The sequence below is a fragment of the Photobacterium rosenbergii genome (assembly GCF_003026455.1).
In the GTDB taxonomy this organism is placed as follows: Bacteria; Pseudomonadota; Gammaproteobacteria; order Enterobacterales; family Vibrionaceae; genus Photobacterium; species Photobacterium rosenbergii.
Window position 1 is genome coordinate 1 of record NZ_PYMB01000033.1, and the last position, 43,604, is coordinate 43,604.

The 43,604-nt window shown below is 50.0% G+C and carries 38 protein-coding genes; 32 read left to right on the forward strand and 6 right to left on the reverse strand.

Translation table 11 applies throughout. The features are described from left to right. Nucleotides 1–437: 437 nt before the first annotated feature. Entirely contained in the window at nt 438–1,238 is an 801-nt protein-coding gene (suhB, locus tag C9J01_RS27045; RefSeq protein WP_107301175.1) for an inositol-1-monophosphatase, read from the reverse strand. Between the two features lie 242 nt (nt 1,239–1,480). Here suhB and trmJ point away from each other — a divergent pair, with 242 nt between their 5' ends. From trmJ to C9J01_RS27155, 22 genes are all read left to right on the forward strand, one after another. Beyond that, complete coding sequence (gene trmJ / locus C9J01_RS27050; RefSeq protein WP_107301176.1) at nt 1,481–2,212, forward strand: tRNA (cytosine(32)/uridine(32)-2'-O)-methyltransferase TrmJ; 732 nt, start codon at nt 1,481–1,483, stop codon at nt 2,210–2,212. 112 nt (nt 2,213–2,324) lie between these two features. After that, on the forward strand, nt 2,325–2,831 hold the full coding sequence (iscR, locus tag C9J01_RS27055) for a Fe-S cluster assembly transcriptional regulator IscR (RefSeq protein ID WP_107301177.1): 507 nt from the start codon (nt 2,325–2,327) through the stop codon (nt 2,829–2,831). A gap of 31 nt (nt 2,832–2,862) precedes the next feature. After that, the gene (locus C9J01_RS27060; protein ID WP_107301178.1) at nt 2,863–4,077 is read left to right on the forward strand and encodes an IscS subfamily cysteine desulfurase; all 1,215 of its coding nucleotides are present in this window, start codon (nt 2,863–2,865) and stop codon (nt 4,075–4,077) included. 33 nt (nt 4,078–4,110) lie between these two features. Further along, complete coding sequence (gene iscU, locus C9J01_RS27065; protein WP_107301179.1) at nt 4,111–4,494, forward strand: Fe-S cluster assembly scaffold IscU; 384 nt, start codon at nt 4,111–4,113, stop codon at nt 4,492–4,494. Between the two features lie 18 nt (nt 4,495–4,512). Beyond that, complete coding sequence (gene iscA, locus C9J01_RS27070) at nt 4,513–4,836, forward strand: iron-sulfur cluster assembly protein IscA (RefSeq protein WP_107301180.1); 324 nt, start codon at nt 4,513–4,515, stop codon at nt 4,834–4,836. Between the two features lie 94 nt (nt 4,837–4,930). Then, nucleotides 4,931–5,446, forward strand: a complete 516-nt coding sequence (gene hscB, locus C9J01_RS27075) for a co-chaperone HscB (protein WP_107301181.1) — start codon at nt 4,931–4,933, stop codon at nt 5,444–5,446. A 38-nt stretch (nt 5,447–5,484) separates the two neighbouring features. Then, on the forward strand, nt 5,485–7,335 hold the full coding sequence (hscA, locus tag C9J01_RS27080) for a Fe-S protein assembly chaperone HscA (RefSeq protein ID WP_107301182.1): 1,851 nt from the start codon (nt 5,485–5,487) through the stop codon (nt 7,333–7,335). Nucleotides 7,336–7,337: 2 nt separating this feature from the next. Continuing rightward, nucleotides 7,338–7,676, forward strand: coding sequence for an ISC system 2Fe-2S type ferredoxin (gene fdx / locus C9J01_RS27085; protein ID WP_036816639.1), 339 nt, complete (start codon nt 7,338–7,340; stop codon nt 7,674–7,676). A gap of 185 nt (nt 7,677–7,861) precedes the next feature. After that, nucleotides 7,862–8,062, forward strand: coding sequence for a Fe-S cluster assembly protein IscX (gene iscX, locus C9J01_RS27090; protein ID WP_107301183.1), 201 nt, complete (start codon nt 7,862–7,864; stop codon nt 8,060–8,062). Between the two features lie 378 nt (nt 8,063–8,440). After that, nucleotides 8,441–9,736 carry an aminopeptidase PepB gene (gene pepB / locus C9J01_RS27095; protein ID WP_107301184.1) on the forward strand — a complete coding sequence of 432 codons (1,296 nt, stop codon included), beginning with the start codon at nt 8,441–8,443 and terminating at the stop codon, nt 9,734–9,736. A 57-nt stretch (nt 9,737–9,793) separates the two neighbouring features. Further along, a complete protein-coding gene (gene pepB, locus C9J01_RS27100) occupies nt 9,794–11,071 on the forward strand; it encodes an aminopeptidase PepB (protein WP_107301185.1) in 1,278 nt (425 codons plus the stop codon). A gap of 29 nt (nt 11,072–11,100) precedes the next feature. Further along, the gene (ndk, locus tag C9J01_RS27105; RefSeq protein ID WP_107301186.1) at nt 11,101–11,529 is read left to right on the forward strand and encodes a nucleoside-diphosphate kinase; all 429 of its coding nucleotides are present in this window, start codon (nt 11,101–11,103) and stop codon (nt 11,527–11,529) included. 327 nt (nt 11,530–11,856) lie between these two features. After that, nucleotides 11,857–12,978 (forward strand): dual-specificity RNA methyltransferase RlmN, encoded by a 1,122-nt coding sequence (gene rlmN, locus C9J01_RS27110; RefSeq protein ID WP_107301187.1) that lies wholly within the window; start codon nt 11,857–11,859, stop codon nt 12,976–12,978. 77 nt (nt 12,979–13,055) lie between these two features. Next, a complete protein-coding gene (pilW, locus tag C9J01_RS27115; protein ID WP_107301188.1) occupies nt 13,056–13,814 on the forward strand; it encodes a type IV pilus biogenesis/stability protein PilW in 759 nt (252 codons plus the stop codon). Further along, a complete protein-coding gene (gene rodZ, locus C9J01_RS27120) occupies nt 13,804–14,778 on the forward strand; it encodes a cytoskeleton protein RodZ (protein ID WP_107301189.1) in 975 nt (324 codons plus the stop codon). Before pilW ends, rodZ begins: the two co-directional genes overlap by 11 nt. A 12-nt stretch (nt 14,779–14,790) precedes the next feature. Next, nucleotides 14,791–15,906, forward strand: coding sequence for a flavodoxin-dependent (E)-4-hydroxy-3-methylbut-2-enyl-diphosphate synthase (ispG, locus tag C9J01_RS27125; protein WP_107301190.1), 1,116 nt, complete (start codon nt 14,791–14,793; stop codon nt 15,904–15,906). A gap of 102 nt (nt 15,907–16,008) precedes the next feature. Next, nucleotides 16,009–17,277, forward strand: coding sequence for a histidine--tRNA ligase (hisS, locus tag C9J01_RS27130; RefSeq protein WP_107301191.1), 1,269 nt, complete (start codon nt 16,009–16,011; stop codon nt 17,275–17,277). Nucleotides 17,278–17,290: 13 nt separating this feature from the next. Beyond that, nucleotides 17,291–17,902: a YfgM family protein gene (locus C9J01_RS27135; RefSeq protein WP_107301192.1), complete on the forward strand. Its 612-nt coding sequence runs from the start codon at nt 17,291–17,293 to the stop codon at nt 17,900–17,902. 12 nt (nt 17,903–17,914) lie between these two features. After that, nucleotides 17,915–19,072: an outer membrane protein assembly factor BamB gene (gene bamB, locus C9J01_RS27140; protein WP_107301193.1), complete on the forward strand. Its 1,158-nt coding sequence runs from the start codon at nt 17,915–17,917 to the stop codon at nt 19,070–19,072. Nucleotides 19,073–19,253: 181 nt separating this feature from the next. Next, a complete protein-coding gene (gene der / locus C9J01_RS27145) occupies nt 19,254–20,756 on the forward strand; it encodes a ribosome biogenesis GTPase Der (protein ID WP_107301194.1) in 1,503 nt (500 codons plus the stop codon). 247 nt (nt 20,757–21,003) lie between these two features. Next, nucleotides 21,004–21,879, forward strand: coding sequence for an alanyl-tRNA editing protein (locus C9J01_RS27150; RefSeq protein ID WP_107301209.1), 876 nt, complete (start codon nt 21,004–21,006; stop codon nt 21,877–21,879). Nucleotides 21,880–22,286: 407 nt separating this feature from the next. Then, nucleotides 22,287–22,511, forward strand: a complete 225-nt coding sequence (locus C9J01_RS27155) for a zinc ribbon domain-containing protein (protein ID WP_107301195.1) — start codon at nt 22,287–22,289, stop codon at nt 22,509–22,511. A 104-nt stretch (nt 22,512–22,615) separates the two neighbouring features. On the opposite strand, the gene xseA is transcribed toward C9J01_RS27155, so the two are convergent. Next, complete coding sequence (gene xseA / locus C9J01_RS27160; protein WP_107301196.1) at nt 22,616–23,983, reverse strand: exodeoxyribonuclease VII large subunit; 1,368 nt, start codon at nt 23,981–23,983, stop codon at nt 22,616–22,618. Nucleotides 23,984–24,253: 270 nt separating this feature from the next. Between xseA and guaB the strand changes: the two genes are divergently transcribed. The 4 genes from guaB to C9J01_RS27180 all read left to right on the forward strand — a co-directional run bounded on the left by guaB (nt 24,254) and on the right by C9J01_RS27180 (nt 31,440). Then, a complete protein-coding gene (gene guaB, locus C9J01_RS27165) occupies nt 24,254–25,717 on the forward strand; it encodes an IMP dehydrogenase (RefSeq protein WP_107301197.1) in 1,464 nt (487 codons plus the stop codon). A 114-nt stretch (nt 25,718–25,831) separates the two neighbouring features. Beyond that, nucleotides 25,832–27,415, forward strand: a complete 1,584-nt coding sequence (guaA, locus tag C9J01_RS27170) for a glutamine-hydrolyzing GMP synthase (protein WP_107301198.1) — start codon at nt 25,832–25,834, stop codon at nt 27,413–27,415. A 506-nt stretch (nt 27,416–27,921) separates the two neighbouring features. Continuing rightward, complete coding sequence (locus C9J01_RS27175) at nt 27,922–29,481, forward strand: AbgT family transporter (protein ID WP_107301199.1); 1,560 nt, start codon at nt 27,922–27,924, stop codon at nt 29,479–29,481. Between the two features lie 402 nt (nt 29,482–29,883). Further along, nucleotides 29,884–31,440, forward strand: a complete 1,557-nt coding sequence (locus tag C9J01_RS27180; RefSeq protein ID WP_107301200.1) for an AbgT family transporter — start codon at nt 29,884–29,886, stop codon at nt 31,438–31,440. A 92-nt stretch (nt 31,441–31,532) separates the two neighbouring features. Here the strand turns inward: C9J01_RS27180 and fghA are convergent, their stop codons facing one another. After that, nucleotides 31,533–32,375 carry an S-formylglutathione hydrolase gene (gene fghA, locus C9J01_RS27185; RefSeq protein ID WP_107301201.1) on the reverse strand — a complete coding sequence of 281 codons (843 nt, stop codon included), beginning with the start codon at nt 32,373–32,375 and terminating at the stop codon, nt 31,533–31,535. Nucleotides 32,376–32,432: 57 nt separating this feature from the next. Further along, nucleotides 32,433–33,563, reverse strand: a complete 1,131-nt coding sequence (locus C9J01_RS27190) for an S-(hydroxymethyl)glutathione dehydrogenase/class III alcohol dehydrogenase (RefSeq protein WP_107301202.1) — start codon at nt 33,561–33,563, stop codon at nt 32,433–32,435. Between the two features lie 202 nt (nt 33,564–33,765). Between C9J01_RS27190 and C9J01_RS27195 the strand changes: the two genes are divergently transcribed. Both C9J01_RS27195 and tadA read left to right on the forward strand, forming a co-directional pair. Then, a complete protein-coding gene (locus C9J01_RS27195) occupies nt 33,766–34,635 on the forward strand; it encodes a LysR substrate-binding domain-containing protein (RefSeq protein ID WP_107301203.1) in 870 nt (289 codons plus the stop codon). Between the two features lie 65 nt (nt 34,636–34,700). Beyond that, complete coding sequence (tadA, locus tag C9J01_RS27200; RefSeq protein ID WP_107301204.1) at nt 34,701–35,237, forward strand: tRNA adenosine(34) deaminase TadA; 537 nt, start codon at nt 34,701–34,703, stop codon at nt 35,235–35,237. A gap of 29 nt (nt 35,238–35,266) precedes the next feature. Here tadA and C9J01_RS29700 read toward each other — a convergent pair whose 3' ends face one another. Together C9J01_RS29700 and mltF are read right to left on the reverse strand one after the other, a co-directional pair. Then, nucleotides 35,267–35,416: a hypothetical protein gene (locus tag C9J01_RS29700; RefSeq protein ID WP_158264600.1), complete on the reverse strand. Its 150-nt coding sequence runs from the start codon at nt 35,414–35,416 to the stop codon at nt 35,267–35,269. Between the two features lie 168 nt (nt 35,417–35,584). After that, the gene (gene mltF / locus C9J01_RS27205; RefSeq protein WP_237157072.1) at nt 35,585–37,069 is read right to left on the reverse strand and encodes a membrane-bound lytic murein transglycosylase MltF; all 1,485 of its coding nucleotides are present in this window, start codon (nt 37,067–37,069) and stop codon (nt 35,585–35,587) included. A gap of 432 nt (nt 37,070–37,501) precedes the next feature. Here mltF and purL point away from each other — a divergent pair, with 432 nt between their 5' ends. From purL to glnB, 4 genes are all read left to right on the forward strand, one after another. After that, nucleotides 37,502–41,398, forward strand: a complete 3,897-nt coding sequence (gene purL, locus C9J01_RS27210; RefSeq protein ID WP_107301205.1) for a phosphoribosylformylglycinamidine synthase — start codon at nt 37,502–37,504, stop codon at nt 41,396–41,398. A 140-nt stretch (nt 41,399–41,538) separates the two neighbouring features. After that, on the forward strand, nt 41,539–42,252 hold the full coding sequence (locus C9J01_RS27215) for an HAD family hydrolase (RefSeq protein ID WP_107301206.1): 714 nt from the start codon (nt 41,539–41,541) through the stop codon (nt 42,250–42,252). 161 nt (nt 42,253–42,413) lie between these two features. Further along, nucleotides 42,414–42,818 carry a hypothetical protein gene (locus tag C9J01_RS27220; RefSeq protein ID WP_107301207.1) on the forward strand — a complete coding sequence of 135 codons (405 nt, stop codon included), beginning with the start codon at nt 42,414–42,416 and terminating at the stop codon, nt 42,816–42,818. Nucleotides 42,819–42,935: 117 nt separating this feature from the next. Then, nucleotides 42,936–43,274 carry a nitrogen regulatory protein P-II gene (glnB, locus tag C9J01_RS27225; RefSeq protein WP_107301208.1) on the forward strand — a complete coding sequence of 113 codons (339 nt, stop codon included), beginning with the start codon at nt 42,936–42,938 and terminating at the stop codon, nt 43,272–43,274. The last annotated feature ends 330 nt before the right edge of the window (nt 43,275–43,604 follow it).

Sequence of the window (43,604 nt, forward strand, 5' to 3'; positions counted from 1 at the left end):
GTTAGCTTACTGGTGCGACTACATTTTAGGGCGGGGTAGCTCCCCAAAAAAGCCCGTATATAAGTGCGCATCTATACCTTGTTTTAGTTTTGTTTCTTTGTTGATTTCCCAAGGGAGTCCATATAAGATCCTAGGAAAAGAAAGAGCATGGTTCGAGGAAAAAAAGGTCCTAGTTCCTAGGAAAAGGAAAAATGGGGGCCTAGGATTAACTGGCTCTAGGAAAAGCGGGTAGAGCGAAAGAACAAGAGCGAAGAGCTTGACATTGATTAGCTAAGAGCAAACGCTTTTGCAGCACCCAGCACCCAGCACCCAGCACCCAGCACCCAGCACCCAGCACCCCTCAAGGAACTAGGAACTCAAATCTAGGATCTCAGAGACAAAAAAACGCCCCGGTGATTTTCATCACCGGGGCGTTTGATATTTTTCTTTAGCGAGAATTACTTCGCTAGTGCGTCGCTACCGTGTTCACGGATTTTGCTTAGCAGAGGCTTAACTACGCGTGCGTTACCAGCAACGATGTTGCCAGTCACAAGGTGGTTAGTGTTGCCAGTGAAGTCAGCACAGATAGCACCAGCTTCGCGAGCGATTAGCTCACCAGCAGCAATTTCCCATGGCTTAAGACCTAGGCGGAATACACCGTCAACACGGCCAGCCGCTAGGTAACATAGGTCTAGGGCAGCACAGCCAGACATGCGCATATCGTCACACTCTACGAATAGAGCGCTCTGGATTTTCATGAAGCTTTCTGAGTGCTGCTTGGCAGCAAACGGTAGGCCTGTAGCCAGAGTTGTACCAGTTAGGTCGCGAGGCTGAGATGAACGGATACGCTGGCTGTTTAGCTGCGCACCTGCGCCACGTGTTGCTGTGAAAAGCTCGTTGCGTGCTGGGTCGTAAACCGCTGCCACTTCAGTGCGGCCGCGCATACGTAGTGCAACAGAGATTGCGTAGTGAGGGTAACCACGAACGAAGTTCTTGGTGCCATCCACTGGGTCAATGATCCACTGGCATTCTTTGTCCTTGCCTTCAATCGTACCGCTTTCTGCTGCAATGATGCAGTGATCAGGGTATGACTTACGGATAGTGTCGATAATGATAGCTTCTGCTTCGTTATCGATGTTAGTAACAACATCATTGCCTTTGTTAGCTACTTCAATAGCTTGTGATTTTTCTAGAGATTTAATGACATGGTCACCAGCCTTTCGTGCAGCACGAATGGCAATATTCAGCATAGGATGCATAGGATCTTCCCAACGGATGTTAAAGAACTAAAAAGCGGCGGCGAGTATATCAGAGCTAGGGCAAAAGGGAAGTGGTTATTTTTTATTCGTACGAATGAAGCACGTTACGGTGGCGGGATTTTGCTCGGTTAGTGAGGGACAAATCGTTATTGGTATAAAGTTTTTACATGTTTTCACCATTTTTAAAATGCCTGTGTTAAAATCTGTCGGTTCGATTGATAGAGTTGAAAGTAGCACCTCCTATGTTAGAAAAAGTCAGTGTCGTTCTCGTAGGCACCTCACATCCCGGCAATATCGGTTCAGCTGCCCGTGCGATGAAAGTGATGGGGCTAACCAACCTGGTTCTGGTAGACCCTGCCTGTGAAATAGATGAAACAACCTACGCACTGGCGGCGGGTGCTTCTGATATCGTTGAGCAAGCGAAAATCGTGTCTAGCCTTGATGAGGCTATTGCTGATTGTGGCTTGGTGGTTGGCTCAAGTGCCCGTTCCCGTACACTGGAGTGGCCGCAGTTGGATCCCCGTGAGTGTGGGATCAAAACCATTGCCGAAGCACCTACCCATAATGTCGCTATTCTGTTCGGCCGCGAACGCACCGGTTTGACCAATGAAGAATTACAGCGTTGTCACTGCCATGTATATATTCCGGCTAACCCTGAATATAGTTCGTTGAATTTAGCGATGGCAGTACAAACGGTGAGCTATGAAATCCGCATGGCTTTTTTGGAATCGGAAAAATTCCAATCGCAACAGCAGGTTGAGGAATACCCTCGGATGAAGGAGCTGGAAATGTTCTATCAGCACCTTGAAAATGTTGCGACCAAGACCAACTTTATCAGTAAAGATAAGCCATCAATGGTAATGACCAAGATGCGTCGCCTGTTTTCCCGGGCAAGACCGGAATCACAGGAGTTGAATATCTTGCGTGGTATCCTTTCTTCAATAGAAAAGTCACTCTCTCGCCCAGAGAAATAGACACAAACTCTGAATGGCTAAAAGCCTGACTAAATTACTCAGGTAAATACTTGACCGTTTTAGTCAGGTATGCGACACTCCCCCCATAAACAAACGTGGGTAGCGGTGTGTTATGAGATTGACATCAAAAGGAAGATACGCAGTCACGGCCATGTTAGACGTGGCTTTGCACTCTCAGGATGGTCCGGTTCCTCTGGCTGATATTTCAGAACGTCAGGGGATCTCATTATCCTATCTAGAACAGTTGTTCTCTCGCCTGCGCAAGGCTGGTTTGGTAGCCAGTGTTCGTGGACCGGGTGGGGGATATCGCCTCGGCGAAGATGCCAACGACATTGCTGTCGGTATGGTGATCGCTGCCGTCGATGAATCCGTAGATGCGACTAAGTGTCACGGTAAAGGAGACTGTCAAGGTGGCGTGCGTTGCCTGACACACACGCTATGGCGTGACTTGAGCTCCCGTATCAGCGGCTTTTTGAACAACATCACTCTTGGTGAGTTGATGCAAGACAATGACGTACAAGAAATTTCTGGTCGCCAGGACCAGATTCTAACTAAGTCGTCATTTGGACATAAAAATACACACGACAACACCTCAATCGGTGTCGATGTTCGCTCCTAGAGACCAGACGTCCGTGTTTTCGGAGATGAAGATGAAACTGCCAATATATTTTGATTATTCCGCTACTTGCCCAGTAGATCCTCGCGTTGCAGAAAAAATGGTGCAATGCATGACCATGGATGGAAACTTCGGTAACCCGGCTTCTCGTTCTCACCGCTTTGGTTGGCAGGCTGAAGAAGCGGTCGATACCGCTCGTGAGCAGATTGCTGAGCTGCTAAATGCAGACCCGCGCGAAATCGTATTTACTTCAGGTGCAACTGAGTCAGACAACCTGGCTATCAAAGGTGCAGCCCACTTCTACGGTAAGAAGGGCAAGCACGTGATCACCTGTAAAACAGAACACAAAGCGGTGCTTGACCCATGTCGCCAGCTAGAGCGTGAAGGCTACGAGGTAACTTACCTAGAGCCTGAAGCAAATGGCATTATCGACATGGCGAAATTGCGTGACGCTATGCGTGAAGACACGGTGCTAGTGTCAATCATGCACGTGAACAACGAAATCGGTGTTATCCAAGACATCGCAGCGATCGGTGAGCTATGCCGTGAGAAGAAAGTGATCTTCCACGTTGATGCTGCTCAGTCAGCGGGTAAGCTACCTATCGATGTTCAGGAAATGAAAGTTGACCTGATTTCTCTATCTGCGCACAAAATTTACGGTCCAAAAGGGATCGGTGCCCTATACGTTCGCCGTAAGCCACGCATCCGTCTTGAAGCACAGATGCACGGTGGCGGCCATGAGCGTGGTTTCCGTTCCGGTACTCTAGCGACTCACCAGATTGTTGGTATGGGGGAAGCATTCCGTATCGGCAAAGAAGAGATGGACAAAGACTACCAGCACGCCCTTGCCCTACGCGAGCGTATGCTGAAAGGCCTTGAAGGCATCGAAGCGATGACCATCAACGGTGATTTGGAGCAGCGTGTACCTCAGAACTTGAACATCAGCTTTGCATTCGTTGAAGGCGAATCGCTACTGATGGCACTGAAAGATCTTGCGGTATCATCTGGCTCGGCATGTACATCAGCTAGCCTAGAGCCATCATATGTTCTTCGTGCCCTTGGTTTGGACGATGAACTGGCACACAGCTCAATTCGCTTCTCTTTCGGTCGCTTCACGACGGAAGAAGAAGTAGACTACGCAGTTTCACAGATCCGCGGTGCGGTTGAGAAACTACGTGACATGTCTCCGCTTTGGGATATGTACAAAGAAGGTATTGACCTAAACACGGTCGAGTGGGCACACCACTAATCTTGCGGTCATCACGTATTCGAGGAAACTGTCATGGCATATAGTGAAAAAGTTATCGATCATTATGAGAACCCGCGTAACGTAGGCTCATTTGATAAAAGCGACAAAAATGTAGGTAGCGGCATGGTGGGTGCACCTGCCTGTGGCGACGTAATGAAACTTCAGATCAAAGTGACTGAAGAAGGTATCATTGAAGATGCCAAGTTCAAAACGTATGGCTGTGGTTCTGCGATTGCCTCAAGCTCACTGATCACTGAGTGGGTAAAAGGTAAGACGCTGGACGAAGCTGCTAGCATCAAGAACTCAGCGATTGCTGAAGAACTTGAGCTTCCACCAGTAAAAGTTCACTGCTCAATCCTTGCGGAAGACGCAATCAAGGCTGCAGTTAGCGATTACAAGAAGAAACACGAAGATTAATTCTCAAAGGGTTGTTGTATGGCCATAACGATTACTGAAGCGGCAGCAAGTCGCGTAGCTACTTTCCTAGAAAACCGAGGAAAAGGCATCGGCCTACGGTTGGGTGTCCGGACTTCAGGTTGTTCAGGAATGGCCTATGTACTGGAATTTGTTGACCAGCTAGATGAAGGCGATCAGATCTTTGAAGAAAAAGGTGTGAAGATCATCATCGATGCCAAGAGCATGGTATATCTGGATGGTACCGAGTTGGACTTTGCCAAAGAAGGTCTCAACGAAGGTTTCCAGTTCAACAACCCTAACGTGTCCAGCGAATGCGGCTGTGGTGAAAGCTTCAACGTATAATCGCTGAGCCAATTGAACCTGATTGCTGCCTTTTCTAAAGGGAGAGTCAGGTTCAATTATTTTCAGACTCAGTTTTTACAGAAACTCACGCGCTATGAATCATTTCGAACTCTTTGGGCTACCTTTTCAGTTTCAGCTGGACGGTAGCCTTCTTGCAACACAGTTCCGCGAACTGCAGCGTCATTTCCACCCAGACAATTTTGCTACGGCATCAGAACGCGATCGTCTGATGGCGGTACAAAAAGCTGCGCAAATCAACGATGCCTTCCAAACGTTGAAAAACCCTATCTCCCGTGCAGAGTACATGTTGTCGGTTAACGGCGTAGATATCCGAGGTGAGCAGAAGACGTTGCAGGATCCTGCCTTCTTGATGCAACAGATGGAGCTGCGTGAAGAGCTGGAAGAGATCCCTGAGTCGAACGATCCAGAAAGTGCGTTGTTTGATTTTGAACAGCACGCCTCAACCCTGTACAAGTCACAGTTGGTTGAACTTGAGCAATTACTTGTTGATGAAAACTGGGAAGTGGCGGCAGACGCCGTGCGCAAGCTGAAATTTATTGTTAAGCTGCGTGAAGAAGTCGAGCGCTTGGAAGATAGCCTGCTTGATTGATTTTGCCCAAGCCCGGTATAAACACCACAGGAACGAAAATGGCACTGTTACAGATTGCTGAACCCGGTCAAAGCGCTGCGCCGCACCAACATAAGTTGGCGGTGGGTATTGATCTGGGCACTACAAATTCTCTCGTGGCTGCAGTACGCAGCGGCGTTCCGGAAACCCTGAAAGATGAGCAAGGTCGTGCGATTTTGCCATCGGCGGTTCATTACAGCGAAAGCGAAGTGGTTGTTGGCCATGATGCCCGCGATATCGCCCAGCAGGATCCGGCCAATAGCATTATTTCTGTTAAGCGTATGATGGGCCGCTCTCTGGCGGATATCCAAGAACGCTATCCGCAGATGCCATATCAGTTCAGTGCAACGGACAACGGTTTGCCACAGCTGATCACCCGTGGCGGTGAAGTTAACCCAGTTCAGGTGTCAGCTGAAATCCTCAAGACACTTAACCAGCGTGCACAAGATACTCTGGGCGGTGAACTAGAAGGTGTGGTTATCACTGTCCCTGCCTACTTTGATGATGCCCAGCGTGCGGGTACCAAAGATGCGGCGAAACTGGCAAACCTTAATGTTCTGCGCCTGCTAAATGAGCCAACGGCTGCAGCAATTGCTTATGGCTTGGATTCAGGCCAGGAAGGTGTGATTGCTGTCTACGACTTGGGCGGTGGTACATTTGATATCTCTATCCTTCGCTTGTCGAAAGGTGTGTTTGAAGTGATGGCAACCGGTGGCGATTCCGCGCTGGGCGGTGATGACTTTGACCACCTGCTAGCGGATTGGATTGCCGAGCAAGCCGGTATCACTGAGCGTGATGCGATTGCCCAGCGTAAATTACAAGATGCGGCGCAGGCAGCGAAAGAAGCCTTGTCTGATGCCGACGAAGTGCTGGTCGATGTGCTTGGCTGGCAGGGCACCGTTACCCGTGAGCAGTTCGATGCCTTGATCCAACCTTTGGTGAAAAAGACCTTGATGGCTTGCCGCCGTGCATTGAAAGATGCTGACGTCAGCGCAGAGGAAGTTATCGAAACCGTTATGGTGGGTGGTTCGACCCGCGTTCCTTTGGTTCGTGAAATGGTTGGTAACTACTTCGGCAAAGAGCCGCTGACTTCTATCGACCCTGATCAGGTGGTGGCGATTGGTGCCGCTATCCAGGCTGATATCCTAGCGGGTAACAAGCCGGATGCAGACATGTTGCTGCTGGATGTGATCCCACTGTCGCTAGGTATTGAGACCATGGGCGGCATGATCGAGAAAATCATCCCACGCAACACGACTATTCCTGTCGCGCGTGCCCAAGAATTCACCACGTTTAAAGATGGCCAGACAGCAATGTCAGTGCATGTGGTACAGGGCGAGCGTGAAATGGTCAGTGACTGCCGTTCACTGGCACGCTTCACACTACGTGGTATTCCTGCGATGGCTGCAGGTGCTGCGCATATTCGCGTGACCTACCAAGTAGACGCCGATGGTTTGCTATCGGTGACCGCGATGGAGAAGAGCAGTGGCGTACAGTCTTCTATTCAGGTTAAGCCGTCTTACGGCCTGACTGATGATGAAATCGCGACGATGATCCGCGATTCAATGACCTTTGCCCAGGATGATAAAGACGCCCGCGCCCTTGCCGAGCAACAAGTGGAAGCGGACCGTGTTCTGGAAGGGTTGATTGCAGCGCTGGCTCAGGACGGTGAAACCCTACTGAGCAAAGAAGAGCGTGACGAGCTGGAAGCCGTAATGATGGAACTGGTTCAATTGCGTCAGGGTACTGATCCGCACGCGATTGAAGCTGGAATTAAGAAAACAGATAAGGCAAGTCAGGAATTTGCATCTCGCCGGATGGATCAGTCTATCCGCCGGGCCCTGGCTGGTCAGTCGATTGATGAGGTTTAGGCATGCCTAAAATTGTTGTATTACCCCATGATGAGCTATGCCCGGAAGGCGCAGTGTTAGAAGCGCAGGAAGGCGAGACAATCCTTGACGTGGCTCTGCGTAACGGTATTGGCATTGAGCATGCGTGTGAAAAATCCTGTGCATGTACTACCTGCCACTGTATCGTTCGTGAAGGCTTTGATTCACTTGAAGAAAGTGATGAGCTGGAAGATGACATGCTGGATAAGGCATGGGGATTGGAGCCTGAATCACGTTTAGGTTGCCAGGCCAAGGTTGCCGACGAAGATCTTGTTGTTGAGATTCCCAAGTACACCTTGAACTTGGCGTCGGAAAACCACTAAAACCCGATACTTATTGAAGCCCTGATGGTTATACCCTCAGGGCTTTTTTTATGCCCGAAAGATCGTTGTTTGTAGTGCTACGTTGGCTAAACTAAAAAGGCTAGAGGCTAGAGGCTAGAGGCTAGAGGCTAGAGGCTAGAGGCTAGAGGCTAGAGGCTAGAGGCTAATTTGAAGAGGAGAGAATGATGGGCTTGAAATGGATTGATTCACGGGACCTGGCAGTTGAACTGTCCGAGCTGCATCCGGATGTTGATCCGGAGAAGATCCGCTTTACCGACCTAAGAGAGTGGATTTTGGCGTTGGATGACTTTGATGATGACCCAAAACATTGTAGCGAGCGGGTATTGGAAGCGGTGCAAATGTACTGGATTGAAGAAGCGGACTGATCATTTGGGTTGTTTATTTCCCTTCTTGTAGACCCACCTCCTTATGATCTTGCTCTTAGTCTCGTTGTAAACAGCTTGTTTCTTGGCTGCAACCAAGGCAGAGTAAGATAAATTCTGAAAACTGGCTGATAGGCCATATTTTCAACTGTATTGTCCTCCCCTTAGCGGGAGAGCAGCTCGGAACGTGCTGAAATCGCTGTGAAACCCCTTGTAATGCTAAAATGAACCCCAATAACAACTGTTATAGCGGGTAACATCATTGTCATTCATTTGTTATCCAGATGCATGCAAGATAATGTATTCAGGCGTTAGGCACGCCCTATCTCATCTCGTTACCGCGCCATAGCTGCGGGGTAACATCAATCCAAGGAGTAATTCATGTCTGCCAAAATGAGTGTGCTATTGTCTGCGGAAGCAGCGGGTGAACAATGGGGCAAGAACGCCCTGGTAACCTTTGAAGCTGACGGTGCGGTAGTACACCTGACAGAAGAAAATGTGCTGCCTTCTTTGCAGCGTGCGGGCCGCAAACTGGATTCACAAGGTATCAAGAAGGTTGAACTGGCTGGTGAAGGTTGGGATCTCGAGTGTATTTGGGCATTTGTCCAGGGCCACCGTAATGCTAAGCCGGGTAATGAAGTTAGCTGGAGCGGCCTGTCAGAGGCAGATGAAGCTGAACTTCAGGCACGCCTGATGGCAACCAACTGGGTACGAGAGATCATCAACCAGTCGGCAGAAGTGGTGCGTCCATCGCAGTTGGCTTCTCGTGCGGGCGAATTTATCAAGTCGCTTGCCCCGGAACATGTCACTTACAAAATCATCAAGGGTAACGATCTGTTGGATGAAGGCTGGAACGGTATCCATACTGTTGGCCGTGGTTCAGAGCGTTCGCCAGCAATGCTACGCCTTGACTATAACCCAACGGGCAACGCCGAAGCGCCGGTCCATACTTGCTTGGTCGGTAAAGGGATCACCTTCGATTCTGGCGGCTACAGCATGAAACCATCGGCGGGTATGACGGCGATGAAAGCGGATATGGGCGGCTCTGCGTTGGCAACAGGCGCACTGGCACTGGCCATCGCCCGTGGTACCAACAAACGTATCAAGTTGATCCTATGCTGTGCTGAGAACATGGTATCTGGCCGTGCTTTCAAGCTTGGCGATATTATTACCTACAAGAACGGCAAAACGGTTGAGGTGCTTAACACCGATGCCGAAGGTCGTTTGGTATTGGCGGACGGCCTTATCTATGCAAGCAGCCAGAACCCAGAGTTGATCATTGACTGTGCCACCCTAACCGGCGCGGCTAAGAATGCGTTGGGCAATGACTACCACGCGCTGTTTAGTTTTGACCACGGTCTGGCACAGAAAGCGCTGATGGCAGCAAGTGATGAGAACGAAGGTTTGTGGCCGCTTCCTCTGGCTGATCACCACCGTGCAATGATGCCTTCTAACTTTGCTGACCTGAGTAATATCTCTCAGGGTGACTTCATGCCAGGTGCAAGTACTGCTGCCGCATTCCTGTCTTACTTTGTTGAAGATTACCAGAACGGCTGGATGCACATCGATGCCAGCGGTACTTACCGTAAGTCTGCAAACGACAAATGGGCTGCCGGTGCGACAGGTATGGGGGTACGTACACTAGCCAACATCCTGTGTGACCACGAACAAGACTAAAACTAAAAAGACTTATTGCTGCCGCCTAAGGGCGGCAGCTTTTTTCAGGAAGAAAGTATGTTAAAAATTTCATTATCGTCAGCCCAATACGAAGGTGTATGGGGTGACAAAGCGCTGGTGGCGTATGAAGCTGACGGCGCGGTTATTCATTTTACCGGTGATTTCCCATTGCGCCGTATCCAACAGGCTGCCCGTCAGTTGCAGTCACAGGGGATCACTGCAGCTAGTCTAGAAGGTGAAGGTTGGAGCTATGAGCGCCAATGGGCGTTCTATTGTGGTTTTGCCACGCCAAAAGCCGAAGTGGTATTGCGTTGGGCCTCGATTGACGAGGACGAACTTGAACTGCTCAATGCCCGCCGCCGCAGTGCTGACTGGGTGCGCAAAGTGGTCAATGCCACGCCGGAAGATATGTATCCTGAAAAACTTGCGGATGAAGCGGTATCTTTCTTGTCTGCCATTGCCGGTGATGCCCTTTCCCATGAGGTCGTTGTGGGTGATGCATTGGCTGAGCAAGGCTGGATAGGGACCCACAGTGTTGGTCGTGCTAGCAGCCGGCCACCTGTGATGCTGACCGTAGACTTCAATCCGACCGGTAATGCCAATGCTCCGGTTTCTGCTTGTTTGGTCGGTAAAGGGATCACGTTCGACTCTGGTGGTTACAGTATCAAACCAAGTGCCGGTATGGTCACTATGAAGTGCGATATGGGTGGTGCGGCCACTGTAACGGCTGCCTTGGGGTATGCTATCGAGCAAGGTTTGCGCCAACGTGTGAAGTTGATCCTGTGTTGTGCCGAAAACCTGATTGCTGGAAACGCCTATAAGCTTGGTGATGTGTTAACGTACAAGAATGGTCAGACGGCAGAAATCGTTAATACCGATGCTGAAGGGCGTTTGGTATTGGCTGATGGTTTGATAGCGGCCAGTGAAACCAAAGCGCCACTCATTATTGATGCCGCGACACTGACCGGCGCTGCGATGATGGCAGTGGGTACTGACTACAATGCGTTGTTTGGGCTAGACAAGGAGTTGGTGTTCAAGGCACAGCAACTGTCTGATTTAGTTAACGAGCCTGCATGGCCGTTGCCGCTGGAAACCTGGCACCAGTCGAACTGCCCGTCATACTACGCAGATACCGCTAACAGCCGAGTGCAAAAAGGTGGCGGTATGGGCGGCGCATCTAATGCTGCCGCTTTCCTGTCGCGTTTTGTTGATACCGACAACTGCGGCTGGGTCCATTTTGATTTGGCGGCTTGCTTCCGTGACAGTGCCGATGCCCGCTGGGCGGCAGGTGCAACCGGGGTAGGTGTTGCCAACATAGCAGCGATGCTGCTTTAGAAGATTTAAGCCTGAGGGGAAATATAATAATGACAATTGAAAGAACATTCTCAATCGTAAAGCCAGATGCCGTTAAACGTAATTTGATTGGCGCTATCTACAACCGGATTGAAAAAGCAGGCCTTCGCGTGGTGGCCGCTAAGATGATCCACATGGATGCCGATAAAGCTAAAGGCTTCTATGCCGAGCATGAGGGCAAGCCATTCTTTGATGATCTAGTGGCGTTTATGACGTCTGGTCCTGTAATGGTGCAGGTACTGGAAGGTGAAAATGCCGTTGTACGTTACCGCGAGCTAATGGGTAAGACCAACCCAGAAGAAGCCGCTTGCGGTACGTTGCGTGCTGACTATGCCCTGAGCCTGCGCCATAATTCAGTACATGGTGCTGACAGCCCGGTCTCTGCCGCACGTGAAATCGCCTATTTTTTTGCTGATGATGAGATTTGCCCTCGCGGCTAAGTCAGCTAAGTCATTCAATCAGTCAAAATAAAACGGGAAGCTATACGCTTCCCGTTTTTATTTGCCTGACAGTCGTAACCACGCTTGTTAACAAGTGGAATCTCACCGTCAAAGCCTGTACAATTTCGCGCCTTATAGCCAAGTGACTCCAGGTCTTCCTCGCTGAATTTAGCGCCTTGCAGTTACTTGGCTATAAAACCAAACTGATTACAGGCTGGTGGAAAATACCACTTGCCGTGGGTTTGGTATTCAAAGGTCCTGTCGTATACCGCGAATGGTATGCCCAAGGCACAGATAACGTCACGTAATTTAAAGAGGCAACAACCGATGACAACTGTTAAAACGAATCTGCTGGATTTTGATCGCAAGGGGCTGCGTAAGTATTTTGCCGAGGAGTTGGGCGAAAAAGCCTTCCGTGCGGATCAGATTATGAAGTGGATTTATCATTTCGGTTGTGATGATTTCGATCAGATGACGAACATCAACAAGAAATTGCGTGAAAAGCTAAAGCAAGTTGCTGAAATCCGTGCGCCGTATGTATCGGAAGCGCAACACTCTAGTGATGGTACTATCAAGTGGGCCATGAAGGTTGGCGATCAGGATGTAGAGACGGTCTATATCCCTGAAGATGACCGCGCGACGCTGTGTGTATCATCTCAGGTGGGTTGTGCGTTGGAATGTAAATTCTGCTCAACGGCCCAGCAAGGCTTCAACCGTAACCTACGTGTGTCGGAAATCATTGGTCAGGTTTGGCGTGCAGCCAAAGAGATCGGTGTAGAGAAAGAAACTGGCCGTCGCCCAATTACCAACGTGGTAATGATGGGTATGGGTGAGCCTTTGCTTAACATGAAGAACCTGATCCCAGCGCTTGAAATCATGCTAGATGATCTAGGTTTCGGCTTGTCCAAGCGTCGTGTAACAGTTTCAACGTCGGGGGTTGTATCAGGCCTTGATCAGATGACCGGCAATATCGATGTTGCCCTGGCGATTTCTCTGCATGCGCCGACTGATGAGCTTCGCTCTGAAATTATGCCAATCAATGACCGCTGGAACATCGATGATTTCCTTGCCTCGGTACGTCGCTACATCGCATCGTCGAATGCCAACCGTGGCCGAGTTACTGTGGAATATATCTTGCTCGACCATGTTAACGATGGCATGGAACATGCCCGTCAATTGGCAGAAACGTTGAAAGATACCCCTGCGAAAGTAAACCTGATCCCATTCAACCCTTACCCAGGTTCGCCGTACAAAAAGCCGAGCAACTCGCGTATTGATCGCTTCATGAAGACCCTGATGGAGTATGACTTTACGGTGACGGTACGTAAGACCCGTGGCGATGATATCGACGCGGCATGCGGACAATTGGTAGGCGATGTGATTGACCGCACGAAACGCACCCAAGCTAAGGCTCAAAACGGTGAACAAATCCCGGTAAAATCAGTCTAATAGACGATTACCTTGCTGGGGTGGGTGACTAGCTTGCCCCAGTTACACTTTGATATGGATATTAAGGCGGGATTGGGATGGTTCGATGGAAGAAGTGCCTATTATTGTGTAGTTTATTGGCCGGTTGTGTTACCGTCGATGAGTCTGGAAATACCCCACAGAGCATAAACAAGGAAGAGGCTGCCGAAGCCAGAGTGACCCTTGGGCTGGGATATTTGGAACAAGGACAATGGCAGCGGGCACGAGATAATTTCGAACTTGCCCTGCAGTATGCCCCGCAATATTACCGGGCGCTAAATGCCATGGCCTATTACTACCAGCGGGTGGATGAGCCAGAGTCGGCGGAAAAAATTTACCGTCAAGCTCTGAAATATTCACCAAAAAATGGCGATGTAAGAAACAACTATGGTGTATTCTTGTGTAGTCAGGGACGCTATGATGAGGCGATCGACCAGTTTGAGAGCGCCATCAAGCAACCATATTATTACCTGACTTCGGCCAGTTATGAAAATGCGGCGTTGTGTAGCTTAGAGCAGGGTAACCAACCTCAGGCTCGGGGCTATTTTGATAAAGCTTTGGCTTATGACCCATATCGAGCCAAATCTATGCTGCAGCTGTCGAAGTTGGATATTGAGGCGCAGAACTTCAAGGAAGCTCGCGTCAGGCTGTTTAAATTTAACAAGAGATACGGGTACAAAGCCGACAGCTTATGGCTGTTGATCCAGCTTGAGCAGCAAGCTGGCTATGATAGCCAAGCGGATAAATATGCTGGCATTCTCAAAGCCCAATACCCGGACTCTCTGCAATATCAAAACTATCTAGCCAATGAATACTGAACAGAACGAAGAACGATCAACAGAAGAAATCATTCTTCCAGGGGATATGCTGCGTCAGGCTCGAGAGAAGCTAGGCTATTCACAGAAGGATGTTGCAAGCCGATTGAGGCTCCGCCTCTCGGTGGTCAGTGATATCGAAAATAACCAATTCGAAGAAGCACAACTCGCCACGTTTACCCGTGGTTATGTGCGATCCTATGCCAAATTTGTCGGTCTAGATGAGGCCGAGGTTCTGGCGAAGCTAGATCAGCAAGGTCATGCTCAACCTCAAGAGCAGGAAATGCAGAGCTTTTCGCGTCGCACCAAGCGTGAAGCGCACGATAACCGAATCATGCGTTTGACTTGGGTGCTGGGCGCACTGTTTATTGGCCTCACCGGTATTTGGTGGTGGCAAAGCTTGCAGATGAGCCCTGAAGCGGAATTCACTGCCGCTCCGGCTGAGGTTCAGGCGCTGGATGAGTCAATTGCCAATGCTGGTAATGGTTCAAGTACTTCGGTCTTGACGACAGTGTCTGAGTCGGGTGCAGAGGAAACTGCTAGCGTTTTGACTACTGTTGAAGCCGAGCCGGTCCAGTTGCCAGAAATTGAGCCCGAACCGCAGGCAAGCTTTGAAGACAGCTTCACCGAACCGCAAGAACTGGCAGATACCGATGTCGACAGTGCCGACAGTTTGGCGGCAGAGCAGTTGAGTGACGTGGTATCGGAAGACGAAACCGTAGTCGCAAGTTCAGATCTTGAATTGAGCTTTACCGGTGATTGCTGGATCGATATCCGTGATGCTAATGGCCGCCGTTTGGATACCGGTATCAAGAAAGCCGGTGATGTCCTTAAACTGGATGGCAATGAACCATTCCGCGTGGTGCTGGGCGCACCGAGCGTTGTAACCATGAGCTATAAAGGTGAACCTGTTGATCTGAGCAGGTACCCTGCAGGTAAAGTGGCGCGATTGAAACTGCCGCAGTAAAGAGTAGATGTAATGCATAACGAGTCTCCAATTAAACGCCGTCAGTCCACCCGAATCTATGTCGGTGATGTGCCAATCGGTGACGGTGCACCTATTGCGGTGCAGTCCATGACCAACACCCGTACCACCGATGTGGCTGCGACTGTTGCCCAGATTAAAGCGCTGGAAAATGTCGGTGCGGATATCGTCCGTGTCTCTGTGCCTACTATGGATGCGGCCGAGGCGTTTAAGCAAATCAAACAGCAAGTGAATATCCCGCTGGTAGCGGATATCCACTTCGATTACCGTATCGCCCTGAAAGTGGCGGAATACGGTGTAGACTGTCTGCGTATCAACCCGGGTAATATCGGTCGTGAAGATCGTATCCGCGCGGTAGTGGACTGTGCTCGTGACAAGAATATCCCAATCCGTATCGGTGTTAACGGTGGCTCGCTGGAAAAAGACATCCAGCAGAAATACGGTGAGCCGACACCGGATGCCTTGGTGGAATCAGCTATGCGCCATGTGGATATTTTGGACCGCCTGAACTTCGACCAATTCAAGGTGAGTGTTAAGGCGTCTGATGTGTTCTTGGCAGTAGACTCTTACCGCAAACTGGCTCAGCAGATCAAGCAGCCACTACACTTGGGTATCACTGAAGCCGGTGGTGCGCGTGCCGGTGCGGTAAAATCTGCTGTTGGCTTGGGTATGCTGCTGTCGGAAGGTATCGGTGATACGTTGCGAGTATCGCTAGCGGCCGATCCTGTTGAAGAAATCAAAGTGGGCTTTGATATTCTGAAATCCCTGCGTATCCGCTCTCGCGGCATCAACTTTATTGCCTGCCCAACTTGTTCACGTCAGGAATTCGATGTTATTGGCACAGTGAACGAGCTGGAGCAGCGACTGGAAGACATCACAGTACCTATGGATGTCTCCGTGATTGGTTGTGTGGTTAATGGCCCGGGTGAAGCAGAAGTTTCCCACTTGGGTATTGCCGGCGGCAACCGTAAAAGCGCGTTTTATGAAGATGGCTTGCGCCAGAAAGAGCGTTTCGATAACGACAATGTTATTGAGCAGCTGGAAGCTAAAATTCGTGCTAAAGCGTCAATGCTGGACACAGCAAACCGCATTGATGTGACAGAAAAATAACGAAATTGACAAGAATCGCCCCGACTCGCGTTGGGGCGGTTCACTATTTGCGTTATAACCTATATATTCAACTCCATTCCCCATCGGTTAACGAGAATAAACGTGGCGAAACAAATTCAAGCAATTCGAGGCATGAACGACTGCCTTCCAACCCAATCTCCGCTTTGGCAGAAAGTGGAATCGACCATTAAACAAGTTGTGAGCGCGTACGGTTACAGTGAAGTCCGTATGCCTATCGTTGAATCGACGCATTTGTTTAGTCGGGCAATCGGTGAAGTAACGGATGTTGTTGAAAAGGAAATGTATACATTTGATGACCGCAACGGTGACAGCCTGACTCTGCGTCCTGAAGGGACTGCAGGCTGTGTACGTGCGGGCATCCAGAATGGCCTGCTATACAATCAAGAACAGCGCCTATGGTACACCGGTCCAATGTTCCGTCACGAGCGCCCGCAGAAAGGCCGCTACCGTCAGTTCCACCAGTTCGGTGTGGAAGTGTTCGGTCTGAATGGTCCGGATGTTGACGCAGAGCTGATCATGATGACAGCCCGCATGTGGCGTGAGCTAGGTATCGACAAGCACGTTCGCCTTGAGCTTAACTCTATCGGTTCGCTAGAAGACCGTGCTAACTACCGTGAGGCACTGATAGCATTCCTTGAGCAGCACATCGACATCTTAGATGAAGACTGCAAGCGCCGTATGCACACTAACCCGCTACGCGTACTGGATACCAAGAATGCTGCTATCCAGGAAGTATTGGTAGACGCGCCTAAGCTGTCTGACTACCTAGGTGAAGAGTCAAAACAACATTTTGCCGGTTTGTGTGAACTATTGGACGCTGCAGGCATCGAATACCAAGTAAATGAACGTCTTGTTCGTGGTTTGGATTACTACAACCGCACTGTATTTGAGTGGATCACTGAAAGCCTTGGCGCGCAGGGTACGGTATGTGGCGGTGGCCGCTACGACGGCCTTGTTGAGCAACTTGGTGGCAAAGCGACACCAGCCGTGGGCTTTGCGATGGGTCTTGAGCGTCTAGTGCTTATGATGGAAACCCTAGAACTGACTGATGTACGTCGCCCAGTTGACGTCTACATGGTAACCGCTGGCGAAGGCACTATGATGGCGGGCATGAAACTGGCCGAGAAGCTACGTGAAGATGTACCTGGCTTGCGTGTGATGAGCCATTTCGGTGGTGGTAACTTCAAGAAACAATTCAAGCGTGCTGATAATGTTGGCGCGGCAGTGGCACTGGTATTGGGCGAAAATGAAATCGCTGAAAATACCGTGGTAGTTAAAGATCTTCGCGGCGGTGAGCAAACCACGATGGCGCAAGACGATGTGGCAGCAAAGCTGGCCGAATTGATTTAAGAGAGGACAGGAAGTGGACGGCAATATCACAGAAGAACAACAAGTTGAACAGATAAAGGCTTGGTGGAAAGAAAACGGTAAAGCCGTTGTTCTCGGTACTGTGATTGGTTTGGGTGGTCTGTTTGGCTGGCGTTATTACCAGTCGGAAGTTCAATCAGCCAAGGAGCAGGCATCTGATGCATACACCCAGGTGGTTAACCGTCTGGAAAGCGGTAGCGAATCTGCCGTTGCAGATGTGCAGGCGTTTATCGCAGCTCATGAAAGCAGCCAATATTCTGTACTTGCATCATTGCAACTGGCCAAAGCGCAGGTGGAGAATGGTGATTTGGATGCAGCCGCTGAACAGTTGAGCTGGGCAATTGCTAATACCCAAGATGTAGCGATTCTACCTATTGCACAAACCCGCTTGGCTCGTATCTATGCTGAGCAGGACGCCTTTGACAAGGCGTTGGCTGAATTGGACAAAGTTACCGCTGAAAGTTGGGCTGCGAAAGTTGCTGAACTTCGAGGTGATGTCCTACTGCAAAAAGGTGAGACCCAAGCTGCGCGCGATGCTTATGTTAGCGCACAACAACTTGGTGCTTCTCCTGCCTTGCAGATCAAGCTAGACGACTTGGCACAATAAGGTAGAGCGCGTATGCAGAAGGTGTTGAAGCAAGCTATTTCGGTTGCCTTGGCTGTCGGTATACTTGCTGGTTGTGCCAGCGAGGAAGACACTATCCAAATGGCACCGTTGCCGGTGGTTGAAAACACGTTTACTCCAGTACAGGGATGGAGCAGCAAAGTAGGGGATGGCGTCGGCCATTTCTTCTCTAAGCTCACCCCTGCGGTAGGTTACGGCAAGGTATTTGTCGCTGACCGCAACGGCCTGGTTAAAGCGCTGGATCCCGATACGGGTTCAGAAATCTGGCAGCAGGATCTTGAAGGGGATATCTCAGCAAGATTAGCCGGTGGTATCTCGCTTTCTTACGGCAAGGTGTTTATCGGCTCGGAAAATGCCGAGGTGATTGCCCTTGATGAAGAAACCGGTGAAGTAGCTTGGCGTCAAACAGTAGAAGGCGAAGTCCTGTCTAAACCGTTGGTTGATGAAGGCTTAGTTGTTGTTAATACTAGCCGTGGTATTTTGCAGGCGCTGGATGCCAACACCGGTGAAAGCCGCTGGCAACTTGGTAGTGAATTGCCGACACTGACTCTTCGAGGTGACAGCTCGCCAGTTTCTATTTCTGGTGGTGTCTTCTGGGGACAAGCTAATGGTCGTTTGGCTGGTGCTTTGATGGGCAACGGTCAGATGCTGTGGCAACAGCCTATCGGTTCACCGAAAGGCGGTACGGAAATCGACCGTTTGGTTGATGTCGATGCCTCGCCGGTTATCGATGGCGAGCGCCTGTTCGCGCTTGGATTCAATGGTAGCTTGGTCTCGATTGATCTGCGTACTGGTCAGGCGGCATGGAAACGTAATTATTCCTCGGCCACTGATTTTGCCATTGATGGGAGTCAGCTATATTTGATCACAGATAAAGACCATGTTGTTGCGGTTGATACCCGAAGCGGCACGGAGCTGTGGTCTAACAACCAGCTGGAACACCGTTTGCTCAGCGCTCCTGCTGTGATCAATGGTTATCTTGTTGTTGGTGATAGCGAAGGCTACCTGCATTGGATCGATCCATACTCGGGTGACTTTGTTGCCCAGCAGGAAATAGACGACAGTGGTATTGCGGTCCCACCAGTCCGAATGAGCGATGGCTACTTAGTGATCACTCGCGATGGGCGTATTAACAAAATGCAAATGCCTTAATTTGCCGCTATAATACGCGCCATTATTATTCTCGGCTCCTGCTGTGGACACAGTCAGGGGCCGTTGTTGTTATATCCGTTCGCGATATTATTGTCGGATGAAGGTGCAGGCTAGTGGCCTGACTGGAGGCAAGAATGAATGGAAAATATGTCATTAAGACTATGAAAAGTAAGAGGTACTTATGATTCCTGTTGTTGCCCTTGTCGGGCGCCCAAACGTGGGTAAATCGACGTTATTCAACCGTCTTACCCGTACAAGGGATGCGCTGGTAGCTGACTTTCCTGGCTTAACAAGGGATCGTAAATACGGTAAGGCTGAGCTCGAAGAGCATGAATTTATTGTGATTGATACCGGCGGTATCGACGGTACTGAAGAAGGCGTCGAAACCAAAATGGCCGAGCAATCACTAGCAGCGATCGAAGAAGCCGATGTTGTTCTGTTCCTGGTTGATGGCCGTGCCGGTCTGACGTCTTCTGACGAAGCAATTGCTAAACACCTGCGTAGCCGTGAGAAACCAACCTTCCTAGTGGTAAACAAGATTGACGGTATCGATGCAGATAGCGCTTGTGCCGAATTCTGGAAGTTGGGTATGGACGGTATGTACCAGATCGCTGCAGCACAGAACCGTGGTGTGACGGCGCTGATGGAGCGTGCTCTGGCACCATTTGCCGACGACCTTAAGGCAAAAGCTGAGGAAGACGGTGATGAAGTCTTCATCGAAGATTTGACATCGGTAGAAGATATCGAGAAAGCTAACCTGTCAGAAGCGGATGCAGAAGCAGCCTATAAGCGTCTGCAGGAGCAACCGATCAAGATGGCGATCATTGGCCGCCCGAATGTGGGCAAGTCAACGCTGACTAACCGTATCCTCGGTGAAGAGCGTGTGGTTGTTTACGATATGCCGGGCACCACGCGTGACTCTATCTACATTCCGATGGAGCGTGAAGGCCAGGAGTATGTGCTGATTGATACAGCGGGTATCCGTCGCCGTAAGAACATGCACGAAGCCGTTGAGAAGTTCTCGGTGATCCAGACTTTGAAAGCGGTAGAAGATGCCAACGTTGTGCTGTTGGTTATCGATGCACGTGAAAACATCTCTGATCAGGATCTGAGCTTGCTTGGCTTTGCCCTGAACGCAGGTCGTTCATTGGTGATTGCCGTGAACAAGTGGGATGGTCTGGATAACGAAGTCAAAGAGCGTGTGAAGTCTGAACTGGACCGTCGTCTGGGCTTTGTGGATTTTGCCCGTATTCACTTCATTTCTGCCCTGCACGGTACCGGTGTTGGCCACTTGTACGAATCCGTACAGGAAGCTTACCAGTCTGCGACTAAGCGTATCAGTACCTCAATGCTGACGCGTATTATGCAGATGGCACAGGACGATCACCAGCCACCTATGATCCGTGGCCGCCGTGTGAAACTGAAGTATGCGCACGCAGGTGGTTACAACCCGCCGATTATCGTTATCCACGGTAACTTGGTGAACGAACTACCGGGCTCGTACAAGCGTTACCTGATGAACTACTACCGCAAGTCGCTGGAAATGATGGGTACGCCAATCCGTATCCAGTTCCAGAGCAGCGATAACCCGTTCGAAGCCAAGAAGCAGAAGCTGACCGTTTCTCAGGAACGCCAGCGCAAGCGTCTGGCAACGGCACTGAAAAACCGTGACCGTGATAGTTAATTAAGCTGTCAAACCGTATAGACAAACCCGGCCCCTTGGCCGGGTTTTTTGTTTGACACCAAGCATCAGAATAAAATTTCAAAAACGCTGATAACATCCATGTTGCTCCGACTCGCCGTCCTTGGCGAGTAGGTTTTGAAATTTTATCCTAATACTCGGAGTTGTAATGTCTGTAATTGGTTTTCACCAGTCGATAGGTAGGATTTTTGTTATTATCGACTCTCCACCGAGCAGTAAGGATATCCCTATAGTGACCAGCGCGACTCAGGTTCTTTTCCCAGAACGTATTTACCAATGCGAAGCCAACATTCAATTGATTGCCGCCCATCCGGAACAAGGGTGTTATGTTGTTACCGACCGTACGCCTTTCCACCCGGTAAGCCATATCTGGCCAGATCATCCCGCAGATCGCGGAACAGTGGTTCTAGAGAGCCAAGTGCATGAGGTAGTTGATTGCCTGGTCGGTGCCGTAGAGCAGGAAAGCGGACAGCTTTATGTTGGGGCTGATATCCCGGTTAAGCGTGATGAACCGGGATGGGTCTTTGTGGTTGTACACCATTTGGCAGAGAGTATCGAAAGCTCGGTTGGCACCAAGGCAACCCTAAACGTGGACGAGCAATACCAACTTGCCCTGAGCCGGGGACACAGTGGGGGCCACCTGTCATCGTTGGCCCTGAACAAGGTGCTGCACCATGACTTCTGGCGTAAAGATGCCTCACGCAAGGATGAGCTGGGCCATTATGACTTCCATAGTTACGCCCAGACAGAAAGCCGGGTGACGGAAGATTGCAGCACAGATACTTACCGTATCGGTAAAACCCTGCGTAAGCGAGGGCTCAATGCTGCTGACATGATCGCAGCCTTACCTACGATAGCCGATCAAATCAACCAACAGCTTGCTGCCTGGTGTGAAGCAGGCTTCCCGGTGGACATGCGTAGGGAAGGGGAAGCGCTCACCGACTCCCGTTACTGGCGCTGTGATTTGCAAGAGGGGGTAGTGGTAGAAATACCTTGTGGAGGTACCCACGTCACTTCGCTAGCAGAATATGCGGCGCTGCGGGTTGAATTCCAGCTAATCAATGAACAGGAACTCGTCATGATTACCCATAGCCAACCGGCTTGATCGGCTGGCAATAAAAGGGTAAATGTCATTATGTGCGTTAAAATCATTTAATATCAATTGCTTAACTTTGTTTTTGATGTGCTAGTGGCAGTTATTTGATCCTTTTGTTCTGGTTTTATTATTTGCTGGATCGTATCGCTTTTATTCGAAAGTGATAGGTTTAAATATCGTTTAAAATTGAAAAACAGAACATGTAACTTATGCTTTCGGGATGTGTATTGATAAATGTTCTTTTGCTAGCTGATCGCTGATCACGGTGGCTTTTGTCGTTGATCAACAGTTTGAAGTACGATCAGGGTACGCAATCGTGATGGGCTCATACCCATGTTTGTCGTTACTGAGTTGGATCAAGAGAGCAGGGCACTCGGTTAAGTTATCATGGGAACAGTTGGATTAAGGGAGAGATTATGAGCCAGAACATTTGCCCAAGCTGTAACCAAGAGCTCGAGTGGCAGGATGGGAAATACCATTGCGGACAATGTAGCCAGACGTTTATCAAGCAGGCATATTGTCCTGATTGCGATGCTGAACTTGAAAAGCTGCAGGCTTGTGGAGCAGCAAGCTATTTCTGCAACACTTGCAATGAGTTGAAGTCTAAATCGCGGGTCAGGATCCACTTCGATAAAGCTTGAGTAGGGATGCCAGCGACTTCGATAGCTTGAGTCCCGTATTGTGGATACAGGGCAAGAAAATGCCGCCTAGTGGATAACACTTGGCGGCATTTTTGACTTTGAAGTTATTCTGGGGATGGCGACGAACCCGAAACAACGGAGTGGATTTCTCCGTCGGCAAGTGTTGTCCTAAGGTTATCACCTTGCTTGACTTGCTCTGCGCTGCGGATGACCTGCCCCTTGGTGTTGCGGGTAATTGAGTAACCACGCCCTAGGGTTGCCAGTGGACTGACTGTTTCCAACTTTTCTGCTGCCAAGGCCAGTTTATGGCTAGCATTGAGCAAACGTCTGTCCATGCCGTCTTGCAGCCTTTGTTGCAGGCGTTCGAGCCGGTTCTGCTGTGCCTGAACAATGTTGGCTGGTGAGTTCAAGGACAGTTTGTAATTGTTGCGGTCGATGTTCTGCTGGTGGCGGCTCAAGCGCTGCTTCATTGCTAGCTCAAGCTTGCCGGCTAACTCATCTAGCTGCTGTTGCTGTTGGTTGAGGCGGACCTGTGGATGCTGGCGATCAAGACGGTGCTGCAACCTAATTGTCTGTGCTTGCTTACCCGCAAGGTAATGGCGCATAGCATGCTGAAGTTGTTGTACTTTCTGGCTGATTTTCTGAGTTTGAAAACCCATGTCACGACTGATCAGCTCTGCGGCAGCCGAAGGCGTCGGGGCGCGGACATCGGCGACGAAATCCGCAATAGTGACATCTACTTCGTGGCCGACAGCACTGACAATCGGGATCTGGCTGGCGGCAATGGTCCTTGCCACAATCTCTTCATTGAAGGCCCATAGATCTTCTAGTGAGCCACCGCCACGACCGACAATCAGCACATCACACTCACGGCGGGCATTGGCCCGGCCAATAGCTTGGGCTATTGAAATTGCAGCTCCTTCACCTTGGACAATTGTCGGGTAGATGACGACGGGCAAGCTAGGGTCACGGCGCTGCAGGACATTGAGGATATCGTGTAGTGCGGCACCGGTTTTTGAGGTGACAATACCAACTCGCTGCGGCTGCTCCGGCAGTGGTTGCTTGAGGGTTTGGGCAAATAAACCTTCGGCAGCTAAGTTCATTTTTAGCTGCTCGAACTGCTGTTGCAGGCGACCATCGCCTTCTGGCTGCATACTCTCGATGATCAACTGGTAGTCACCACGAGGCTCGTAAAGTGACAGGCGAGCTTTGACCAACACCTGGGTACCGTTGGCGGGTTTGAAGGTCACACGGCGGTTGCTGCCCTTGAACATGGCACATTTGACCTGTGCCCGGGAGTCCTTGAGGGTGAAATACCAATGGCCGGAAACGGGCATGGAAAGATTCGACAGTTCACCGACCAGCCACACGACACCCATTTCGTTTTCAAGGATCAAACGGACTTGGGCATTTAGGCTGGAAACAGTATAGATACGGTCATTGGTCTGGTTCTGTTGAGCAAATAACGTCACGAGACAAGATACCTGTTTTGGAAGGCTGAAAGTGAGCGGCTGACAGAGGCTAGGACGAGGTTAAAAGGGCCTAGGCAGATCTATGGACAGATCTTGGTCGTAATATGCTGACCGCAGCACCGGATACTTAACCGATATATACTACACATCAAGAGTTTTTTGTCAATTAAAAAAATTAAAAAAAGTCTAGCCAATCGATTGCTTCCTCCGTATAATTCGTCCGCAATATTTTATCCTTCTTTAAACCTTTACTTGGTGTGAGATATTGCAATGTTACGAATCAAACAAGAAGCTTTGACTTTCGATGATGTCCTGCTGGTTCCAGCCCATTCAACCGTACTGCCTAACACTGCCGATCTGCGCACCCGCCTGACGAAAGACATTACGTTGAACATCCCTATGGTGTCTGCGTCAATGGATACCGTGACAGAAGGTCGCCTGGCAATTGCCCTTGCTCAGGAAGGCGGCATTGGTTTCATCCACAAGAACATGTCTATTGAGCAGCAAGCCAATGAAGTTCGCATGGTGAAAAAATTCGAAGCCGGTGTGGTTTCTGAGCCTGTAACCGTAAAACCTAACAATACGATTGAAGACGTGAAGCGTCTGACTATCGAGAACGGTTTTGCTGGTTACCCTGTTGTTTCTGATACCAATGAGCTTGTTGGTATTATCACAGGCCGCGATGTTCGTTTTGTTACTGACCTTTCGCTTAAGGTTGAAGAAGTGATGACGCCAAAAGACAAATTGGCATCAGCCAAAGAGGGCGCATCACGTGAAGAAGTTGAAGCTATCATGCAGCAGTACCGTGTTGAGAAAGTACTGCTAGTCAACGATGACTTCCAGCTTCGCGGTATGATCACTGCTAAAGACTTCCAGAAAGCAGAGCGTAAGCCTAACGCTTGTAAAGATGAGCGTGGTCGTCTTCGCGTAGGTGCCGCTGTTGGTGCTGGTGCTGGTAACGAAGAGCGTGTTGCTGCTCTGGTTGAAGCTGGTGTTGACGTACTGCTTATCGACTCTTCACACGGCCACTCTGAAGGTGTGCTAGCACGTATTCGCGAAACTCGTGAAGCTTTCCCTGATCTACCTATCGTAGGTGGTAACGTGGCTACCGCTGAAGGTGCGCGTGCCCTTATCGAAGCTGGTGTAAGTACGGTGAAAGTAGGTATCGGCCCTGGCTCTATCTGTACAACCCGTATTGTTACCGGTGTAGGTGTTCCTCAGGTTACTGCGATTGCTGACGCTGTTGCTGTAGCGGACCAATACGGTATCCCAGTTATCGCTGACGGCGGTATCCGCTTCTCTGGTGATATGTGTAAAGCAATCGCTGCAGGTGCATCTTGTGTGATGGTAGGTTCAATGTTTGCAGGTACTGAAGAAGCACCGGGCGAAGTTGAGCTGTACCAAGGCCGTGCTTACAAATCTTACCGTGGTATGGGCTCACTGGGCGCTATGTCTAAAGGCTCTTCTGACCGTTACTTCCAGACAGACAACGCTGCTGACAAGCTGGTTCCGGAAGGTATCGAAGGCCGTGTGGCATACAAAGGCCACATGAAAGAGATCGTACACCAGCAAATGGGCGGCCTGCGTTCAAGCATGGGCCTAACGGGCTCGGCGACAATCGAAGAACTTCGTACTAAAGCTGAATTTGTCCGCATCTCAGGTGCTGGCCTGAATGAGTCTCACGTACACGACGTGACGATCACTAAAGAAGCACCTAACTACCGCTTGGGTTAATTTTCATCAGCTGCATTAGCATCTGACGAAAACGTTTGCCTAAACGCGAAACTTGTATAAGATCGGGGGCGTTTTAATGCCCCCACCTTTCCATTATTTTTTGAGACAGCTCGAATGACCACGACCACAAATATTCATGACCAGCGTATCCTGATCCTGGACTTTGGTTCCCAGTACACCCAGCTTATTGCACGTCGTATCCGTGAAATTGGTGTTTACTGTGAGCTATGGAGCTGGGACGTTGATGAAGCGGATATTCGCGACTTCAACCCTAACGGCATCATCCTTTCCGGTGGCCCGGAAAGTGTGACTGAAGAAGGTTCACCTCGCGCACCGCAATATGTGTTCGAAGCCGGTGTGCCTGTATTTGGTGTTTGCTACGGCATGCAGACTATGGCAGAGCAGCTAGGTGGTAAAGTTGCTGGCTCTACCGAGCGTGAGTTTGGTTATGCTCAGGTCAAAGTAGTTGAGCCAACTGCTTTCTTCAAGAATATCGAAGATGCGATTGCCGACGACGGTAAAGCGCTACTAGACGTATGGATGAGCCACGGTGACAAAGTGGTAGAGATCCCGTCTGACTTCGTTAAGGTTGCTGAAACCGAGACCTGTCCTTACGCGGCAATGGCGAACGAAGAGAAGCGCTTCTACGGTGTGCAGTTCCACCCTGAGGTAACACACACTCGCCAGGGTATGCGTATTATCGAGAACTTCGTTCTTAACATCTGTGGCTGTGAGAAGCTATGGACGTCTGCCAACATCATCGACGATGCGGTTGCCCGCATCAAAGAGCAAGTGGGTGACGATGAAGTTATCCTTGGCCTATCTGGCGGTGTTGACTCATCAGTCGTTGCGATGCTTATCCACCGTGCGATTGGCGACAAACTAACGTGTGTATTCGTCGACAACGGCCTACTTCGCCTCAACGAAGGTGAGCAGGTAATGGAAATGTTCGGTGACCACTTCGGCCTGAAGATTGTTCATGTTAAAGCAGAAGACCGTTTCCTTGCTGCCCTTGCCGGTGAAGCTGAGCCAGAAGCCAAGCGTAAGATTATCGGCCACGTATTTGTTGATGTGTTCGACGAAGAATCGAAGAAGCTGTCAAACGCGAAGTGGTTGGCACAGGGTACTATCTACCCAGATGTGATTGAATCTGCGGCTTCTAAGACGGGTAAAGCGCACGTTATCAAGTCTCACCACAACGTAGGTGGTCTACCAGATGACATGGAAATGGGTCTGGTTGAGCCGCTAAAAGAGCTGTTCAAAGATGAAGTGCGTAAGATTGGCCTTGAGCTTGGCCTGCCTTACAACATGCTTTACCGCCACCCGTTCCCAGGTCCAGGCCTAGGCGTACGTGTACTGGGTGAAGTGAAGAAAGAGTACTGTGATTTGCTACGTCGCGCGGATGCTATCTTCATCGAAGAGCTACACAAAGCCGACCTGTACCACAAGGTTTCTCAGGCATTCACTGTTTTCCTTCCAGTTCGCTCGGTAGGTGTAATGGGTGACGGCCGTAAGTATGACTGGGTTGTATCACTGCGTGCGGTAGAGACTATCGACTTTATGACCGCGCATTGGGCACACCTGCCATACGACTTCCTAGGTAAAGTTTCTAACCGCATCATCAACGAAGTAGACGGCATCTCCCGTGTTGTTTATGACGTATCTGGTAAGCCACCAGCAACGATCGAGTGGGAATAATCCTCACAGGAATATCAAGCAAGGTTTAGATACCAGCGATAGAAAGGAGCACCCATGGGTGCTCTTTTTTTTTGGCTACACTGTAGTCATGCGAAGCGGTATGTTGCTTGGTTGTGGCAATGTTTAAAAGTGCTGAAATAGTCATGAGGCTGCCCTTTTATACTGGGAGTAGCATTATCTTGCTTTTGGGTGATACCAGTGGTGTTTTTAATTGTCTGTAGGCCTTCAGGGAAGGGGATAAGAAATAATTTATATAAATGAAAGTATTGTTGTGCTTTGGGTGCGGGGTTGTAATGTGCTTGTTAGATAAATGTTTTGGATTAATATTTTATTACAATATGGTATTATGAATATTCCTGAATGCATGGTGTATCGTGCGTTTTTGTTTGAACTTTTCATTACAATTCACCGCAGAATTTTTCGTAGCAGAAAAATTGGATTGACGGCGATACAACGACAACCAAGCGCCGCAAATTTACAACATCACTAATGACCATGGAGTTCCCATGAGCAATCAAGCTGTCAATAAGACACCTAATGAATCGCCGAGTGCGATGAATAAGTTTCTTAACTTTATTGAGCGAACAGGTAACAAGATCCCAGATCCTGCTTTGCTTTTCTTCTGGGGACTGATCCTTGTATGGGTTCTGTCTGCAGTTTTCTCTCAGTTCGAATTTGGTTTAATTCACCCAGTTTCTGGCCAAGCAGTAGAAGTTAACAACCTACTGACCGGCGAAGCGTTCGCAAACTTCCTTGCGACTATGGTGAAGAACTTCACTGGCTTTGCACCTCTAGGTATTGTTCTTGTGGCAATGCTAGGTGTGGGTGTAGCTGAAGCATCTGGCTTCATCAACACTGGCCTTAAGAAAATGTTGAATGTGACACCAGCTAAATTCATCACACCTGTGTTGATCCTGGTTGCTATCGTATCGCACACAGCTGCTGATGCGGGCTATGTTCTGGTTATCCCACTAGGTGGTATCATCTTCCACGCCGCAGGCCGTCACCCTCTAGCAGGTATTGCCGCTGCATTTGCCGGTGTATCAGGTGGTTTCGCTGCAAACTTCATCCCTTCAGGTATCGACCCTCTATTGGCAGGCTTCACTCAGGAAGCGGCACAAATTCTTGACCCTGAATATGTTGTAAATCCACTTTCAAACCTATTCTTCACTGGCCTGTCTTCACTGCTTATCGTGAGCATTGGCTGGTACATCACTGACCGAATCATTGAGCCGCGCCTATCTCAGACGCCAATCGATGAAGATGCTGAAGAAGCACCTGACATGGGCTCTTTCACCGAGCTAGAAAGTAAAGCTTTCTCTCGCGCGGGTTGGGCAATGATGGCGGGTATCGCTGTGCTATTCCTAGCGCTGATCCCTGAGTCTTCGCCACTGCGTTCTCCAACGGGTGAAATCACAGCTTTTGACGCGCCGGTTATGCAGTCAATCGTACCGCTTATCTTCATCCTGTTCGTGATCCCTGGTGTGGTTTACGGCCGTGTTGCCGGTACGTTCAAGGCAAGCGATGACGTTATCAAGTCTATGTCTGCGACAATGAGCAGCATGGGTAGCTTCATGGTTATGGCGTTCTTCATTGCCCAGTTCCTTGTTGCCTTCACCCAGTCGAACCTAGGTACGCTGCTTGCGCTTTCTGGCGCTCAGTTCCTACAGGCGATGAACCTACCGGGCCAGGTGACTATCGTTGGTATGATCCTGCTTACCGCTTTCGTTAACCTGCTAGTAGGTTCTGCATCTGCGAAGTGGGCACTGATCGGTCCTATCATGGTTCCGATGCTAATGGCTGTTGGTATTTCTCCTGAGTTGACTCAGGCGGCTTACCGTGTAGGTGACTCAGTATCTAACATCATTTCTCCAATGATGGTGTTCTTCCCGCTGGTTGTTGTATACATGCAGCGTTACGTGAAGAGCTCAGGTATTGGTTCCCTGGCTTCTATGATGATGCCTTACTCGATTGCGATGCTAATTGGCTGGACAGTGTTCCTATTGGTTTACTGGGCAATCGGTATCCCACTAGGTATCCAGGCTCCTTACACTTACAGCATGTAAGCCTGACAATTACCAATAATTTTAAAGCCCCGCATTGCGGGGCTTTTTTATGCTGGCAAAGCAAGTGTTTGTTATGTCCTCGTGGAATATTGTGTTGTTAAAAAGTAGAGCGGTATTGTCTATATCAATAATTACATGTTGTTTGATTGTTAATTCTGATTTTATTGCATTAATTGAAATTTAATTTTGCAAAACTTAAATGCTGTACTAACTAGATAGTACGGAGTTTGATTGTTGTTTAGTTGCTACTGTGTGGGGTTTTATTCTTTTCTTGGTCTTTAGGTTGGTTTTTTAATCTAAAAGTAAGTGTCTGCATTGGTTTTACTCAGATGAAATGATTTGTTACTTTCCTTTGAAAATACAACATCAAAAACTCAATCGGTATAGTAAGGAAGTTCGATTATGAGTGAGACCATTTCAAACCCGCCTTCGCAGAAAGGCATCATCGCGTTCATTGAGCGTGCCGGTAAAAAAATCCCGGATCCTGTGATCATCTTTATGTCACTGTTCACCTTCTGTCTGGTACTGACTGCTGCTATCGGTGGCCTTCAGTTCGAAACAATGGGTGCCGACGGTGGTGCAGTTACCCATAGCATTAAAAACATGCTGGCAACCGAGAACGTCCGCTGGATGTTTGATAATGCCCTGCTAACTAACTGGCTATCATTCGGTGGCGGTGTACTGGGTGTGATCCTGATTGTGATGCTAGGTGTAGGTATCGCAGAAAACTCTGGTCTCCTATCAGCAGTTATCAAGAAAGTGGGCCTTCGTATTAACGATCGCTACCTACCTCTGCTAGTTATCTTCCTAGGTATCATGAGCTCAATCGCAACTGATGCTGGTTACCTGATCCTTATCCCTCTTGCTGGTCTACTTTATGCGGGTCTAGGTAAAAACCCATTGATTGGTATGGCGGCAGGCTTTGCCGGTGTATCTGCAGGCTTCAGTGCTAACCTAATCCCTGCAACGCCAGTTGACGTGATCTTGGGTGCTAACGCACGTATTTTCGCAGAATCTCAGGGTATTCCTTTTGAAACGGCGGCGGGCGAACCGATCAACCCGGCGACGATGCACTACTTCTTTATCTTTGTGTCGACCTTTATCTTGGCCGGCCTAGGTGCTTGGGTGACGACCCGTTTTGTTGCGCCTCGCCTTGAAAAAATGTCTTACCAACTACCTGAAGATCTAAACCTGGATGACTTCAAGGTAACGGATGCTGAGAACAAGGGCCTTCGTGCTGCAGGTATTGGCTTGGTACTGGCACTAGCGGCGGTTGCTGGTCTGGCGATGGGCCCTCTGGCAACTTACACGAATGAAGCTGGCCGTGAGGTAACCCCTTACCTAGATAATGTTATCCTACTGATTGCAATGGTATTTGCGGTTGTCGGTATCTTCTTTGGTGTAGCAACGGGTAAATTCAAGTCACTACAGGATGTTGTGAAGGCGATGGTTACCCAGATGAACACCATGGGCTACATCTTGGTGCTGACGTTCTTCTGTTACAACTTCCTGGCGCTACTTGGTTTCTCTGGTCTAGGTACTTATGTGACCTACCTAGGTGCGACCTTCCTGAGTGCACTAGGCTTGCAGCAGTTCCCAATCCTACTGATCATTGGCTTTATCCTGACAACAGCGGTTATCAACCTGTTCGTAGGTGGCCTGACATCGAAGTGGATGCTGCTTGGCCCGATCTTCGTACCTATGCTGTACCAGGTAAACCCGAATATGACCCCGGATCTTGTGACTGCGGCTTACCGTGTAGCAGATTCTTCAACCAACATCATCACACCAATGATGAGCTATGCAGGCGTTATCCTAGCCTTCATGCGTAAGTACAAGCCTGAGCTGTCGTTCGGTGATGTGATTGCGATGATGGTGCCTTACTCGGTTGCATTCCTGACGGTCTGGACCACGGTACTGGTTGCATTCTTTGCCTTCAACATTCCATTGGGCTTCTAAGCAACGACTGATTGATATGAAAAACCCCGCTTCTGCGGGGTTTTTTATATGTGGCAAATACCACCTTGTTCAGGGGCACTACAAACTCTCAATCACAACAGGTGCTGAGCATGGAAGCGCAGGTGGTCATCGATGAAACTGGCGATGAAGTAGTAGCTGTGGTCGTAGCCTTCTTGCATACGGATCTCTAGCGGGTAATCAACACTTTGCGCCGCCTCTGCCAGAGTAGTCGGCTTGAGTTGCTCTTCAAGGAAGCCGTCTTGATCGCCTTGGTCAACAAGGGCAGGAATAGGCTGCTGGTTTTGTTTGAGAAGCTCTGTGGTGTCGTATTGTAGCCAGTTGGTTCGGTCGTCGCCTAGGTAACCCGCCAGTGCCTTTTCACCCCAAGGGCAGTTCACCGGGTTGCTGATAGGGCTGAAAGCCGACACTGAGCTATAGCGAGATGGATTGCGTAGGGCAATCATCAAAGCGCCGTGGCCGCCCATTGAGTGGCCGCTGATCGCACGCTTGTCATTGACTGGGAAGTGCTCCTCAATCAAAGCTGGGAGTTCATTCACCACATAGTCGTACATTTGGTAGTGACGGTTCCAAGGAGCCTGGGTCGCATTGACATAAAAGCCTGCACCTAATCCGAAGTCATAGGCCCCTTCAGGATCATCGGGTACCCCTTCACCGCGCGGGCTGGTATCTGGGGCGACAATGGCGATGCCAAGCTCTGCTGCCAAACGCTGCGCACCGGCTTTTTGCATGAAGTTTTCATCGGTGCAAGTAAGGCCCGATAGCCAGTAAAGCACAGGGACCTTAGCACCCTGGGCGATTTGTGGCGGCAGGAAAATTGCGAAGCGCATATCACAATTCAACACCGATGAGTGGTGGGTATATTGCTTGTGCCAGCCGCCAAAGCTTTTGTTCCAGCTTACGTTTTCGATAGTCATTAGCGTCTCTTTCGTTGCCAAAGTCACTAGGCTCCCGTAGGAGCCTAGTTATGCATTTTACTTGTCGTAGTGGATAACAGAACGGATGCTCTTGCCTTCATGCATCAGGTCGAAAGCGTTGTTAATGTCATCTAGGCCCATGGTGTGGGTGATGAAATCATCAAGCTTGAACTCACCCGCCATGTAACGTTCTACAATTTCTGGTAGCTCAGAGCGGCCTTTCACACCACCAAACGCAGAGCCACGCCATACACGGCCAGTGACTAGCTGGAACGGACGGGTAGAGATTTCCTGACCTGCACCGGCCACACCGATGATTACAGATTCCCCCCAACCTTTGTGGCAGCACTCGAGGGCAGAGCGCATCACGTTGACGTTACCGATACACTCGAATGAGAAGTCGACACCGCCGTCAGTCATTTCGACGATCACTTCCTGGATAGGCTTGTCGTAGTCGTTCGGGTTGATGCAATCGGTCGCACCAAGCTCTTTCGCTAGGGCGTATTTGCTCTCGTTGATATCAACACCGATAATGCGGCTAGCACCGGCCATTGTGGCACCGATGATGGCTGAAAGGCCGATACCACCCAAGCCAAATACAGCAACCGTATCGCCTTTTTGTACTTTGGCGGTTTTCAGTACTGCACCCATGCCGGTCGTTACACCACAACCAAGCAGGCAAACTTCTTCCAGTGGTGCTTCTTTATTCACTTTCGCCAGTGAGATTTCTGGCAGTACTGTGTACTCAGAGAATGTCGAGCAACCCATGTAGTGGAAGATTGGTTGGCCATCTTTGTAGAAACGGGTAGTGCCGTCTGGCATCAGGCCCTTGCCCTGAGTTTCGCGGATCTTCTGGCACAGGTTAGTTTTACCTGACTTACAGAATTTACATTCACCACATTCTGGGGTGTAAAGTGGGATAACATGGTCGCCCACTTCAACACTGGTGACGCCTTCGCCTACCATTTCGACAATACCGCCGCCCTCGTGGCCAAGGATCGCCGGGAAGATCCCTTCTGGATCATCTCCAGATAGGGTAAAGGCATCGGTGTGGCATACGCCGGTTGCGATGATGCGGACTAGCACTTCGCCTTTTTTCGGCAGCATCACATCAACTTCTTCTACCGATAGTGGCTGGTTTGGACCCCATGCAATTGCCGCTTTGGATTTGATAAATTGCTCAGACATTTAGTTTCTCTCTTATATTAGGTGGGCAAGGCCCTTTGCTGTTCCTACGGTTGCTTTAACAGTAGGAGAGATTTTTAACTAAGGCGCAGAGATTGTTGGCTCCGCTTCCTCGTTGTGATGGGCTTAGTATATTTATTTCTTTGGTGATGATAATTACCCTATAATGCAAATAACTTTTTCTGTCAGGTAATAATGGTGAAGTATGTTTTTATGGGAAGGGGTCAGTGAGTTTGTCGCGGTCGCGGAAGCGGAGAGTTTTACCGCCGCAGCCAAACAGCTGGGTATTTCCACTGCCCAGGTGAGCCGCCAGATCAGTGCACTGGAAAACCGCCTCAATACTAAGCTGTTCTACCGGACAACCCGTAAGGTGTCGCTGACCGAAGAGGGGACCATCTATTACCAGCACTGCCGCCGGCTAATGGATGGGCTTGAGGAGGCTGAGCGGGCGATAAGTGATCGGCGTGATACCCCGCAGGGCAGTCTGAAGCTAACCGCACCGGTGACCTATGGTGAGCAATACATCATGCCACTGGTGGTTGACTTCATGCAGCAGTACCCTGAAATCGATGTGGTAATGAATTTGACTAACCAGACAGTGGATTTGGTTGAAGGTGGCTATGATCTGGCCATTCGTCTCGGTAAGCTCAGTAGCTCGACTATGATGGCAAAGCGACTTGCTAACCGAACCCAGTATGTCTGTGCGTCACCTTCTTACTTGGAAAAGTATGGTGTTCCCCATTCACTTTCTGAGCTCCGTCATCACAATTGCTTGGTGGGTAACTATGATCATTGGCGCTTTCAGGAGTCGGGCAAAGAACGCAGCGTCAAAGTTGATGGTACCCTTCGTTGTGCCAGTGGCCATGCATTGCGTGATGCCGCCTTGAAAGGATTGGGTTTGGTGCAATTGCCTGACTATTACATTAGTGATGACTTGGAGAAGGGCGAACTGCTGACAGTACTGGATACCTTCCGGGAGCCGGAAGAGGGGATCTGGGCCCTGTATCCCCATAACCGCCACCTGTCTCCCAAGGTACGTTTGCTGGTGGACTTCCTTGCTGATTCTTTATCGTAGTGCCTCGCATCCTGAAAGCATTTGGGTATAATCAGCGGCCTTAAGCCACAGAGAGTAAATGTTCCATGACCGAGCCATCCACAACACATGCCCTTCATGAATATAGCGATGAAGATTTCATGCGCCGCGCCATGGAGCTCGCAGCCCGTGCCGAGGCTGATGGTGAGGTGCCGGTCGGTGCGGTCGTGGTTTATCAGGGGCAGGTTGTCGGTGAAGGTTGGAACCGTTCGATTACCCAGCATGATGCGACCGCCCATGCTGAAATTATGGCATTGCGCCAAGCTGGCCAGGTATTGCAGAACTACCGCCTAATAGATGCCACCTTATATGTCACCCTTGAGCCATGCCCGATGTGTGCCGGTGCGATGGTCCACAGCCGGATTGGCAAAGTGGTCTTTGGGGCCCACGATCTGAAAACCGGGGCGGCGGGCAGCATCATGAACCTGCTGAGTTACGAGCAGGTCAATCACCATGTGGCTATCGAGTCAGGGGTATTGGCCGAGGAGTGCCGTGCCCAGCTACAGGCTTTTTTTAAACGCCGCCGGGCCGAGAAAAAGGCTGAGAAGAAAGCCCGCCAACTAGCTGCAGGCAAACCTACCTGATCCTTCCTTCATGGCCATATTCGGCGGGGTCAGATCCCCGCTGCACTATTGATGATATAGCTGCGCTGGCGCCACAGTATTTTCTTTCTTATGTTGGCATTGAGCCGCTTACGGCGGGTGGCTGCAGACGCCATTCGCTTACGCATCTTGCTGATGGCTTTTTTCTTTGAAAAGTGCATAGAGCCTCCTCCTTTAGAACTGCTCGGGGTGCGCTGTCAGAACTAGTATCTCCGATCGCCGCTCTTTCTCTAACGATAAGAGTCACGCTTTGCGATCATTTCTTTCAGCTAAGCACAAGAAGGTGTGAGCAAGATCCCCCTGCTAGGGCAGGGGGAGGATAAGGTGAGTTAATTGCTGGCGGTTTTGTTAGGTGTTGCCGCGTCGGGGGTTACCGGCGCTTCGGCACCATCTGTTGGCTGTTGGGCAAGATCGCTGGTCGTTGGCACCGGCGAAATGGTATGCAGGCCATCGATCAGCTCGATATCCTCGAGCTGCGGCTCCTGGCTGTGGGTTTGCTCGTAGCCGATGATACTCTGGTAGTAGCGGCGGATATTCTCGACATAGTGCTGGGCTTCGTCTCCGCGAGCATAGCCGTAACGGGTCTGCTTGTAGTATTTGCGCTGGCGTAGCAGCGGCAGCCGCTGTTTTACATCGCTCCATGCGTCAGGGTTACCGCCTTGCGATTGGGTCAGGCGGCGTGCATCCATCAAATGGCCAAAGCCGACGTTGTATGACGCCAGGGCAAACCATACTTTTTCGTGCTCTTCGATGCTATCCGGAATTCGGTTGATCATCTTGCGTAGGTACTCGGTACCACCGCGGATGCTCTGCTCCGGATCGAGTCGGTTTTTAACGCCTACCGAACGTGCTGTCGGCAAGGTCAGCATCATCATACCGCGAACACCGGTTGGTGAGACGGCACGTGGGTTCCAATGCGATTCCTGATAGGACAGGGCTGCAATCAGCCGCCAGTCGAATTCGTTGGCATACTGCTTGAACAAACCTTTCCACTGCGGAAGCTTGCTTTCAACCGCGCGCAGGAAGGCGCGGGTATCAACGTAATCAAACTTGTCGACATGACCTAAGTATTTTTCCTCCAGCTTGGCTAGCTCACCACTCTGCTGGATTTCACCGAAGAACTCGATCAGCAATGCATACAAGCTGTCGTCATTGCTCTGGTTAACAAACCACGCGATCGGTTCATCTTCGGTCAGCTCAAGGGCGGTGGTGACATCCGGCAGGATGCGCTGGTTTAGGGCGATATCCACCGAATCAGCGAGGGTATAGTCAAGCTCACCCTCCGCAACTTGGCGTAGCAACTCGTCACTGTCAATCTCTTCCAGTGCTTGCCATTCAAGGGTTGGGTGGTCCAGTTTGAGTGCATGTAGGGTCTTTTCATGGCTGGAGCCGCTTACTACTGCAAGTGTCCCTTTGTTCTCGGCCAGGTCTTCTATACTACGAGGGCGCCATTGGCCTTTTTTGTAGACGACTTTCTGGCTGGCGTAGTAATAAGCCGGTGCGGCGCGGAACTGGGCCAGGCGCTCATCGGTCATCGTCAGGCCGGCGGCAAGGATATCGACATCGCCGCGCTCAAGGCCTGGGAAAAGGCCTGATAGAGTGAACATGGCCTTCATTTCCAGTTTCACACCAAGCTTGTCGGCAAAACGGCGGGCCAACTCGTAGTCCAGCCCGGTAGGGCCTTCGTTACCAATATAGTAAGAGAGCTGGTTGTTGAGCGTACCTACGCGCAGTACGCCTTCCTCGCGGATCCGTTCAAGATCGGACTGGGGTTCTTCTTGCCACAGGCAACCATTGAGGACTAAAACGCTCAATAGTAAGGCAATGAAATGTTTGATACTTGAATTCGGTCGAAGAATACTCAACGAGGTACGCCCTTGGTAAAATTAGGACGTCCTTTATACCAAAGCTTGACCGAACCGCAAAATAATCCCAGCGCTTTGACGGCGTGTTTGCTGTAGCAAGACACATTTCTTAAGCCTGAAATCGTAAAAAAATGTGATTGGTTGGGGTAGTGTGACCAATATCTCACTGGTTTTTAGTGCTGATTGAAAAAAAAACACGCAAACGGTTGCGTCAGGTGTTACGTCACAAAAAAAATTCCCTTATACTACGCCCCATCATGAGCACTTCGCCTCACCAAGGGTCTGGTACGCGAGGTGACATTGACGTAATTAGCCCGGTAAAGCGCCGGGGGTTAGGCCAATATCACCTTCATTAAACTGCTAATCGAGAGACGTAAGCACATGGAAATTTTGCGTGGTTCACCCGCACTGTCTGAGTTTCGCGTAAACAAGCTAATTGAGCGTTGTCGCGAATTGGATCTGCCTGTGTCAGGTATTTATGCTGAGTTCATGCACTTTGCAGACTTGTCTGCGCCATTGAGTGCCGAAGAGCAAGAAAAGCTGGCAAGCTTGCTAACTTACGGCCCTACGATTGCAGAGCATGAGCCTTCTGGCTTACTGCTACTGGTTACCCCGCGTCCGGGTACAATCTCCCCATGGTCATCTAAGTCTACCGATATCGCCCATAACTGTGCCCTAGCACAGATTAAGCGTCTTGAACGTGGTACGGCATACTACATCGAGACTTCTGCTGAGCTGTCTGCCCAGCAAGTGGTAGAACTGAAAGGTCTAATCCACGACCGTATGATGGAAGTCGTCTTTACCGATTTTGATTCAGCAGCCGCGCTTTTCCAAGTGGCTGAGCCTGCTCCAGTTGCAGACGTTGACCTTATGACAGGTGGCCGTAAGGCACTTGAAGAAGCGAACGTAACACTGGGCCTTGCACTTGCCGAAGATGAGATTGACTACCTAGTAGACAGCTTCGTTAACAAGCTAGAGCGAAACCCGACTGACATCGAGCTGATGATGTTTGCCCAGGCAAACTCCGAGCACTGCCGCCACAAGATTTTCAACGCAGATTGGACAATCGACGGCGTGAAGCAGGAAAAATCCCTGTTCAAGATGATCAAGAACACCTTCGAAACGACGCCTGACCACGTTCTGTCTGCCTACAAAGATAACGCAGCGGTAATGACAGGTTCGAAGGTTGGCCGTTTCTTCCCAGATCCAGAGACTCGCCAGTACAACTACCACAATGAAGATGCGCACATCCTGATGAAGGTTGAGACGCACAACCACCCAACCGCCATTTCTCCTTGGCCGGGTGCTTCAACAGGTTCAGGCGGTGAGATCCGTGACGAAGGCGCTACCGGTATTGGTGGTAAGCCTAAAGCTGGCCTTGTCGGTTTCACAACCTCTAACCTGCGTATCCCGGGCTTCGAGCAGCCATGGGAAACGGATTTCGGTAAGCCAGGCCGCATTGTTAACGCTCTGGATATCATGCTAGAAGGCCCTCTGGGTGGCGCGGCGTTCAACAACGAATTTGGCCGTCCAAACCTTCTTGGTTACTTCCGTACTTACGAAGAAAAAGTGACATCACATGCTGGTGAAGAAGTACGTGGTTACCACAAGCCAATCATGATTGCTGGTGGTATGGGTAACATCCGTGACGAGCACGTTCAGAAGAAAGAGATCCCTGTTGGTGCGAAGCTTATCGTACTAGGTGGTCCGGCGATGAACATCGGCCTTGGTGGCGGTGCAGCCTCTTCTATGGCATCAGGCCAGTCAGCAGAAGATCTGGACTTTGCTTCGGTACAGCGAGAGAACCCAGAAATGGAGCGTCGCTGTCAGGAAGTGATCGACCGTTGCTGGCAGCTAGGCGATGCTAACCCAATTGCCTTTATCCACGATGTAGGCGCAGGCGGTATTTCGAATGCACTGCCAGAGCTTGTCGACGATGGTGAGCGTGGCGGTATCTTCCAGCTTCGTGACGTGCCAAACGATGAGCCGGGCATGAGCCCACTTGAGATCTGGTGTAACGAATCACAAGAGCGTTACGTAATGGCGGTTGCGTCTGAGAACATGGCAGCGTTCGATGCTATCTGTAAGCGTGAGCGTGCACCGTACGCCGTAGTTGGTGAAGCAACAGAGAAGCGTGAGCTGAAACTGGAAGACTCACACTTCGACAACACGCCAATCGATATGCCGATGGACATCCTGCTTGGCAAAACGCCTAAGATGCACCGTGATGCGAAAACATTGAAAGTTGATAGCCCGGCGATCACTCGTGACGGCATCGAAATCAACGAAGCGGCAGACCGTGTATTGCGCCTTCCAACCGTTGCTGAGAAAACATTCCTGATCACTATCGGTGACCGTACTGTGACCGGTTTGGTTGCCCGTGACCAGATGGTAGGTCCTTGGCAGGTGCCAGTGGCTAACTGTGCGGTAACAGCAGCAAGCTACGACTCATACCATGGTGAAGCGATGTCTATGGGTGAGCGCACGCCTGTTGCCTTGCTAGACTTTGGTGCTTCTGCACGCCTAGCTGTGGGTGAGTCCCTAACTAACATCGCCGGTACTGATATTGGTGATATTAAGCGCATCAAGCTATCTGCAAACTGGATGTCTCCTGCGGGCCACCCAGGTGAAGACGCGGGCCTATACGAAGCAGTTAAGGCTGTTGGTGAAGAACTGTGTCCAGCACTTGGTTTGACTATCCCTGTTGGTAAAGACTCAATGTCGATGAAGACTAAGTGGGAAGAGAATGGTGAGAACAAAGAAGTTACCTCTCCACTTTCATTGATCATCACTGCCTTTGGCCGTGTTGAAGATGTACGCAAGACGGTGACGCCACAGCTTCGCACTGACAAAGGCGACACATCCCTAGTTCTTGTTGACCTTGGTAACGGTAAGAACCGTATGGGTGCAACCGCACTGGCACAGGTTTACAAGCAACTGGGTGACAAGCCTGCTGATGTCGACAACGCCGAGCAGCTAAAAGGCTTCTTCGATGCGATGCAGACCCTAGTTCGTGATGACAAGCTTGTGGCTTACCACGACAAGGGCGATGGCGGCCTGTTCGTTACACTGGCAGAGATGGCATTTGCCGGTCACTGTGGTGTGAAAGCGGACGTTGCTGGCCTAGGTGACGATGTACTGGCTGCACTATTTAACGAAGAGCTAGGTGCGGTTGTTCAGGTTAAGAACGACGACCTTGACGCGGTTAAAGTGGTATTGGCTGCAAATGGCCTTGAAGCTTGCTCGCACGTTATCGGTAGCGTTGAAGCTTCTGACAGCGTTGTTATCACTGCTGGCGATGCGGTTGTTCTTGAGCGCTCTCGTACTGAGCTTCGTACCATCTGGGCTGAAACCACGCATAAGATGCAAGGTCTACGTGACAACCCAGCGTGTGCCGACCAAGAGTTTGAAGCGAAGAAAGACAACACGGACCCAGGCCTTAACACCAAGCTAAGCTTCGATATCAACGAAGACGTGGCTGCGCCGTTCATTGCTAAGGGTGCTAAGCCTAAGATGGCTATCCTGCGTGAGCAGGGTGTTAACTCACACGTTGAGATGGCAGCTGCCTTTGACCGTGCTGGTTTTGAAGCAACAGACATCCACATGAGCGACATCCTGACAGGCCAGGCGGTATTGGATGAGTACCACGGCCTAGTGGCATGTGGTGGTTTCTCTTACGGTGACGTACTGGGTGCGGGTGAAGGTTGGGCGAAGTCTATCCTGTTCAATGGCCAGGCTCGCGAGCAGTTCCAGGCATTCTTCAACCGTGACAACACCTTCTCGCTAGGTGTGTGTAACGGCTGTCAGATGCTATCGAACCTGAAAGAGCTAATCCCAGGTGCTGACCTGTGGCCACGCTTCGTTCGTAACGAATCTGAGCGCTTTGAAGCACGCTTCAGCCTAGTTGAAGTACAGAAGTCTGATTCTGTGTTCTTCAACGGTATGGAAGGCTCTCGCATGCCTATCGCGGTATCTCACGGTGAAGGTCGCGTCGAAGTACGTGATGCCGACCACCTAGCTGCGATTGAAGCATCTGGTACAGTTGCGGTGCGTTACGTGGACAACCACGGTAACCCAACTCAGCAGTACCCGAACAACCCGAACGGTTCGCCAAATGCGATTACGGGTCTGACAACTCAAGATGGTCGTGTGACTATCATGATGCCTCACCCAGAGCGTGTATTCCGTACCGTGGCTAACTCTTGGCATCCAGATGACTGGAGCGAGAACAGCCCATGGATGCGCATGTTCCGCAATGCTCGCGTGAATATCGGCTAATAAGCTAATCGCTTAATATTGATGAAAAAAACCGCTCCCAGTGAGCGGTTTTTTATTATCTGTATCATTTTTGGGAAATAAAAGTAGCAACAAATGCAAGACTATGATTAAGCTGAACTTATCCACCTGGTGAATAATCAATGTGGCATACGCCCAAAGCCGGTACTGGAGGTGCAATGATTTTCTTCGATCTGGACAATACCCTGCTTGATCATGATGGGGCGGAACAAGACGCCATTCGTGATTTTGCCAAGCGTTACCGTGATGAAATTATTGATTGCCCAGAAGGTATTGAGGTGATGTGGCGGGCAATTACTGACGAAAAGCGCCAGCAGTGGCGGGCCGGAAAGCTTAACTTCGAGGGGCTGCGCCGGGCGAGGATCAGTGCCTTGTTTCGCCGTCCGCTCAGTGAAGAGCTGGCAGATAAATTGATAGCCGAGTACTACGCAATCTACCGCCAATACTGGCGTCTATTTCCCGATGTTCAACCTGCGCTGGAAAGGCTGAGAAATGTCTCTCCGCTTGCCATTATTACCAATGGCTTTACTTATCATCAAGAAGCCAAGCTAAAGGCGACAGGGATCCGGGAGTTCTTCTCGTATCTGGTGATCTCCGAGCAAGTGGGGGCGGCAAAACCCGATCCGGCAATTTTCCAGCATGCATTGAAGCAATCTGGTAAATCAGCCGCTGAGTGTTGGTATATCGGTAATCACCCGTTCAATGATGCTACTGCAGCCAGTGAGTTGGGGTTCAAGGCGGTATGGCTCAATCGGTACAAGCTCGATACCAAGGTTTCAACCAGAGTGGTACGAAGCCTTGAAGGATTGGTTGATCTGGTTACCGTGCATTACTAGTTGAGGAGGGAACCTATTGCTAAACCGAGGTCTAATTAAGAGGAGCAAAATTAAACTAAGAATTGATTGAATAATTGTTGTACTGGTTAAAATACCCGCATAGAATATGCGCTTATTTTTGCGGGCTCTAAATGTCATTACCTCATGGAAGAGAGACAATAATGGATGTAACACGTCGTGGACTGCGTTTGGCCACCAAGGGCCTTGCAGTGCTAGTAATGATTTGCCTGGTAAGATACGCCGACAGCTTCGCCTTGATTTTTAGTCTGAATCAGGTTGGCATCGTGCCAAGTTATATCGCTATCTTGGTCCTACTCTCCGGTATCGGTGCGATACTGGGCCTTAGCCGCGGAAACCGCTGGGGATTCATCCCGCTTTACTTTTTTATTCCCGCGATCACTATGTTTTTCAACTATAGCCTGATCCCTTATCTCCCTCAGTTAGTTGCCCCTGAGTTTCGTGGCATGGCCGTTTTTTTCCTCAACAGTAGCGTACTGCTTTTTGCTGTCCTGCTACTGCTGAAAATGATGGACAACGATGTCATATTCTCGGTAGAAAAATACTGAAACGCTGATCTTTCAGTGCCAGGCTTTTGATATACTTCAGCTTAAATTAAACAGGTTTTTGGCAGTTTCCCCAAAAGCATCTGCCAGCAGTACCTTGCTCAGCAAAGGATGATGAGAATGAAAAAAATTGAAGCCATCATCAAGCCGTTCAAGCTTGATGATGTCCGCGAAGCACTAGCCGATGTTGGTATCACCGGTATGACAGTCTCTGAAGTCAAAGGCTTCGGTCGCCAGAAGGGCCACACTGAGCTATACCGTGGCGCCGAGTACATGGTCGACTTCCTGCCTAAAGTGAAGCTGGAAATCGTCGTGGCCGATGAAGTGGCCGACCAGTGTGTTGATACCATCATCGAAACCGCCCAAACCGGCAAGATCGGCGACGGCAAGATCTTCATGTTCGATGTAGATCGTGTGGTACGTATCCGTACCGGCGAGGAAGACGAAGACGCGATTTAAAACCGTCTCTGTTATCGCTGTTTCATTCTCTTTGCCAGAGAATAACAGCGATGACAGAGCGGACCTAGGAAGAGCGGGTCCTAGATTCTAGGTAAAGCAAAAGCAAAGAAATTGCTTGATGTTTTATAGCCTTTTCAACATTCTGCAGCACCCAGCACCCAGCACCCAGCACCCAGCACCCAGCACCCAGCACCCAGCACCCAGCACCTGATGTGACTCCCTAAAAGTAGACACCTCTTTATCAGGAATAAGAGGTGTTCATATGAAAGTTGTAAGTCGACGAAGTTTTTCTGATGAGTTTAAGCTTGCTGCAGTTCAAGAATCTATCGA

What these genes read in the sequence shown, in the direction of transcription:
- suhB (WP_107301175.1), bottom strand. Translation starts at nt 1,238, where the DNA reads ATGCATCCTATGCTGAATATTGCCATTCGTGCTGCACGAAAGGCTGGT.
- trmJ (WP_107301176.1), top strand. Translation starts at nt 1,481, where the DNA reads ATGTTAGAAAAAGTCAGTGTCGTTCTCGTAGGCACCTCACATCCCGGC.
- iscR (WP_107301177.1), top strand. Translation starts at nt 2,325, where the DNA reads ATGAGATTGACATCAAAAGGAAGATACGCAGTCACGGCCATGTTAGAC.
- C9J01_RS27060 (WP_107301178.1), top strand. Translation starts at nt 2,863, where the DNA reads ATGAAACTGCCAATATATTTTGATTATTCCGCTACTTGCCCAGTAGAT.
- iscU (WP_107301179.1), top strand. Translation starts at nt 4,111, where the DNA reads ATGGCATATAGTGAAAAAGTTATCGATCATTATGAGAACCCGCGTAAC.
- iscA (WP_107301180.1), top strand. Translation starts at nt 4,513, where the DNA reads ATGGCCATAACGATTACTGAAGCGGCAGCAAGTCGCGTAGCTACTTTC.
- hscB (WP_107301181.1), top strand. Translation starts at nt 4,931, where the DNA reads ATGAATCATTTCGAACTCTTTGGGCTACCTTTTCAGTTTCAGCTGGAC.
- hscA (WP_107301182.1), top strand. Translation starts at nt 5,485, where the DNA reads ATGGCACTGTTACAGATTGCTGAACCCGGTCAAAGCGCTGCGCCGCAC.
- fdx (WP_036816639.1), top strand. Translation starts at nt 7,338, where the DNA reads ATGCCTAAAATTGTTGTATTACCCCATGATGAGCTATGCCCGGAAGGC.
- iscX (WP_107301183.1), top strand. Translation starts at nt 7,862, where the DNA reads ATGGGCTTGAAATGGATTGATTCACGGGACCTGGCAGTTGAACTGTCC.
- pepB (WP_107301184.1), top strand. Translation starts at nt 8,441, where the DNA reads ATGTCTGCCAAAATGAGTGTGCTATTGTCTGCGGAAGCAGCGGGTGAA.
- pepB (WP_107301185.1), top strand. Translation starts at nt 9,794, where the DNA reads ATGTTAAAAATTTCATTATCGTCAGCCCAATACGAAGGTGTATGGGGT.
- ndk (WP_107301186.1), top strand. Translation starts at nt 11,101, where the DNA reads ATGACAATTGAAAGAACATTCTCAATCGTAAAGCCAGATGCCGTTAAA.
- rlmN (WP_107301187.1), top strand. Translation starts at nt 11,857, where the DNA reads ATGACAACTGTTAAAACGAATCTGCTGGATTTTGATCGCAAGGGGCTG.
- pilW (WP_107301188.1), top strand. Translation starts at nt 13,056, where the DNA reads ATGGTTCGATGGAAGAAGTGCCTATTATTGTGTAGTTTATTGGCCGGT.
- rodZ (WP_107301189.1), top strand. Translation starts at nt 13,804, where the DNA reads ATGAATACTGAACAGAACGAAGAACGATCAACAGAAGAAATCATTCTT.
- ispG (WP_107301190.1), top strand. Translation starts at nt 14,791, where the DNA reads ATGCATAACGAGTCTCCAATTAAACGCCGTCAGTCCACCCGAATCTAT.
- bamB (WP_107301193.1), top strand. Translation starts at nt 17,915, where the DNA reads ATGCAGAAGGTGTTGAAGCAAGCTATTTCGGTTGCCTTGGCTGTCGGT.
- der (WP_107301194.1), top strand. Translation starts at nt 19,254, where the DNA reads ATGATTCCTGTTGTTGCCCTTGTCGGGCGCCCAAACGTGGGTAAATCG.
- C9J01_RS27155 (WP_107301195.1), top strand. Translation starts at nt 22,287, where the DNA reads ATGAGCCAGAACATTTGCCCAAGCTGTAACCAAGAGCTCGAGTGGCAG.
- guaB (WP_107301197.1), top strand. Translation starts at nt 24,254, where the DNA reads ATGTTACGAATCAAACAAGAAGCTTTGACTTTCGATGATGTCCTGCTG.
- guaA (WP_107301198.1), top strand. Translation starts at nt 25,832, where the DNA reads ATGACCACGACCACAAATATTCATGACCAGCGTATCCTGATCCTGGAC.
- C9J01_RS27175 (WP_107301199.1), top strand. Translation starts at nt 27,922, where the DNA reads ATGAGCAATCAAGCTGTCAATAAGACACCTAATGAATCGCCGAGTGCG.
- C9J01_RS27180 (WP_107301200.1), top strand. Translation starts at nt 29,884, where the DNA reads ATGAGTGAGACCATTTCAAACCCGCCTTCGCAGAAAGGCATCATCGCG.
- fghA (WP_107301201.1), bottom strand. Translation starts at nt 32,375, where the DNA reads ATGACTATCGAAAACGTAAGCTGGAACAAAAGCTTTGGCGGCTGGCAC.
- C9J01_RS27190 (WP_107301202.1), bottom strand. Translation starts at nt 33,563, where the DNA reads ATGTCTGAGCAATTTATCAAATCCAAAGCGGCAATTGCATGGGGTCCA.
- C9J01_RS27195 (WP_107301203.1), top strand. Translation starts at nt 33,766, where the DNA reads ATGTTTTTATGGGAAGGGGTCAGTGAGTTTGTCGCGGTCGCGGAAGCG.
- tadA (WP_107301204.1), top strand. Translation starts at nt 34,701, where the DNA reads ATGACCGAGCCATCCACAACACATGCCCTTCATGAATATAGCGATGAA.
- C9J01_RS29700 (WP_158264600.1), bottom strand. Translation starts at nt 35,416, where the DNA reads ATGCACTTTTCAAAGAAAAAAGCCATCAGCAAGATGCGTAAGCGAATG.
- purL (WP_107301205.1), top strand. Translation starts at nt 37,502, where the DNA reads ATGGAAATTTTGCGTGGTTCACCCGCACTGTCTGAGTTTCGCGTAAAC.
- C9J01_RS27215 (WP_107301206.1), top strand. Translation starts at nt 41,539, where the DNA reads ATGTGGCATACGCCCAAAGCCGGTACTGGAGGTGCAATGATTTTCTTC.
- C9J01_RS27220 (WP_107301207.1), top strand. Translation starts at nt 42,414, where the DNA reads ATGGATGTAACACGTCGTGGACTGCGTTTGGCCACCAAGGGCCTTGCA.
- glnB (WP_107301208.1), top strand. Translation starts at nt 42,936, where the DNA reads ATGAAAAAAATTGAAGCCATCATCAAGCCGTTCAAGCTTGATGATGTC.